The organism is Clostridium psychrophilum (genome assembly GCF_018861705.1).
In the GTDB taxonomy this organism is placed as follows: domain Bacteria; phylum Bacillota; class Clostridia; order Clostridiales; family Clostridiaceae; genus Clostridium_AD; species Clostridium_AD psychrophilum.
Window position 1 is genome coordinate 57,672 of the sequence record NZ_JAHLEC010000002.1, and the last position, 57,671, is coordinate 115,342.

Genomic DNA, 57,671 nt, shown 5'->3' on the forward strand with positions numbered 1-57,671 from the left:
TTCTAGCGCTAAACTAAAGCTATTACAGGAAAATTATAAATTATTAAAAGAAGAGTTATCAAAAGAAGAAGATTTATTTAACAAAAAACTAAGTAGTAATGAGAAATCAATGTCTATAAAAGAAAAAATTTCACAAATTAAAGTCATAGATAATGAAGTTATAAAGCTAAATACAGCATCACGTAAATTTAGAACTCAGCTAGTAGACGTTGAAAAGCAAAGAGTTGACAATGACAAGTTTTTAAGAGACCTTGGTAGCTCAAAAACAGAAATAATAACAAGTGGCAAGGAGAAAAAGGCAGAAATAGATCGTTTGACGCTTCAAATAGTTGAACTTTGTGGATTCACGCCTACACAGAAGCAAACACCTATAATTGAAGTAGAAAAGGTAAGAAATGAAATAAAAGATATAACTTATAAAGAGGCTAATTTAAAAGAAATTTATGAGAAAGAAACTGTAGAAAAGCAAACTGTACAAACACAAAAAACCAGTGAAGAAGATAAAAAAGATATGCTTTTAAGGATGTTTGATGAGGGAAAAGACAAATTAGAAAAGTCTCTTAAAGAAAACTATTTTGAAACTAGTGAGGGGGTATCTCTTTATTTAATTTCAAGAGGAGATTTGGCATTACTAGAAAAGGAAATTAAAAAGTACGAAGAAGTTAAACGTGGAATCTTAGATAATTTGCTAAGAGTAGAAAAATTACTTAATGGAAAAGAAATAGACGTTACTATCTATGAAGAAATAAAGGAAAAAAGGCAAGCTATTGGTGTAGTCTTAGAAGAAAAGACTGGGGCAATAGGTGCGCAGCTTAGAGCACTTGAGGAAATGGAAAGAAAGATAAAAGAAATTAAAACCCTTTTAACAAAGAAAAAAGAAGTAGAGCACAAACTTAGCCTAATAGGAGAACTTGACACTTTAATTCAAGGTAAAAAATTTGTAGAGTATGTAGCCACGAAGCAACTTAAATATATATCCATGGAGGCCTCAAAACGGTTGAAAGATATAACAAGAGGACGTTATGCATTGGAGCTTGATGCTGAGGGCGCATTTATTATGAGAGATGATTTCAATGGAGGTACAAGACGTGAAACTAACACGTTATCCGGAGGAGAAACCTTCTTAACCTCGCTATGCCTTGCGCTTGCACTTTCTTCTCAGATTCAATTAAAGGGGAGTGCCCCACTAGAATTCTTCTTCCTAGATGAAGGATTTGGAACACTAGATACGGATTTATTAGATGTAGTAATGAATTCTCTTGAAAAACTTCATTCAAGTACATTATCCGTAGGGATAATAAGTCACGTGGAGGAGCTTCGTAATAGAGTACCAATAAAACTAATAGTAACTCCAGCAGAACAAGGTAAGGGAGGAAGTACGGTAAAACTAGAGTACACGTAAGAAGAACCCTGTAGTTCTCCGGAGTACCTTGACTTATCTAATTTATTATGGTTATATTGATATATAAGTTAAAACTTAATATTTATTTGGTTTTCTAGGGTTCCGCAGTTTTTAACTGGCTGGTCCGAGAGAAAACACACAGTTATCTGTGTTCACGGAAGGATAAAAGCCTGGGAGATATTGTAATAATATTTCTTTAGGCTTTTTTATTTTGTCCAATTTAAAATGATGTCACGAAATATTAGTTTAGGAGGGAGTAATTATGGAATGGTTTTATTTAGTGGTAGCTGGATTTTTTGAAATAGAATGGGCAATTGAGTTAAAATATTCGATAGGATTCACGAAAATATTACCCAGTTTATTAACCATTATCGGAATGCTTGCAAGTTTTTATTTTTTATCATTAGCACTAAAAAGTCTGCCACTTGGAACTGCATATGCAGTTTGGACTGGTATAGGAACTGTTGGTACAGTAGTTTTAGGCGTTATTTTGTTTAAAGAGCCAATTAACATTATGCGTGTTATTTGTGTTGTATTAATTGTAAGTGGAATCATTGGCTTAAAACTAATAACAATAAAGTAGTAATTAATGTAAGCTTTATGTGATTTAATCTGTTATTTATTATATAATTAAAGCACTTGAATTTAAATGGAGGAGAAAACATGAAATATTTTTTATATTATTTTTTAGCAATTAATTTATATGGAATTTTTATAATGTATTCGGATAAGAAAAAATCACAAAAGGGGCAGTGGAGAACTCCAGAAAATACACTATTTACTATAGCTATTCTTTACGGTGCTTTGGGTATATTTCTTGGGATGCATTTGTTTAGGCATAAAACCAAACATAATAAATTTGTAATCGGCATACCTGCAATACTTATAATACAAATATATATATTTTTTAAATACATATATACCAGGTGATAGCTTTTATAGATTGGCATTGATGCTAGTAATTAACTAGTGTTATTTTGTATTCACTACTGTATTTTCTAAACATTGATAAACTTTTAGTATTTTTTATTACATAGAGTCATCCTTTTAAAGGATGACTCTATGTTTTCCTATATTTTTATTCATGATAATTTGGTATAGTTATTTTCACATTATTTTCTTTAAAGTATTTTAAATATTCAGGACTTGGTTCTTCGTTAGTTATTAAATAATCTATATCATTTAGATTACAATAGGTCATGAGAGATGAGACATTAAACTTCGAAGAATCAACTGGCAGAAATACTTCATCACTTTGCTGCACGACTAATTTTTTGATTTCGTGTTCTAGAGGAGAAGAATCCGAAACACCCTTAACTATTGAAATGCCAGTAGTCGCCATAAAAGCTTTGTTTATATTATATTTTTTCAAAAGTTCTAAGGTATTAACCCCTGTAAAACAGTTAGTCTTCTTTATTAAGCTTCCTCCTATAGAAATTATATTTAAATTGTCATATGGAAATGCCTTGATTATAGCTTTTAGATTGTCAGTTAATATAGTTACATTTTTCTTGTCTTTTAAAAAGTCGATTATGTTAATCGTTGTTGTTCCTGAATCTATAAAAATTATATCCCCATCTTCTATAAATGTGGCTGATAACTTAGCTATTAGTATTTTTTCAGATATATATTTTACATTCCTTTCCTCAAATGCAATTATCTTTTTTTCGTTTGCAATTACGCCCCCATAAATTTTTTTAATAGATCCTTTATCTACAAGCTTTTGTATATCTCGTCTAATTGTATTTTTGGAAACACTAAAAGCCTCACATAATTTATCCAAAGAAACCGTATCACTATACAATATATATTCTTCTATATCCTTCAATCTGTTATATTTCATATTTTAACTCCTCACATATATGTAATTGACTTTAAATGTTTAATATTGATTACTATCTTAATTATATCTTAACTATATATAATTAAGATATACATTACCATTAATAAAATCAAAAATCTATCATTACAACTTGATCATAAACATGCTCAAATATTATACAATTGGAAAACGGTTGACAACTATATATAAATGTTGGTACAATATACTCATAGCATATCACAAACATTAATATTTATATCAATCTTTAAAAATTATAATAATTAAATAGATTAAAAGGAGATGTTTTTTATGCAATATATTTTAGATACAGCGGATATAAGTTTTATTAAAAAAGCTATAGATTTGTATCCTATAGAAGGGGTTACTACAAATCCAACAATTATCGCTAAGGAAAAAGGGGATTTTAAATCAATAATTAAAGGGATTAGAGAAGTGATAGGTGAAGATCTTATGCTTCATGTACAATGTTTAAGCCTTGATGCTGAAACTATAGTTAAGGAAGCATTATATATTAAGCAATTTGCAGGTAAAAATGTGTCTGTAAAGATTCCTGTAATTCCTGAAGGAATAAAAGCCATTAAAATTTTAAAAAGTAAAAACATAAGAACAACTGCTACGGCAATATTTACAGCCCAACAAGCATTGATGGCAGCAAATGCAGGAGCTGATTATGTAGCACCATATATAAATAGAATAGATAATATATTAGGAGATGGGGCAAAAGTTGTTTCTGATATCGTCCAACTTTTTAATATAAATAATATTTCTACAAAAGTTCTTGCAGCAAGTTTTAAAAATGTAGAACAGGTACACAAAGTATGTTTAGCAGGTGCACATTCAGTTACTGTTAATAAGGATCTTTTTGAGAAACTAATTTACCATCCTTACACAGATTTAAGCATAAAAACTTTTATTAGCGATTGGGAAGGTCAATATGGAAAAGGGAAGACTACATTAGATGCATAAGATTAATTTATTACTCTAAAATAAAAAGAGTAATCTTTAGATAAGCTGGTACTATAGACTAGGTAATTTAAATATACAAAAGGCACAAGATGTATTAAAAATATCTTGTGCCTTAATTTAAGCTTAAAATTGTGACTATAGTGATTAATAGCTTGTACTATTAACTAGCTTAATATTTTGTTATCTCAAAAGTTTATTTATAGTTAGTGGCCCCACGATTCCATCAGATTTTAATTTTTTTGATGTTTGATACTTTTTCACAGCAGCGAGTGTGATTAAACCAAAATACGAATCAGCTCCAGTTGGACCACAGCCGAATCCTGATGCAATAAGTCTTTGTTGTATCCATCGTACTAATTCATTATGGGCTCCTTTAGTTACATACACCTTAGCAATAACTTCGTTAGTATGAGTTCCTATGATTCCATTTTCAACGAGCTTAGACCCATTTTTATCTTTAAGTCCTACTAAATTGGCAGCATGTTGAAAAGATCGTACAACGGCATTTATAACTACTACAGGTGGGACTGGTCCAAGAAATATACCAGAACTAAATTCATCTAAATCAACAAATTCAGTTACTCCATCTACAATTCCTGTATCTGAATATTGAAATCCTATATATTTAATTACATCTGGTTTTGTCACTCTATAATGAGCTATCCACAATGGCAGATTTTTGACTGAATTGTCTAAATGCGTTGCGTAAAAATTATCTCCTGTATAAAGACAAACATCTTTACCGATTGATATTAAATAATTTGCGAATTGTCTTACTTTAGAACTTAAAACTGTTATGCTATTTCCATATGATGATTCTGCATCTATAACGTATTTACAATCGGGAGAAAGCCCGTCGATAATTTTTATAAAATGTTTTGCTTCTAGTATTGGATCATTTGCTTCAAAACGATGATAAAATCCAATTTTAAGTCCCGCTGCCTTTGCTCCGGCGTATTGTGATTTAAAAAGAGGATTAACATAAGCGAGTCCTTTTGTAGCTTCAATATAAACTATTTGTATTCCACTATTTTTTACTTTTTTAAAATCTACAGTTCCTTGGTAAACAGATATATCTATTCCTTTCATAAAAATTCATCTCCAATTTTAATTATTTTACAGTAATAATATATGCTCAGACCTTTATTTTAGGCACTATTGGCTAAAATGTATTTTGATTTTTACCAAATTATTTATCTTTATAATCAGTTAACATCCTCATTTAATTTAACAATAAACAGTAGTAACTATAGACATATAGTAGTAACTATAGACATATAGTAAAACTAAAATCATTAATATGAATTTCAGATCTGTGGATAACTAAACTGTAAAAACAGATAAATTGTTGTAAAAATTGTACATGTTATCATAATATGGTTTTATTAACAGGTTATTAGACAAAGTTATCCTCATTCCGTGGATAACTTTTTTAAAATTGTGGATGAATTTTTAATTGCGTGAAAATTTAAAGTAATATAAATAATCTTTTCAATATTGCCTCAAAGACTTGATTTTTTAAAAAACATGATAATTTAATTCACTTTTTACCATTGAAATTTGGGTATATAAGCAAAAATCATATTAATAGTAATTACAAGTTTATTGGTAAAATAAAGTGTTGTAAATTTAACAATTTTGTATTGAAATTTTAATATTCGCAGGTTATAATAAAGGTCGAGATTATCCTACAAAATAATATAAATTTTGCATATTAAACAAATAAGAGATAGTTTTATAAATATTGAAATAATAACGAATAAAAATAAGAAATGGTATTTCAGAATTAATTTGGTAATAAGTTAAGCCTGTGGATAACTTTTCTACAAAATAGAGTAAATTTTCATAAATATTGTATTATTATCATAATATGGTTTTTTTTAGTGAACAATTTGAAAAAGTTATCCTCTTTTAGTGGATAACTTTTTCGATTCTGTGGATAAATATTTAATTATCTGAAAATATATTATAATTGTGACTATTTTATACCTTCTGTATATTTCGAAATTTAACTTAAAACAACAAATTTCATTAAGAAACACAACTGTTTTACCTGCCTAAAAATCAGTTAATCTCAAAATATCTGTTATCACCCAGTTTTCCTACTCAAATCCCCGTGCAATATATGACAATTTAGCTTTTATAAAAGAAAAATATTAAAACGAAATTTCAACAACTTTGTCGTTTTTTATTAGAAGAATTTCATCAAAATATCGTATTAATTGTGAGTAATAACTCTCTAAATTAATGGCACGTAATACTCATATTTTATAGATGAAATTAGTAGATGAATGGCTAAAGAATCGTTCTTATTTCTTATTACATTGAAGGTTATTTTGGATAAAGGTTATAGGCTTAGCGAAATTTAAAAAAGCATCCTAGATTAACTATACTAGAACATTTCAAAGTGTTATGTATATTTATATTCAATATAATGATAGCCTTTTTATAAAAAACTCAAAGTGACCATTTATACATACAGTCATTGAAGTTGAAATCACGTAAGACAGTGACTTATGGTATAAAATGAGTCCTACAAAGTCTTAGCTTATGTAATGAAAAATTGTACGCAATAACTTAACATATAGTCATTGAAGGTGAAAGCATGCAGGATAGTGACAGATAGTATAAAACGAGTGTTACAAAATCTTAGTTTATGTAATGAAAAATTTACGTAAGCAACTCAGGAAGAGTTGCTAGCACTTCTGAGACAGGAGGTCGAATGAGTGCGTTAGTAATTTTTCATGAAGTAAACTTAGAGATTGTTAACAAATGTCTTACTATCTTAACGCCTACATGATGAACCTTCAATTAGGTGCTATCTTAGTACATGCTTCGATACAAATTTTCTTTTCTATCATCTTTAAGTCTAAATTTCTCCCTAATCTTAATTGCTTCATTATAATGTATATCAGCAATAACTAAACCTTCTTCATTATATAAGGTGCTTATTATATTACCAAGTGGATCTATAATCATTGAGTCACCACTGTAGTTTAATCCATTACCTAGACCAACTCGATTTACTCCAGCAATATAACATTGGTTTTCTATGGCTCTTGCTTTTAGTAGAGTAATCCAATGCTCACGGCGCTTACAAGGCCAATTAGCTGAAACAGTAATTAAAGTCGCAGTTTTTGAAGCTATTTGAAATATTTCTGGAAAGCGTAAATCGTAGCATATAAAAGGGGTTATAGTAAAACCAAAGGCATTGAAGGATTTGATTTCATTCCCACTTTTATAAAATTTAGTTTCATCACCAAAGGAGAAAGGATGAATTTTACTATAGTTTACAAGCTCTAAACCAGAGGGGGCACCCCCAACCACTAGAGGCACGACTAGAGGAACGATAGGCACACCCCCAGTGGTTGGGGGTGCCGTGACAGAGTACTTATTTTCAGAACACAAAGTTCCTTCTACATAACCAAAACCTATACAAATATTAAATTTATAACTCAACTCTTTGAAAAATTTTAAAGTTTCATTATTATTCTCTCCTATTAAAGAAGTATTCATAGAAAAGCCTGTTAAAGTCATTTCAGGGAAAAAGATCATATCTACTTTTTCATCTGCAGCTTGGTTAACAAATTTTATCACAGTTTCTTTATTTTTAGACTTATTTTCAAAAGCAATATCTAATTGAGCAAGTGCTAACTTCATATTATCAACTCCTTTTAACTAATAATATCTTACTATATTGCATATTATAACAGAGTGAATATAATGAGAGAGTATTATATTTATAATATATTCATCAAAATAGTACTTAAATATAAGGAGATATGAATTAAGCCTTCTATTATAGTGTTAGTATAAATTCGATATTAAAAAAAACTCTATAAATGAAAGTAGGTAGAAAAGTAAAAAAAAGTATATAATGAGTCTACAGAATATTTTCTCATGTAATAACTATAGAGTTTGTTTTTAAATAGTCTATTATTAAATAATTTATTATTAAATAATTTATTATTAAATAATTTATTATTAAATAATTTATTATTAGAACACCATATACACAAAGTCTTCGCGAGTTACTTAAGCTGGCATCTCAATGCAACTAGAGAAAGGGGAAAATTCATATGCTAAATTATGTGAAACAATATGTTTCAAGAGTTATGGATGATGATATTACTGCTTTGGCAGCTCAGCTTGCTTACTATTTGTTATTATCATTTTTCCCTTTTTTATTATTACTTCTTACCCTGCTTGGGTATAGTGACTTAAAAAATACAGATGTGCTAGTATATCTACACCAAGTAATGCCCAAAAGTGCCTTTGATTTGATTTATGCAATAATTTCTAGTGTGTCCAAAGCAAAAGCTGGACATTTATTATCAATAAGCATAATAGGTACAATACTCTCTGGGTCTAGTGGTTTCACATCTATAATAAAGGGATTAAACAAAGCATATGATGAGGAAGAAACAAGGCCTTATTGGAAAATAATTTTAATATCTATATTATTTATGGCAGGACTTGCGACTGCAATCATTGTTTCAGTAGCATTAGTAGTATTTGGACAAATGTTAGGTAGAACTATTGCATCACAATTTGATTTACCAAGCAATTTTATATTGAACTGGGATATTATAAGATACTTGGTAACGTTAATTGGAATGGGACTTACATTTGCAGCAATATATCATTTGACTCCTTGTAGAAAATTAACTTGGAGAGAGGTATTACCTGGAGCTATATTAAGTACCTTAGGATGGTTGGTATCCTCGTTAGGATTTGCATATTACGTAAATAATTATAATAACTACTCTGGTATATATGGAAGCATAGGAGGAGTAATAGTGATTATGGTGTGGCTATATATAACCTCCATAATAATATTACTAGGGGGAGAACTAAATGCCCTACTTACATTCCAAAGGGAAGGCAAAGTAAAACCAAAAGGTAAAAGGTATTAATGATATTTTAGAAGGAAAGTCTCCTACTTTTATAAGTGGGAGGATAACTATCCTAGCAAAAAGAAAACTTCGGTGGTAGTTTAAATCTCCTTCTGAAGTCGTTGCAGCTCCATAAAGGAGATGATCCATCTCTTTTAGAGAATTTTTTCTATTACTAAATTCACAATACTTTATGAAAACATAAACTATCTGTGTTTGTATGTATTATATAGAAAGTAATTTACAATAGAAACGAAAAAAAATTGAAAATAGAGGTTATTTTAATAAATAATAAGAAAGATAGGTGAATTATTATGAAGTTAACTAGAACGTTATTACTTGGTTTAAAAGAAGTACCAAACTCTTTTTATTACGCTTTAAGAATTGAATTTTTGTTTCATTCTAATAAATTAGAGGGCAGTACTTTTAATAGAGACGCATTAAATCAGTTAGCAGACAAAAATATAGTTTCTGGTATCCATACCTTAGATGATGTTATTGAAACTAGAAATTCTTTAGATGTTTTTGATTTTATAATTGAAACATTAGACGAGCCATTATCTTTACAGTTAATTAGAGAATATCATAAATTACTAAAAAATGGTACTTCTGATGATAAAAAGGGGTTTTCAGGTAGATTTAAAAGAATTCCTAATATGCTTAGTGGTTTAGACGAAATAAAATTAGCCCAGCCACATGAAGTTGAACCTTTATTGTTAGGACTTATTGATCTTTATAATACTAAAAAAGCTTCAACTATTAATTTGTATGAATTATCTTATTTCCATAGTAATTTTGAAAAAATCCATCCATTCCAAGATGGCAATGGTAGAATAGGGAGGTTTCTTTTACTCAAACAATGTCTAGAAAACAATATTGATTTAATAGCTATTGATGAGAAATACAATAAAGAATATAGGGATGCTCTATATGAATCTCAGTTAAATGGGAATTACGATAAACTTATTGAAATTTTCAAACGATGTCAAGATTATATAAAATCTAAAAAAGATATTATATTTTCAAGCAATGAGGCATTAAAAAACTTAAAACACTAAAAGCAGCACAAGTGTAATTGAGCTAAGATAAAACATGTAGGGGTACAATACTCTACGAATCTATAAACGACATATTTGTATGTAATTCATAGGAAGTGACTTGTAATAGGAAATGAAATTTCTCTTCTCAAACTCGTATTACAAGTCACGCACCAGAACTTATCAAATAGCAAAAAAAGTAATATTATAATATGAAGATATAAGTTTCATAAAAGATTAACACATATTTGAAGGTATTATGGTATACTAACTTGTACGGTGAAAACTATTTTTTACATATTAATTTATATTTATCATGGTTTCACAATTTTAATAAGAGGTGGATAATATGAAAGCTTTTGGACAATGGAAAAAACCATTATTAATTCTTTGCGATGCGGCACTGATTAACTTGGCATATATATTAGGTTTCTTTTTTAGATATAATTACAGAGATTTTATGTTCTATTCGACTAGTTATAAGGAGACCGCATTAATTGTAACAGTAATATACATAGCTTGTTTTTATCTGTTCAAACTATATGATAGTCTTTGGGGATATGCGAGTATAGATGAGTTTATGCTGGCTATTGGTGCGTGCCTTACTGCGAACGTAGCAACTATTATATTTGTTAGAATTATTGGGCGTGGGTTTGCCTTTGGCGTAAGCATAATAGCGTGTGCATTTAGTATTCTATTTATACTTGGTTTTAGAATGTCGTTTAGAATTTACGGTAGATTCGAAAGTATAATAAATAATTCTGATAAAAGTGATAAAAAACGAGTAATGATAGTTGGTGCTGGTGCAGCTGCAGCTATGGTAATAAAAGAAATGAAACTTAGCAATCAAAGTAAATATATGCCAGTTGCTGTAATTGATGATGAAGAATACAAAAAAGGCAACAATATAATGGGAGTAAAAATTCTTGGGGGTAGACAAGATATACCAGCGATTGTAAGAGAAAAAGGAATAGAAACAATACTTATAGCTATACCAACTATAGAAGATGAAGATAAAAAACAAATATTAGAAATATGTAAAATGACGCCCTGCAAGATAGAAATTATCCCAGGTATGTATGAAATACTTAATGGAAAAGTTTCATTAAGCCAAATTAGGAAAGTTGAAATTGAAGATTTATTAGGACGTAAACCAGTGGTACTTGATACGGAAGGTATAGCAAACTATATTAACGGTAAAGTAGTATTAGTAACAGGTGGTGGTGGTTCTATCGGTTCAGAATTGTGTCGTCAAATTATAAAATTTGAACCAAAGCAATTAATAATTTTTGACATATATGAAAATAACGCTTATAATCTACAAATTGAACTTAAGTACAAATATCCAAAATTAGATTTACAAGTGTTAATAGGATCAGTTAGAGATAAACAAAGACTTGATAATGTATTTGAAAAGTTTTCACCAGATATAGTTTTCCATGCAGCAGCACATAAACATGTTCCACTAATGGAAGAAAGTCCTATGGAAGCTATAAAAAACAATGTATTTGGTACTTTTAATGTAGCAAGTTGTGCAAATAAGTATAAGGCTGAGAGATTTGTTATGATATCTACAGATAAAGCAGTAAATCCAACAAATGTTATGGGAGCTACTAAGAGAATGTGTGAAATGATCATACAATCTATTGATAAAGTAAGTAAAACACGTTTTGTAGCAGTAAGATTTGGTAATGTACTTGGAAGTAATGGATCTGTAATACCATTATTCAAGGATCAAATAGCTCATGGTGGTCCAGTTACACTTACTAATAAATATATAACTAGGTTCTTTATGACTATACCTGAAGCAGCACAATTAGTATTGCAAGCAGGAGCATATGCCCAAGGTGGAGAAATATTCGTACTTGATATGGGTAAACCAGTTAAGATTTATGATTTAGCTTGGGATTTAATAAAACTTTCAGGGTTTGAACCAAACGTAGACATTAAAATAGAAGTTATTGGGTTAAGACCAGGTGAAAAGCTTTATGAAGAACTACTAATGAGTGAAGAAGGACTTATTAACACTAAACATGCGAAGATTTTTATAGGAAAACCAACATTTAGTGATTTAAGTGTAATGAAAGAGAAGATGGAAGATCTTAAGGTAATTATTAAGAAAAATGATCTGAAATTATTATATGAAAAAATAGAAGATATAGTGCCAACATACAATAAGAATCCAATACAAAAGGATGTTAGTTCTGAGGAGAAGTAATAAAAGATTAGGAGGGATGATATGGTGAGATTTTTAGATTTTATAATAAGTTTATGTATATTAGTCTTATTATCACCATTATTCTTAATTATAGGGATAATAATAAAGTTGAATTCAAAAGGACCAGTATTTTTTACCCAGATGAGAATAGGAAAAGATAATGAGTTATTTAAACTCTATAAATTTAGGACAATGAAGGTTGGAACTCCTAATGTAGCAACTGATAAACTTGATAATTCAGAAAGTTACGTAACGCTCAGTGGAAAGATTTTAAGAAAGTCTAGTCTTGATGAGCTCGCACAATTAATCAATACTCTAAAAGGAGATATGACTTTTGTGGGACCAAGACCTGCTTTATACAATCAATATGCACTTAAAGATATGAGAACAAAAGCTGGAGTTCATAAATTAACTCCAGGAGTTACTGGATGGGCTCAAATTAATGGTAGAGATGCTAATGATGATTCTGAAAAAACAGAATATGACGTTTATTATTTAAAGAATAAATCGTTTGTGCTTAATATAAAAATATTATTTTTAACGGTATTTAAAGTAATTAAAGCAGAAGGAATTCTAGATGATGGACATAAAAAAAAGGAAATCTAAGATGACAGAGGCTATTTTTTAGATGTGTGGTTTTCCAGAATACTAGTAGGCTAGAGCTACAAAGATGTTTCTGCTAAGAAGGAGACGATATCAAATTGAAAAAAATACTTATTACAGGAGCTAATAGTTATATAGGCACATCACTTGAAAAATGGTTAGAAAAATTCCCTGATGAATACTCGGTAGATACAGTAAATATGAGGGATAATCTATGGAAAGAAAAAGATTTTACAAAGTATGATGTTGTATTTCATGTTGCAGGCATAGCACACGTTTCATCAGATCCTAAGATGGAAGACATGTATTATAAAGTGAATCGCGATCTTACTATAGAGGCTGCTACTAAAGCCAAAAAAGCAGGAGTAGCACAGTTTATTTTTATGAGTAGTATAATTGTTTATGGTGATAGTAGTAACATAAACGAAAAAAAGGTTATAGACATAAACACAAAACCTAATCCAAGTAATTTTTATGGAAACAGTAAGCTTCAGGCAGAAGAAGGAATTAAACTTTTAGAGAGTGATAATTTTAAAATTGTTATTCTTAGACCACCTATGATTTATGGAAAGGGATCTAAAGGAAATTATCCAAGACTTGCAAAGCTCGCTCAGAAATTGCCTATGTTTCCTGACATTGATAATAGGAGAAGCATGCTTCATATAGATAATTTGTGTAATTTTATAAAACTTTTGATATCCAATGAAGAGAGTGGAATGTTTTTCCCACAAAATAGTGAATATGTTAAAACCTCAGAAATGGTGAAGTTGATTGCAGAGGCTCATGGAAAGAGAGTTAAATTAACTAAAGCATTCAATCCAATATTAAAACTTGTTGGACCAAAGGTAGCTACATATGGTAAGGTATTTGGAGATTTAGTTTATGATCAGAGCATGTCCACATATAAAGAAAATTATAGAGTTAGAGATCTTAAACAATCAATAGAAGTAACAGAATCAGTTTAAATTTATAGGAAAACTTATATAGAAATAAAAGGAGTGGATATTGAGTTGAAAAAGCATATTTTAGTTATAGCACAATATTTCTACCCTGAACAATTTCGTATAAATGATATTTGCAGCGAATGGGTTAAGCGAGGATATAAAGTAACAGTAATAACTGGAATACCTAATTACCCAAAGGGTAAATATTATAATGGGTATGGACTGTTTAAGAAGAGAAAAGAAATGTATAATGGTATTGAAGTAATCAGAATACCACTTGTGCCCAGAGGAAAAAATTCTATAATGCTTGCCTTAAACTATTTTTCTTTTGTTGTATCTGGATTTTTTTGGAAAATGATTACTAAAATAAAAGCAGACTATGTATTTATATTTGAAGTATCACCAATGACACAAGCCTTGCCTGGAGTATGGTATGCAAAAAAAGAAAATATACCATGCTATTTGTATGTTCAGGACCTTTGGCCTGAGAATGTTGAAATAATTACGGGTATAACCAATAAACGCATTATAGGTGCTATAGGCAAAATGGTTGATTACATATATAAAGGATGCACAAAGATTTTTACTACATCAAATAGTTTTGTAAAATCAATTAATACTCGTGGCGTGCCAATAGAAAAAATAGAATACTGGCCACAATATGCAGAAGATTTTTATAAGCATTTAGAAAAAACAAATATTGAAGAAATTCCAAATGATGATTTCTTTAACATAACTTTCGCAGGCAATATCGGTAATGCGCAGGGCTTAGATATATTGCCGAAAGCGGCAACAATCATTAAAGAAAATGAACATAGTAAAAAGATTAGATTTAATATTATTGGTGATGGTAGATATAAAGAATCGTTTATTAAGCTTGTAAATGAAAGTAACCTAAGTGATATGTTTAATTTCATTGATAAACAAAGTCCAATTCGAATACCAAATTTTATGGCAGCAAGCGATGCGGCATTTGTATGCTTAACAGGTGGTCCACTGTTTTCAATGACAATCCCTGCAAAACTTCAATCATACATGGCTTGTGGTTTGCCTATTATTGCTTCAGCTAATGGTGAGACAGATAAAATAATTAAAGAATCAGATTCAGGCCTTTGTAGCCCAGCAGGTGATGAAAAGATACTTGCTGATATGATAATTGAATTATCTAATGAGTCACCAGAGAGATTAACTGAGCTTGGAATAAACGCAAGAAGTTATTATGATGATAATTTTAATAAGCAAGAATTGTTAAACAAAATTGATAAATACTTTGAAAGATGACATTGATGAGCATTTTGATATATAATAACTTGATGACAAATACATAATAACATGTTAACAACTATATAATATCATGTTAAAAAACCAGAAAAGCAAGTTGGTAAATACAAATAGATAATAATTTAATATCGGAGGAGATACATATGTTTAAAGGTAAAACATTAATGATTACAGGAGGAACAGGTTCTTTTGGAAACGCTGTACTTAGAAGATTTTTAGATACAGATATAGCAGAGATCCGTATATTCTCAAGAGATGAAAAAAAACAAGATGATATGAGAAAGTTATATAAAAATGATAAAATTAAATTCTATATTGGTGATGTACGTGATATATCTTCAGTAAAAAATGCTATGCATGGCGTAGATTACATATTCCACGCAGCTGCATTAAAACAGGTTCCATCTTGTGAATTTTTCCCTCTAGAGGCTGTAAAAACTAATGTATTAGGAGCAGATAATGTACTTACAGCAGCAATTGAATATGGAGTTAAAAAAGTAATATGCCTATCAACAGACAAGGCAGCATATCCAATAAATGCTATGGGAATTTCAAAAGCTATGATGGAAAAAGTATTTGTAGCTAAATCTAAAACAGTATCACCAGATAAAACACTTATTTGTGGTACTAGATACGGAAATGTTATGGCATCACGTGGATCAGTAATTCCACTATTTATAGATCAGATAAAAAATGGCGAAAGTTTAACTGTAACAGACCCTAATATGACTAGATTCCTTATGAGTCTTACAGAAGCTGTAGAACTTGTAATATTTGCGTTTAAAAATGGTAAAGCGGGAGACATAATGGTGCAAAAATCCGCATCATCAACAATACGAGATTTAGCGCAAGCAGTAAGTGAATTGTTTGGTTCTAAGAAAGAAGTTAAAATAATAGGTACACGTCACGGAGAAAAGGTTTATGAAACACTTCTTACTAAAGAGGAATATGTAGTTGCAGAGGACATGGGAGGATTTTTCAGGGTTCCAGCAGATAAAAGAGATTTAAACTACGATAAATATTTCAGTGAAGGCAATCCTAAACTTTCTAAAGAAGAAGAATATAATTCTAAAAATACTAACATTTTAAATGTAGAACAAATTAAAGCTAAATTACTTGAACTTGATTATGTTCAAGAAGAATTAAAAAATATGAAATAAATAAATTTAAAGAATAAAGATAAAAATGGAAAGTAATAAGTTAATATATGAATGGAGTTAGTATTACAATGTTATACTAACTTCATTAAATATTATAAAGGTGTTAATAAATATAAAAGTGAAACAAAAATATTATAAAGAATAACTTTAATAAAATAATTGAAATGTGAGGAAAAAAATGAAGATACTTGTTACGGGAGCAAAAGGATTCGTAGGAAAAAATCTTATAGCACAACTTCAAAATAAAGGTTATACAGATATATTTCAATATGATATAAATTCTGATAAGTCACTTTTAGAAAAGTATACTAAAGAATGTGAGTTTGTTTTTCATCTTGCCGGTGTTAATCGCCCAAAGGATGATAGTGAATTTATGAAAGGTAATTTTGGATTTACATCAGAGCTACTTGGACTTCTTAAAAAAAATAATAATAAAGCACCTGTACTAATAACATCATCCATACAGGCAAAAAAAGATAATCCTTATGGCATTAGTAAAAAGGCAGGAGAAGATTTATTATTTGATTATAATAAAGAAACAGGAGCTAAGGTATTAGTCTATAGATTCGCGAATCTTTTTGGTAAGTGGAGTAGACCTAATTATAATACTGTAGTAGCAACATTTTGCTATAATATTGCAAATGACTTAGATATACAGATATCAAATCCAGATGTCGAGTTAGAGCTTTGTTACATAGATGATGTATTAGATGAGTTTTCTCGTGCAATAAAAGGTAGTGAAACTAAAAACGGCAAGTATTGCTGTGTGCCTGTTGTACATAATATTAAATTGGGAGATCTTGCAGAGACTATAAGAAGTTTTAAAAAGAGCAGATCCGATTTAAGTATACCAAATATGGGAAATGAACTTACTAAAAAGCTTTATAGTACTTACTTAAGTTTTTTACCACAAGATAAGTTTTCATATGATTTAAAAATGAACAAAGACAATAGAGGATCGTTTACTGAATTTATTAGAACTGTTGCAAGTGGACAAGTTTCCGTAAATGTTTCCAAACCTGGTATTACAAAAGGAAATCATTGGCATCATACTAAAAATGAAAAATTTGTAGTAGTTAGCGGTGAGGGCCTTATTAGATTTAGAAATATAGGGACAGATAAAATAATTGAATATAAAGTTAGTGGAGAAAAAATGGAAGTAGTAGATATTCCTACAGGTTACACTCATTCTATCGTAAATATTGGTGAGAACGATTTAGTAACTATAATGTGGGTTAATGAATGCTTTGATCCAGAAAAACCAGACACATTTTATTTGGAGGTATAAATATATGAAAAAACTTAAGGTAATGACAATACTAGGAACAAGACCTGAGATAATAAGACTATCTGAAGTTATAAAAGCTTGCGACAAGTATTTTGATAATATTCTTGTACATACAGGACAAAATTGGGATTACACACTTAATGATGTGTTTTTTAAAGAACTAGAACTTAGAGCACCAAATTATTTCTTAGGAGTTGTAGGAGAAAATCTTGGTGAAACTATGGGAAACATAATATCTGAAAGTTATAAGATGTTAGTTAAGGAAAAACCAGATGCACTTCTTATACTTGGAGATACAAATAGTTGTTTAAGCGTTATTGCTGCTAAAAGATTAAAAATACCAGTATTCCATATGGAAGCAGGAAATAGATGTTTTGATCAAAATGTACCTGAGGAAATAAACAGGAAGATAGTAGATGTAACTAGTGATGTCAATATGGCATATACAGAACATGCAAGAAGATATTTGTTATCAGAAGGAATGAGAAAGGAATATACTTTTGTTACTGGATCACCACTACCAGAAGTTTTCCACAAATATATAGGTAAAATTGATGAAAGTGACGTACTAACGAAATTAGGGCTTGTTAAGAACAAGTATATTTTAGTTAGTGCTCATAGAGAAGAAAATATAGATAATGATGAAAACTTTAAAAGCATAACTGATGCTCTAAACACTATAGCTGAGACTTATGATATGCCAGTTATCTATTCAACTCATCCAAGAAGCTGGAAAAAGATAGAAGAAAAAGGGATAAAATTTCATAAAAATATAAGACAATTAAAACCATTTGGTTTTTATGATTATAATAAACTTCAAAAAGATTCTTTCTGTGTATTATCAGATAGTGGATCTCTTGCTGAAGAATCAAATATTATGGAATTTGCAGGAGTTTCAATAAGAACAAGTACAGAAAGGCCAGAAGCAATAGATAAAGGTTCAATAATACTTGGTGGAATTACAGCAGATAGTATAACTCAAGCTATTGAAATAATTACTACTCAAAAATCATTAGGAGAAAAAACTGTTAAAGCTCATGATTATACAGATATTAACGTTGCGATAAAGGTTGTTAATATTATTCAAGGATATACAAGTATAATTAACAAGTTTATATGGAGAAAGTAATGAATACTCAGGGAAAGAAAATGAAAATTTTAATGATTGGACCATTTCCAGACCCTATAACAGGTATGTCTGTATCTAATCAAATGCTTTTAGCTGGTTTAAAAGAAAATGGGCATGAAGTTGAATTTATAGATAGCAATGCAGAAAAAACTTTTACAAGCCTTGCAGCGCAAGGTAAGTTTAGTTTAAAAAAAGTTATGAATAGTATTAGACCTATAATTATTGGTTGTTATAAAATATTATTTGAAAAATTTGATATAGTATATGTTACAGCTGCGCAAAGTTATTTGGGGTTTCTAAAGTATACTCCATTTATAAATGTTGCTAAATTCAAAAAAATTAAATGTTTTCTTCATTTTCATGGTGGATTTGTTCGGATTATGTATGACTCAGTAGATGCAAGAAAACAAGAAAGATTAAGGTCATATTTTAATAAGAGCACGGGGATTATAGTTCTAGGGAATTCATTGACTAAAATGTTTGATGGGATATTAGGCAAAAGCAAAGTTTTTGTTTGCGAGAATGGTGTTCAGGACGAATATATGTTAAATGAAGAAGATTTTAATAAGAAATTAACTAGTAATGAAAATATAGAAGAATTACAGATATTATATCTAAGCAACTTAATGCTTAGTAAAGGTATTTTGGATTTATTAAAAGCTTGCATAGAACTTAAAAAAGAAAATTATAAATTCCACCTAAACTTAGCTGGTGGGATAGAGCAGGAAATAGTTGATACAGTTAATTTAATGATTAAAGAACTTGGAGATAGCGTTACTTATCATGGACTTGTTAAGGGTGACAAGAAGGCAACTCTACTTAAAAATAATCATGTGTTCTGCTTGCCAACATATTATCCAAATGAAGGTCAACCTATTTCTATATTAGAAGCAATGGGAAATGGACTAGCTATTATTACTACCAATCAAGGTGGAATAATAGATATATTTAAGGATGATGAAAATGGAGCTTTATGCATTAAAAAAGATCCGAATTCAATATGTGAAGCTATAAAGAAATGTAATCAAAATTATACTAAATATGCTAAGAAAAATTATTATGAATGTTTAGCTAAGTATAATAGAAAAGAGTTTGTATGTAGAATAGAGAACATAATTTTAAAGCAACAAAGGAGAACATAGGATGAATTTTAATTTAGCTTTTCACAAAAAGTTTTGGGTTGTCGAGGTTATCTGTTTATTAATAATTGGTACTGTAGTACTGTTTCCAGTGTCATCTGTAAACATTGCATTATCAGAAATAATTGCTATAGTTTTGTTTGTACATATGTTTATTTATCGTGGATTACTTAAACATGAGTATGCTTTTCCCGAATTTTCAAAAAAGGTATTTTGGGCATTGTTTGCATTTGGTATATATTTCATTATACTTTTTGGAGCACGTTTTATGTTACATCTATCCTTTGCAGCTATAACATGGCCAATAAGATCATTAATACTTGGTTCAATAGTATTTTTCTTGATGGACGAATATAAACCTAAAATAAATTCTTTATTATGTGGGATACTATTTATTTATACTGCATTAAATTTAATGGAATTAGTGGATTGTCTTAGATTTTCAGATATTAGAAAACTTAAATTTTTAGACAATATAAATATATATATGTATGTTTGTATCATGTTTATGACCTTTACAGTATGGGCAATAAAAGAAAGTAAGGCTAAAAGATTACCTTCATGGATAACGCCTGTAGCATATGTAAATATGGGAATAAGTATGGTTTTTGCATTCCTTTCAGGAGGACGAATGGGATGGGTAGTTATGGGAGGCGTTCTTGTAGCTTCGTTTCTATTAGTATTCGGACTTAGTTGGTATTCATGGAAGAAAATCATATTATTTATGTTAGCATGTGTTTTGGTTACTATACTTTCTGCGTCAGTAAACTTTATGAGATCACGTAGTAATGTATACAGATCATTTTCTCCTATTGTAAGTAGGATTCCTGGACTCAAGCAACCACCAGCTGATATTGATGATGGAGATGAAGTCCAAGCAAATGGTGAGGCCAGTGATAAAATTCGTGGGTTATTCTGGGCAAAGGCATGGACTGCAATAAAAAAAGATCCAATACTTGGAGCTGGTACATTTGCTGTAGCCTATAAGGAAGTAGTTCCAGTAACGCAAAAATCAACTGGAAAACAAATACTTGTTGAAAAACCATCACCACGTCCTGCACATAACTTTATTCTTGAAACTTGGATGGGATGGGGACTTGGAGGATTAATATTATACCTAGCAGCTTTATTTTCAGCTTGCTTTTATATATTAAAGAAATTTGATGATATTCCAATAGCATTGCGTATATGTTGCATTCTTCCTATTGTGGTAGCAGTAGTTGTAAGCTTGTTACAGTCATTTATACTTTTAAATTTCCAAGCTGCATATATTGTTTGGTTTTGCCTTGGTTTTGCATCAGTGGCAGAGCATTACTATAAGTATGGAGAAGTTAGAGATTTTTAATTAACGTAAGATTTATAACGTTATAAAAGTATAAAGTGTAGCTACGAAAGTCATAAAAGCATAGTAGCTGGTAATTAATAAGGGGAGGATAACTTTGAAAAAGAGAATTTTATTGACATCTCAGACTGAAGACAACATAAAAGCATTATATAATTATTATGAAAAAAATTTAAAAGATGATAGAACTGATATTGTAGTAGAATACAGCAGTTTTTATAAATATAACAAACTTCTACATACTATTATAAGAGGAAGTCAGATGTTAAAGAATTATTCTGTTGTTGTTTCAGATTATACAACAAGCGTATTTTGGAAAGCCAAAGATGGTGTTTTCATGAGCCATGGATATGGAACTAAAAGCACTCCAGGGAATAATGAACTTAACACTAAAGTAACTATGGATATCTATAAGGGTATTAGAACTAAAATAAAAAATGTTGTAACACTCTCAGAAAGAGATAGCACTTATTTCTTAAGGTCAGAGGAACTTGATAAATGTGCTCTTCCAAATTATATGCCATTAGGATTACCAAGGAATGACATGTTGTTTGATAAAGAATATATTAGTGCATGTAGAAACAAATTTGATTCAAAATATAACACATTAGGTAAAAAGATTTTATTATTTTGTCCAACTTGGAGAGGGTATAAAATAGATAAAGAATTCCCAATTACTGAAAAGGACTGGATGAAGTTCGATAAGTTTATGGGAGAAAATAACTGGAAAATGATTTATCGCCCTCACTACTTAGAGAGGTTACTTGATGATAAAATATTCGCTAATATGAAGAACATTGTAACAATAGATTTTAATGAAGAAATGTCTACTCAAAGCGTACTCGCGGTGTCTGATATGGTACTTACAGATTATAGCTCGATTTACGTGGATTATTTAGTATTAAATAGACCAATTTGTTTTTTACCATACGATGTAGTTCAGTATGATAAAGAGCGAGGTCTTGCTATAGATTTTAAAAAAGAAATAGATACTCCTGGGCCTAAACTAAAGGGCATCGATGATTTAATAAATTATGTAAAAGATGTCTCTTTGGAAGATGACAAATTTATGGAAATTAGAAAAGCTGCACAAAAGAACTTTTATCATTACTTGGATGGAGATAGTTGCAAAAGAGTGTGGAATTTAATATTAAATCTTGCAGATAAAAAATAGGAGGTAGATATTAATGAATATAGCTATAATACTTGCTGGTGGAAAAGGTACTAGAATGGGAATGGTTGATCAACCCAAGCAGTTTATTGATATATATGGTAAACCAATAGTTGTGCATACAATTGAGGCATTTGATATACATGAGCAAATAGATGCAATAGCAGTGGTTTGCCTTAAAGAATGGCATGAGGACATAAAAATATGGACTAGAAAGTTCGAACTAAATAAAATAAAATGGATAGTAGACGGTGGAGCAACAAGACAGGAATCAGTTCTAAGTGGCCTAAAAGCAATTGAGAAAGATGTATCTCCAGATGACATTGTAGTTATTCATGAGGCTGCAAGACCACTAATTTCTCATAGAATAATATCTGACAATATTGAAGGAGCAAAGGAATACGGCGCTGTAGATACTGTTATAAAAGCATCTGATACTATAATTAAAAGTTTGGATGACAAAACTATATCATCTATCCCTGTTAGAAAAGAGTTATATATAGGTCAAACTCCTCAAAGTTTTGTATACTCAACCATATATAATGCGCATAAAAATGTAGCCAATTCAGAACTTCAAGATTCTACTGATGACTGTAGGTTAATATTGAATTGTGGTCAAAAAGTTCACTTAGTAAATGGAGATAAACTAAACATTAAAATCACTACACTCGAAGATTTACTTCTGCTAAAATCTATAATAAAAATGAGTAAATTGGAGACTATATAATGTTTACGAGAGGATTTAAAATAGTCCAGTCCAGGAGATTTGAAATTTATATAGGTGATTTTGAAGTAAATACTGGGGAAGCTGTGGTGAGAATAGAAACAGCCGCTGTTTGTAAAGCTGATTTAAGGTATTACCTTGGAAGTCGTGACGCACGGACATTAAACTTAAAATATCCTATAAATCTTATACATGAGGCTATAGGTATTGTTGTTAATGACCCTACTAATTCTTTTAAAAAGGGAGATAAAGTTGCATTAGTTCCTAATATTATGATAGATAAAGATAAACAAGATGAGTTTGATATTGCTTTATCGAAAAATCCAAGGCTTGGTGAAAATTACTCCCCTAAAGCGTTATTTGCATCGAGTAGTTATAATGGATTTTCAAAGGATTATATATCATATCCAGCTCGTAATCTTGTAAAAATAGTAAATGACATTGATTCTAATATTGCGGTTTTTTCTGAGCTTATATCGGTAGCAAGTTCACAAATTCGTAGAACAATATTAAAGGACAATGATGTTATAGGTATTTGGGGTGATGGCATTCTTGGATATATATTATACTGTGTACTTAAACAGGTACATAAGGGCCCTATTATAGTTATAGGACATAGCAAAGAGAAATTAGATAAATATGAAGGTGTACAAACTTATCTTTCAAATGATCCAATTATTAAGGAAAGTAAAATTAATGTTGCATTTGAATGTATAGGTGGAGTGGCAGCTGAAGGTGGAATTGACGAGATTATTAGCAGTATACTTCCAGGGTCTAAATTAGTTCTTGCAGGTGTATCTGAAAATCCTGTAAAGATAAATACACGTAAGATACTTGAAAAAGGTTTAGAGCTTTATGGAGTTACAAGAAGCAACGTAAAAGATTTTGAGTTTGCAGCAAAGCTTCTTAAAAAACCAGATTTTAGAGCAGATATATCAAAACTTGTTTTAGATGCAACACCTATTTATGATATTAAAGATTATTATAGAGTGTTTGAGGCAGAAGCTGAAAGCCATGCACTTGGCAAACATATTATGAATTTCAAATTTTAACGACATTTCAGAAGGAAAGTCTCCTACTTCTATAAGTGGGAGAATAACTACCCTAGCAAAATAAAACTTTAGTGGAGTTTAAATATCCTTCTGAAGTCGTTGCAGCTCCATAAAGGAGATGATGCATCTCTATAAGAGATGTTACAGCGACCCAGGAGATGAATTAATGTTAAGTTGAGATTGGATTAAACAAGATTAGATTAGTGGATATTAAATTAAATGAAATTAGAGGAAATTATATGAATATAAAAAAATCATTAAGAGTAATACTTGTAGAATGTTTTGGCATATTGATTGGTATACTTAGCGGACTTGTAATACCAAAGGTCTTTGATATACAATCTTATGCTTATCTAAAAACATTTACTTTATATATCTCATATGCAGGGATGATGCATTTTGGATTCTCAGATGGAATGTATTTAATACTTGGTGGTAAAGATATAGATGATATAAAAAAAGAGAAAATAAAGGGCTATTTTTATGTTATGTTAAAAATAGTAACAGTTGTAGTAGTAGTACTATTTATTGTCTCATTTTTTATTAAAGATATAGCGTTTACTTACTTTGTATATTATATAATGCCATGGCAGATTGTGTTATTTATTTCGTTATTATATAGAGCTACAGGTGAATTTAACAAATATGTAGTAGTAAGAATAGCACAGAATATAGTAAATCTAGCATCTATTCTTGTAGTTATATTACTTATAAGATCACCAGTTTTATATATGAAGATTCAAGTTATTGGGAATTTACTTATAGCGCTAGTTAGTGGAGCTTTGATTATTTTTTCAACAAAAAAATCAGAAAAAATAGAACGCTCAGAAATAAAATCTATAACAAGTATGGGTTTTACTATAATGATAGCGAACGCTGTAAGTCTTCTATTTGTTACATTGGATAGATGGTTTGTTAAAATAAAGTTTACAGTTAATGATTTCGCATATTATTCTTTTGCGGTATCAATGTTAAGTTTGTTTTTAGTATTAATAAACTCAGTCACGGTTCTATTTTACCCTTATCTTGCAAGAAATAAGGGAGACGATACGGTTGTCTCAAAGGTTAAAAAATATATCATATTAATATGCAGTTTTGCACCTGGTGGTTATTTTGTGTTGGAATTCATCGTGAAAAACTTCCTACCAGGATATGTACCATCATTGGAAGTACTAGGAATATTAATAATAGGTATACCATTTATTACTTTAACAAGTGTTTTATATGCAAATCTTTACAAAGTGGGTATGCGAGGCAGAGAGTATCTAATTGTTGCTTGTAAGATGGTAGCATTAGCATTTGTGTTAAACGTATTTGTATCATATGTATTAAAACAAGCTGTGTTAATTGCATATTGTACTGACATTACCTTATTTGTATGGTATGTATATTCCTCAAAAGATTTTACCGGACTTAAAATACACAAAAATGAGATATTTCATTTTATAGTATATGTTATCTGCTATGAGCTTATTAGAATAATTCCTGTACCATCACTAATTAAAGCGTTTATTTTTATAATTAGTATGGCGATTTTGGAATATATTTTCTTTAATGAAGATGTAAAAGAGAGCTTTTTAATGATTAAGAATAGAAAGAATGTAAAGAATACAAAAGAGTAGTTCAATAGAATTAAATAGTAATTAAATAAGATTGAATAGTAATTAAGTTTATCGGATTACTATTCAATTTTTAAAATAAACATAAAATCATTAGAACGATTTTGTATTGAAAAAGAGGTGGGGGGAAATGAATTTTTATGGAAAAATTTCATTTTTATTAATATGTGCTTATATCATGTTATTACCTTTAATTCCACAAGAAGTTGTATTTAAGGGGGTAGCAGTTACTGATTTTATTTTGGCATTAATAGTTTTTCTATATGTTATAAATTTATTAGTTTCAAAAATCAGTATAGAAAATTTTAAAGATGGTATCATAGACTTTTTTACGGATAAATTAAGTATATTTATTACGCTATTACTTGGCATAATGCTTTTATCTACTATTTATGCGAAAAATAAAGGATTAGCATTAAGTGAAAGTGCAAGATTTATAACTTATGTGTTTTTGTATTTTGTTATAAAATATGAGTTTAATAGCAAAAAACAAATAAAAACTTTATTAAAATGTTATATATCTGTTTCCTTTATTTTGTGTTGTATTGGAATTTTGCAGTATTTCACAGGCTTTGCATTGAATGAAACATTTAGAAGAGCATATACTAGTGGAGTAATTACAAGGATAACATCAACATTTGCAAACCCAAATGCTTTTGGTGCATATTTAATCTTAATAATTTTCCCATTGATTATGTTAAGCATTTATGAAAAGAATAAGACTAAAAAAATAATGTATATATTATTATCAATGTTAGTAATTATTAATATGGTAATGACTTTTTCTAGGAATGCAATACTAGGTCTTGGAATAGGATTATTAGTGCTTACTCTAATTTATAGTATTAAGTGGATTTTCGCTTTAGGAGGTCTTGCTATATTACTTTCCTTCATACCGTCTGTTTCTCAAAGAATTTTAGGTACATTTGATTTACATCAAAATGAATTAAGAATTAAACTTTGGAAAACAGCATTATATATGATAAAGGATCATCCAATTTTAGGTGTTGGTAATGGAAATTTTGTCACTAGATATAATGAATATATAACCAAGTATAGTGAATTAAAATATTATGGATACAGGAACTATCCAAATCATAATTCATATTTAAAATTAGAAAGTGAGTTAGGCATATTAGGAATAGCCTCTTTCATCGGAATTATAATAACGGTTTTATTTAGAATTAAGAAACTGTATAGTACAACTAAAGATAAGTTTTATATACCATTTTATACTGGTATAATGGCAAGTATGATTGTTTTCTTACTTATGAATTTATCTGACAATTTATTGTTTCTGCCTAAAGTAACAACCTATTTTTGGTTTATAATCGCTACTACAGAAGCAGCATTAGGTAAGTCTTATAAGTCGGCTAAACAATAAATATTTTATGAATTAAAAGCGCGAGTTAGCAAACTGGTATCAGTTTGTTAACCCGCGTTTTTTTATGTGTTTAATATTTTTAATTTAAAAACCATCATATAAAATGTTTATAGTATCATCTTTAATACAACCATTAGTTTTATGGTTGTTAATATACTTTTGCTTTTTTTGTATATTGATATAATTCTGAGTTTCTTTTTCTGTATAATTTGTAACAAGTAGCATTAAGCCACCCTCAAGTTTTATATTTTTTGCATTAGCAGTAACAACACCATTTACTATTCCTAGCATTCTGTGGTATCCATCAATATTATCTGCGTAAGCATCTTTTATAAAAGAAAGTTTTATTTCTAGATTTTTAGTTATCTGGTTGTAAATAATATTATCAGAATTAAATTTTGATTTTCTTATATTTAAAGTAATCATACTGGGGGGGAGTTCATCTATCTCAACCAATTTAGATATATCATCTATGGATTCATAATTCACATTTTCCTGCTTTATATTTTTATTCTTAAACTTTGTACGGTTGACGTTCATCTGTATTTCAGAATTGTAAGTAATTAAGGAATTTGTACTAAATTTATAAATGTCATAAAAGCTTATAAATGGACAAAAATAATATGTTTTACCTTTTATTATTTTTCCCTCAATATTGTGCAGTATTATTTCATTAGTTTCAATTGCAAAATCATTTTTATTAATATAATTAATTAGTCCTAGTATTTCATCGTTTGTATAGTACTTTTCTAAATCTATTAGAGCATCTTTTGTTGCTTTATATAATCCCATACACCATATACCTAGTTCTATTTCTAATAAACTATCAAAAAACTTTTCCTTGTTAAAGATCAACAAGACAGTTCTAACTGGCATTTTCTTTTGTACATATAATTCTTGTATACAATTTTTTACTTTTTCATTTGTACTATATTTGTCTATTATTTGGGTCAGATTATTGATTAATTTTTGCTTGTTTTTCATAACTTTCACCTCATGATTTATTTAATCTTTTTATTTAAACTAACAACAGACTTGTAAGTACATCTAATAACTATATTACATATTAAAACTATTTATATAAACACGGATTAAAATTTTGATATGTCATATTTTGAAAATCATAAGATAGTAAAAATATCTTATGATTATATATTCTAACAATGAAAGATATAGAAGTAAAGAAGTTTCGCTATATAGAAACGATTACTTGTACTCTATTAATATACCATAGAATAACTGAAATAAAAATAATTCTATTTAATAATTCTAAATATTGCAAATATATTATTTAAATGCATTGACAAAGTCAATCTAAATGGTTACTATTAAATTGAACAAAAGTATTGTAATTGAACAAACGTAAAAGTAATCAACAACAAGTTACAAATCAAATTATACTAATAGTATTTTTGTTCAATATAAGAAAACGTACACACTTGATTCATAGGTATAATCTTAGAAGTCAATAAAAATAATAAAATAGGAGATGTTGAGTTATGTTGGGATTAAATTATAAATTAAGAGAATTAGAGGAAAAGGGTAAGAGAATTAATATCAGTGTTGTTGGAGCAGGACAAATGGGTAAAGGTATGGTTAGCCAAATTATGTTGATGAAAGGTGTAACTCCATCTGCTGTTGTAGATATTAATCTTGAAAGTGCAAAAGATGCATATTTAAGCGCTGGAGTTAGTGAAGACAACATAGCAGTAGCAAATTCAGTTGCTGAGGCTAATAAGTACATGGAACAAGGTAAATTTATTGTTACTCAAGATTCTGAGATTGCTTCAAAATGTAATTTGGTTGATGTTGCTATAGATGCTACAGGAGTTCCAGAAGTAGGAGCAAAAGTAGCTATAGATGCTATTAATAATAAAAAACATATTGTTATGCTTAATGTTGAAACTGACGTTTGCATAGGACCCATATTAAAAAAACTTGCAGATAATGCTGGAGTAGTTTACACAGGATCAGCAGGAGATGAACCTGGCGCAGTAAAAGAATTATATGATTTCGCTGATTCCATGGGATTTGACGTTAATGTAGTTGGAAAAGGAAAAAATAATAAACTAGATTTTGATTGTAATCCTGATACTGTTAAGGAAGAAGCAATTAGAAGAGGAGTTAGTCCTCATATGTTAACATCATTTAAAGATGGTACTAAGACAATGGTAGAATTAACTTGTATGTCAAATGCCACTGGTTATCTTCCAGATATTAGAGGATCACATGGTGCTTCAGCAGTAGTAAAAGACTTGCCAGAACTTTTCAGATTAAAATCAGAAGGTGGAATTTTAACTAGGAATAAAACAGTAGAATTTGTAAATGGAGTAGCACCAGGAGTATTCGTAATAGTATCAAGTAAATTACCTGCAGTAAGAGCAGAAATGGAATATTTAAGTATGGGTAAAGGACCTAATTATGTACTCTACAGACCATATCATTTATGTAGTCTTGAAACTCCATTATCAGCTGTAAGATGTGTTCTTGATCAACAATCAACAATAGTACCTATAGGTGGACCAGTTTCAGAAGTAATTACATTAGCTAAAATAGATCTAAAAGCTGGACAAACTCTAGATGGTATTGGTGGATATACAGTATACGGAACTATTGAAAGTGCAAAAATAGCGAAAGAAATAAATGCAGTTCCATTAGGACTTATTAACAGAAAAACTCTTTTAAAAGTTAATGTTAAAAAGGGCGAAGTTATTACTTACGATATGATTGATCTTGATGGTTCATCATTAGTTGTACAACTTAGAGCATTACAAGATAGATTTTTTTAACATAAAACAAAAAAGTAATTATTTAAAAAAATAAGAAATTAGTTGATATGGTAAATTCATCATTTCTATATAATAGAAATGATGAATATTTAATCCTTGATAAGAATGATTTTCAAAAACTTTAGATCGTCATAGTTTATAAGAATATTGATAATTTTAAGATCATAATGAAAAAGCTATTATACATTAATTTTTTAAGGAGATGATTTTTTGTTAGTTTCATCAAAAGAATTATTTAAGGTGGCAAGAAAAAATAAATTTGCTATACCAGCAGCAAATTTTGTGGATCAAAATTCTATTAAAGCTTATATATCAGTTGCAGAAAAATTGAATTTACCAATTATTTTGTCATATGCAGAAGCACATAAGGATGTCTTATCCTTTGATGAGGCATTAGTTTTAGGAAAATACTATGGTGAAAAGGCTAAGGTCCCAGTAGTATTACATCTTGATCATGGTACTACTAAAGAATTAATAATGAGAGCTATAGATGAAGGGTTTAAATCAGTAATGTTAGATGATTCTATGGATTCCTTTGAGGATAATGTTAAAAACACAAAAGAAATTGTGGAGTATGCTCACCTAAGAGGAGTGGTTGTAGAAGCTGAAATAGGTCACGTTGGTAATGGAGAGGGCTATAAAAGCAATGATGATAGCGATAGCATTTATACTACTGTTGAAGAGGCAAAGAAATTTGCGAAGCTTACAAATGTAGATTCTCTTGCAATATCTATAGGAACTGCTCATGGAGCCTATAAAGGAAAACCAGTTATAGATTTTGATAGATTAAAAGAAATTAGAGATGCTATAGATACGCCTTTGGTACTTCACGGAGGGTCATCAACAGGAGATATAAATCTTGGAAGATGTGCTACAGAAGGAATAAGCAAAATAAACATCTATACGGATTTAGTAACTGCTGCATTTAACAAAGCACAAACTACTAAATCCAATGATTATTATGAATTACGAAATGCACAAACAGAAGGCATGAAAGAATGCTTAGAACACTATTACGGTGTATTCCAGACAAAAAGATTTAATGATGAGGTGAAAAAATGAAAATTAAAACACCGTTTTTTGTAGTCAATCCAAAATCATATTTGTATGGAGATGAAAGTTTACAGCTAGCGCTTATTGCGGACAATCTTGCTAAAAAATACGGGGTAGAAATATTTTTTACTGCTCCTTTTGCGGATTTAGCTAATATCAAGGCTCATACAAAAAACCTTATAGTAACAGCTCAACATATGGATTCATTAGTTCCAGGACGTGGAATGGGACTTGTGTTGCCTGAATCATTAAAGGAAGCTGGTACAGGAGCAGTATTTTTAAATCATGCAGAGCACTCTCTCAAATTAAGTGATTTAGTAAAGACTATTAAAAGAGCAAAAGAATTAGAAATTATCACAATAGTTTGTGCAGACTTTTTAGCGGAAGCTATTGCTATTGCTAAGTTAGGCCCTGATATACTATTATGTGAACCAACTGATTTAATAGGAACTGGAAAAACTAGCGATTTGAATTATATAACTGAGACTACAGCTAAGATAAGAGCGATTGATGAAAATATTTTAGTTATGCAAGCTTCAGGAATAAGTACGGGTGAGGATGTTTATAGGGCAATAATTTATGGTGCTGATGGAACTGGTGCAACAAGTGGAATACTTAATGCTCCAGACAGAGGATTAAGAATAGAAGAAATGCTACAGGCAATTGTGAAAGCTAAAAGCGAAAAAAAGTAAATATTAAAGGAAAAATTGGAGGTCATAGTATGAGTATTTATAAAGAACAAATTATTTTAACATCTAAAGGAGGGACCCCAAGTTTCTTTGATATCACTCCTTCTGTAAAAGAAGCAATCAAAAAAAGCAAAATCCAAAATGGTATCTGTACTGTAATTTCTCCACACACTACCTGTTCTGTATTCTTTGAGGAATTTGTTCATGATTATACTGAAAATGGTGATGAATTTCTTCAAGTTGATTTAAATAATATCCTTAAAAAAATCATTCCAGACAATACTGCAGAAGGGCAATACAACTATCCTGGCAAAAAGCATTATGAAGATGTTGAATCATGGCCAGATGCAGAGGCATATCTTCCAAATGGTGATCGTTCTGCCCTCTTAAACTGTGATGCACATTTAAAAGCAACATTGCTTGGTTCCAGCGAAACATTAGAGGTTGATAATGGAAAATTAGGAGTTGGACCAACAGGTTATGTTTATTTTGTAGATTTCGATCGTACAAGATCTCGTACTCGTAAATGTAAAATCATCATAATAGGTGAATAGTAAAAAAATCTGTTACTAGATAGGCATTCCAATTTTTGGAGTGTCTATCTAGAGGTCTATACATTGGTTTCATTCGATGTTACGTTTCATATAAAATGGTCATTTATTTAAAAAGGGACACCGTCTGGTATCCCTTAAAACTGTATTATTTTGCAATAATTACATTTATGTTGTTTTGCTCATATTTTTTTAATATATCAATAGGTGTTTTATCGTCTGTAATTATTGTGTGTATCTTGCTTGCTTCTGCAAAACTAGATGTGGAATGTCTTTCAAATTTAGAATAATCTAACAATGCAATTGTTGAGGATGCACTTTCTACAAGTAACCTTTTTATTTCACATTCATATATATTAAAATCTGAAAGTCCTTCATCAAGTGTAAATCCATGTGCAGAAACAAAGGCTGTATCAATATTTATTTTTGAGATTATTTCTTTTCCAAGGATGCCTTCTATTGAACCTGAATTGCAACTCACAAGACCACCTATAAGTATTACTTTTAAATTAGGGTAATCCTTTAATGCCATTGCTGTATAAAGGCCATTAGTAACAACGGTCAAACGCTTAAACTTAATTAAGTATTTTGTAAAAAGAAGTGCAGTGGAAGATGCATCCAAGGCTATACATTGTCCCTCTTCAAGAAAATCTGCTGCTCTCTTGCATATGATACTTTTTTCTAATTGGTTTTTACCTCGACGATATTTAAAACTTATATTTTGATCGTTATCTTCATATAAAACAGCACCACCATGAGTTCGCCTTAATTGCTTTTTATTTTGTAGAGCACTTAAATCATTTCTTATGGTGCTTGGGGATACGGTAAAAATATTTTGAAGTTCTTCGTTGTTTAATGTTTTTTTCTCGGATAGCAGAGCTAAAATTTGTTGGCGCCGCTCGTAGGAAGTCATAAGTTAACCTTCTTTCTATACGGATATTAATTTATCCTAATTTTAATATGATATCATATGAAATCTTAGCATAAAATTGGAAAAAGTACAATAAGCAATAATATAATTATATGAATTCAATATAAAACAATCACTTATTTTACTGTTTTAAATATAATTTTTTATGAAACAGTAAAATAGTATAATAAAAAGGTACAAAACAATAAAAAGCAATGATATTGCAAGTAAACAAGAGGATAATGAAATTAGATTACTGTAGACGAATAATTCAGAGTTTTCTAATAATATAAAGTTATGATAATATTTAATAAACAGAAATGATATTAGAAAACATAAACATGTTTTATTTAAAATAGAAAAGAAGTAGGGGGATAAAATGAAAATTGCTATTGGATCTGATATTGCTGCTTTTGAGCTTAAAAAGGTTTTAATGAATCACTTGGATGAAAATGGAATTGAATATGTTGATATTGGTACAAGTACTGCAGAAGATACAACTAATTATCCTATAATTGCAGAAAAGGTTGGTAGAGCAGTTTTACATGATGGTTTTGATAGGGGAATACTTCTTTGTGGCACAGGTATTGGAATGTGCATAGCTGCAAATAAAATTCCAGGTATATATGCAGCTTTATGCAGTGATTGTTATTCGGCGCAGAGGGCAAGGAAAAGTAACAATGCTCAAATAATTACTATGGGTGCAAGAGTTGTTGGACCTGAGCTTGCTAAAACGATTTTGGATACATGGCTTGAATGTGAGTTTTCAGAAGGAAGGTCATCTAAAAACGTTTCATTAGTAAATGAAATGGATGAGAAATACAGAAAGGTAAATTTATAAAACACTTAATATATAAATGATTTTTATGTAAACGAAAAGCATATGCAAAATATTAGAATAGGAAGTGTTGTTATGAAGTTAACAGTACAAAATGTAGGGAATCTTAAAATAAATGATTTTTTAAAAGGCACGTTAGATTGTGAGTGTGGTAAACCCCATAGCATTAGCTTAAAAAAAGTTTTGATAAAGAAAGATGCTATTGAAAAATTACCTGAAATACTTACTGAATTAGGATATAAAAAAATATTGTTAATTGCTGACACTAACACTTATAAAGTAGCAGGCAATAAAGTAGAAGATATTCTAGTAAAAGAAAATGTGAATTTTAAAAAGTATGTATATCATGTTGAAGACGCGGATCTAATTCCAAATGAAGAATCTATAGGAAAACTTATGATAGAAGTAGAAAAGGATACTGACATAATTGTTACAGTTGGCTCAGGAACTTTAAATGATTTAGCAAAATTCGTAAGTTATAGATTAGGAATCTCTTGTATGATTGTAGCAACTGCACCTTCAATGGATGGATTCGCATCAGATAGCTCAGCACTAATACTCGATAATCTTAAAACCACTTGTGCTGCTAATTGCGATGTAGCTATTGTTGGAGATATTAACATATTAAAAGAGGCACCTATGGATATGATTTTAGCAGGATTTGGAGATATACTTGGAAAGTATTCAGCTCTTAATGATTGGAGAATAAGCCAAGTAATAAACGATGAATATTTGTGTGAGGTAGCATATAAAATGGCAAGCGATTCTCTTAATAAATGCATAAAAAATTCAGAGGGAATAAAAAACAGAGAGGATATAGCAATGGAAGCATTAATGGAAGCATTAATAGGAGCAGGGATTGCAATGAGTTATGTTGGAAAAACTAGACCTGCATCAGGATCAGAGCACCATTTAGCACATTATTGGGAAATGATGTTTTCATTTGATGGCAAAAAAGCATTGCTTCATGGAACAAAAGTAGGAATTGCTACAGTAATAACAGCTAAATTACGTGAGATTCTAGTAAATTCAAATATAGATTTCGAAATTGCTATTTCTAAAGCTAAGAAGTTTGACCAAGATGAATGGAAAGCAAATGTGGAAAAGCTTTTTAAGAGGGCAGCAACTGGAATTATTACTTTAAATGAAAAAGATAATTTAAATTCTATAGAAGATAAATTAAAAAGAATTGACATTATAAAAGAAAAATCAGATAAAATAATTAGCATTATTAATGGAATGCCTACAGCTAAAGAAATTGAATCAATATTAAAAACGGTAGGAGCTCCTTATAATCCAAAACAAGTTGGAATTGATGAAAAGGATTTAGTAAATGCTGTACTTAATGCAAAAGAGATTAGGACAAGATATACAATATTAAATCTTCTATGGGATCTTGGAGTTCTAGAAGACGCTGCAAATCAGGTTAAAGATTTTGTTGGGAAAGAGAAAGTAGAGGTATAAGGCAGAGAACTTGATTCAAAAAAAAATCAAAGGATGTTTAAAAAAGTGGAATGCCTTATTTATAAGGGATACTGACTATAAAATGTGTTGACAATTCACACAAAAATGTGTATCATCATAATTACATAACATTCATATCGAACATATGCAAGAAATAGAACATATGTAAAAGTGGTATGACATTGGAGATATAATTATGAAAAAAATAGTTGGTGGGAATAGGCTTTTAATAAAATGTTGTAAATTGTATTATATGCAATCCATGACACAAAATGAAATATCTAAAACGCTAGGAATATCAAGACCTACAGTTTCTAGATTACTAAAAGAAGCAATGGAAAAAGGTATTGTTAAGATAGAAATTCAGGAATCTGAACAATCAAACTATGAAGATTTAGAAAGCAGTATAGAAAAAAAATATGGACTTAAAGAAGTGTTAATTACTAATGATAACGAAGAAGGTCTTACTTCAGACTTAGGATGTATGGCTGCAAAATATCTTGAACGAATAATTAGAAACACTGATATTATTGGAGTTTCCATGGGAACAACAGTTAAAGAAATTGGTAGATTTGTAAGTAAAGGTAGTAATGTAGACGCAATGTTTGTACCATTAATTGGTGGTGTAGGTCAGATTGGTATTGATATACATCCAAATGAGGTTGCAATGAGTCTTTCGAGAGCATTCAACGGAAAATTCAAATTACTTCATGTACCTGCTATAATATCAGATACTGATCTTATTGAGAAGCTTAAAGAAGAGAAAAGTGTTAGCGATGTATTAGAGTATATTAATAAAGTCAATATATCCATAGTTGGTATAGGAGCACCCACAGAAAAATCAACCATGATGGCTTCAGGATATTTTGACAAAGAAAAGTTGGAAAATCTTAAAAGGTTGAATGCAGTAGGAGATATATGTCTTCAGTTTTTCGATATAAACGGAAACTCGAAGCAATTTAAGGACAATAGTAAAGTTTTTGGATCTCATTTGGAAGATATTAAAAACATTGATAGGGTTATAGGAGTTGCTGGAGGAGACGAAAAAGTAGAAGCAATTATCGGAGCTATTAATGGTAGATTTATAAATGTATTAATTACTAATTACAGTTGTGCAAAGCTTATATTCAATTATAAAGTGGGAGAGTGATCTACAGTGATAAAATTAGTGTTATTTGCATTTTGTCTTTTGATTATGCAAACTGTGTTAACTTATTTGCAAAGTGTAAATTACTACAAAAGATTAAATTTATTAAAAACAAAAGGGATTATAGGCATTGGTAATAGAAAAGGTAGGATAGCAGCTGGAAGCATCCTCATTATGGTTTCTAATAAGGATGGAATTATTGTAGACTGCGAAGAAATGAAAGGTAGAACTGTTTTTTCAAGATTTAAGAAAGCTAACCAATATGTAGGTATGAGTGTATGTGCTCTGAAAACGTTTCACCAAAAGAATAAAAAATATAAAAAATCTTCTATGGCAATAGCAATTCAATCTATTGAGGAGCAGCTTATTAATTAGAAAATTTCCCTAAATAATAGGGGGGTTAATATAAATAGAGAGAGGGGATATATAATGCATCAATTAGCATTAGGCGCACAAGCATTTATTGGACTATTTCAGGCAGGAGGCAAAACATTCATGGGAATGGTAACAGGCATCATTCCTACTCTTATTGTTTTGATTACTGCAGTTAATGCACTAATTGCACTAATAGGAGAAGAGAAAGTAAATAAATTTGCTCAAAAATCAACAAAATACTTTATTACTAGATATACAGTGTTTCCGATTCTAGCAATGTTTTTCTTAACAAATCCTATGGCTTATTCATTTGGTAGATTTCTAGATGAAAAGTATAAACCAGCATTTTTCGATTCATGTATTTCATTTTGTCACCCTATTACAGGATTATTTCCACATGCAAATGCAGCTGAATTATTTGTATATATGGGAATAGCTGCAGGTATTACAAAGCTTGGATTACCTGTAGGAGACTTAGCAGTAAGATATTTTCTTGTTGGTGTTATTGTAATTTTAATCAGAGGAATTGTAACAGAAAAAATAACATTTATGATGATAAAACAGAAACGTGCAAAAGAATCAAAGGTAGCTGAAGCATAATTTAAAATAGAGGGGGGAATTAATACTATGTATAAAGCTGTGAAAGTTGTAAAAGGATCATCTGGTTGGGGAGGCCCATTAATAATAAAGCCTACGGAAGAGAAACATATTATTTTAAATGTATGCGGTGGAGTAATAAGCCCAATATCAGAGAAAATTGCAGAATTAACAGGTGCTGAGATTGTAGATGGATTTAAAACGGGCGTACCAGATGATCAGGTAATGGTTGCAGTAGTTGATTGTGGAGGAACTTGTAGATGTGGCGTATATCCTAAGAAAAGAATACCTACAATAAATTTACTCCCGTCAGGTCAGACGGGACCTCTAGCTAAATTTATACAAGAAGATATTTATGTATCAGGTGTTAAAGAAGCTAACATTAAATTATATGATGGAGAAGTAGCTGAAGGGGAAGAGGAAACTGTCGTTGTAGAAGAAACACCTAAAGCTAAAACAAATTCAGCTCCCGTTCAGAAAGTAGGATTACTTACAAGACTAGGTAAAGGAGTAGGGGGAGTTGTAGGAATATTCTATCAGGCAGGTAGAGATACAATAGATACTGTAATAAAAAACATTCTACCATTCATGGCATTCGTAAGTTTAATAATGGGAATCATTACAGCAACAGGAATAGGAAATGTAATTGCGAAAACGATTTCTCCATTTGCAGCCACATTACCTGGATTGCTATTAATATCAATAATATGCACAATACCAGTTCTATCACCTATACTTGGACCGGGGGCAGTAATAGCACAAATTGTTGGAGTTGTCGTTGGAACACAAATAGGACTCGGCCATATACCACCACAATTTGCACTCCCAGCATTGTTTGCAATTGATCCACAAGTTGGTTGTGATTTTATACCTGTAGGATTAAGTTTAGGAGAAGCAACACCTGAAACAATTGAAATAGGGGTACCGGCGGTACTGTTTTCTAGGGTAATAACGGGACCTATATCAGTATTAATAGCATATGCTTTTTCAGCTGGATTATTTCAATAAAATTAATAAAAAAATCCTTACGAATTGAACATTCTCCAGAATGCTCAGTTCGTAAGAAAATAATTAATAATCATGTATAAATAAATTAGTAATTATTTATACATTAAAATAACCGAAGTCATTATACCATAAGATAATGAGAAATTGCAACATTACTATAGGTATAAAGTATCTACATAAAAATCGCATGGAGGTGAATACATTGAAATATAAATCAAAAGTTACAGCTTTGGGAGAAATGGTTGCTGAATTTTTAGACGATAATTTTGTTATTATTTTTAATAATAATGCTCCTAGCCAAATGGCTGAGTGTTCTGTGCTTCACACAATAGAAGAGATGAATGGGATAATTGAGATAGGCGATCAAATCACAATAGGAGAAAATGTATACTCTGTAACAGCAGTAGGAGAGGAAGCAAATAAAACATTTTTAGAGCTTGGACATTGTACACTAAGATTCACAGGAAATGATTGCGTACAATTAGGTGGAGAGGTTGAATTAAAAGGAAATGGAACTCCTAAAATAGGAATTGGCGATATAATAATGATAGCTTAAATTAGTATATACTGAGTTTAATAAAGCGAGAGTATTTTAAACAAATATTGATTAATACGCAACTATTGTAGAGAATTTGTTAGATTGTAAAAGGAGGTAAGATTATGTTCAGTCAAGACGTTCTTGTAACAAATAAAACTGGATTACATGCAAGACCTGCATCAAATTTTGTAAAAAGATCAAGCACATTTTTATGTGATATTAGCATTAGCTTTAAAGGAAAAACAATTAATGGGAAAAGCATGGTGGGGATTCTAGCTGCTGGTATTGTTGGAGGAAGCACTATAACAATAAATGCAAATGGTAAGGATGAAAAAGAAGCAGTGCTTAATTTAGTAGAACTAGTTGAAAATACCGTTGGATAATAATATTATTTAAATACAATATTTTGGAGGTGCTTTTAAGGTAGTTAAAAGCACCTCCAAAATATTTTTAAATTGTTTTACAATCATATGAAATCTACTTACTAATGATTAACATACTTATATTTTGGGAGGAATTAAAATGATAAAAGGAATATCAGCTTCAAAAGGATACGCTATAGGACAAGCAGCAATTAAATCAAACGAAGATATAATAATTACAGAAACGAAAATAAATGATGTAGCCGCTGAAAAAAACAAATTAAGTGTTGCAATAGAGCTCACTAGAAAACAGTTAAATATAATTTCCCAAAAGGCGGAAAAAGAAGTTGGGAAAGATAATTCATCTATTTTTGAAAGCCATATGATGTTTTTAGATGATCCAGAATTTACTGGCATGGCAGAGGCGAGTATTGAAAATAATATGATTAACGCTGAAAAGGCTCTTCAAGATGTAGTAAATGAGTATATGGGTATATTCGCTGCAATGGATGATGAATATATGAGGGAAAGAGGAGCAGACGTTCGAGATGTTGGAGACAGAATACAATCAAACTTAGCAGGAAAAAGCTATGGGAAAATGGATGAAATAGGAGAAAATACTATAGTTGTTGCAAGAGATTTAACCCCATCAGATACTGCACAGTTAGACAAGAGTAAAGTAATTGCATTTTTAACTGATATTGGTGGTAGAACTTCTCACACTGCAATAATGGCTAGAACACTTGAAATCCCAGCTGTTGTTGGAATGAAGGACATTACAGCTAGAGTGAAAAACGGAGATAATGTAATAGCTGATGGTTGCGAGGGTATTGTGATATTAAACCCAGACAAAAAAACTCTTGATGAATACAAACAGAAGAAATATGAATTTGAGAAAGAAAGAGAGCTATTAAAAAAGCTTGTTAACATAAAAACAAGAACTAAAGATGGTAAACGAATTGAAGTTGTAGGCAATATAGGAAAACCTGAGGATGTAAACAAAGTGCTTGAAAATGGAGGAGACGGGGTAGGACTTTTTAGAACCGAATTTTTATATATGGATAGAGACTCTATTCCAACTGAAGAAGAACAATTTCAAGCATATAAATATGTTACGCAGAAGATGGGCGATAGACCAGTTGTAATAAGAACACTTGATATTGGGGGCGACAAGAAGCTGTCATACCTTCCTATGGCAGAAGAAATGAATCCTTTTCTAGGATTAAGAGCAATCAGACTTTGTCTTGGACGAATAGATATATTTAAACCTCAATTGAGGGCATTATTAAGAGCATCAGCTTATGGTAATTTGAAAATAATGTTTCCAATGATAAGTTCTCTTGATGAATTTTTAGAATCAAAGCGAATTCTTAAGGAGTGCATGCAAGAGCTTAAATCAGAGGGCAAAGCTTTCAATGAAAAGCTTGAAACTGGAATAATGGTAGAAATACCTGCAGCCGCAGTATGTGCGGATGAACTTGCAAAACATGTAGACTTTTTTAGCATTGGAACTAATGATCTTATTCAATACACAATTGCAGCAGATAGGATGAATGAAAAAGTTGCTTATCTTTATAATCCAATGCATCCTGCAGTGCTCAAATTGATTAAGATGACAATTCAGGCTGCCCATGCAGAAGGTAAATGGTGTGGAATGTGTGGAGAAATGGCAGGAGATGAAAATGCAGTACCTACACTTTTAGAATACGGACTTGATGAATTTTCTATGAGTGCATCTTCAATATTAAATACAAAAAAATTAATTATAAATAATTAGATTTAAGAAAACCTATTACTATATGCATATTGTAATAGAAACAGTAAAAACCAGTAGAAAACAGTATAAACATAATGAAAACTAATGTATTATACGTATACAAATATAAAATAATACAAAACATTAACTACAATAAGCGTAATATACAGTAAAACAGTAAAATAAAACTATAAAATGGTAACAAACGATAAGAGAGATAGATATGATAAGGAAACAAGAGTATAACGGTACTAAATTGTTATAGTTAAACAATTTAGAGTTTTCAAAATAAATAAAAATATGATAATATTAAATTAATAAAACAAAACTAAGTTTTATTGAAAATAAATTACTTGTGGATATTTATATTTTTATAAATCAAAATAAAAAGAGAAGTAGGAGGATAAAATGAAAATTGCTATTGGATCGGATATTGCTGCTTTTGAGCTTAAAAAGGTTTTAATTGATCACTTGAAGGAAAATGGATTTGAATATGTTGATATTGGTACAAGCACTGCAGAAGATACAACTAATTATCCTATAATTGCAGAGAAGGTTGGTAGAGCAGTAATAGACGATGGTTTCGATAGGGGAATGCTTCTTTGTGGTACAGGCATTGGAATGTGCATTGCTGCCAATAAAATCCCAGGTATATATGCAGCTTTATGCAGTGATTGTTATTCGGCGCAGAGGGCAAGGAAAAGTAACAATGCTCAAATAATTACTATGGGTGCAAGAGTTGTTGGACCTGAGCTTGCTAAAACGATTTTGGATACATGGCTTGAATGTGAGTTTTCAGAAGGAAGGTCATCTAAAAACGTTTCATTAGTAAATGAAATGGATGAGAAATACAGAAAGGTAAATTTATAAAACACTTAATATATAAATGATTTTTATGTAAACGAAAAGCATATGCAAAATATTAGAATAGGAAGTGTTGTTATGAAGTTAACAGTACAAAATGTAGGGAATCTTAAAATAAATGATTTTTTAAAAGGCACGTTAGATTGTGAGTGTGGTAAACCCCATAGCATTAGCTTAAAAAAAGTTTTGATAAAGAAAGATGCTATTGAAAAATTACCTGAAATACTTGCTGAATTAGGATATAAAAAAGTATTGGTGATTGCTGATACTAACACTAATAAAGTAGCAGGAAATAAAGTAGAAGAGATTTTAACAAAACAAAATGTGAATTTTAAAAAGTATGTATATCATGTAGAAGACACGGATCTTATTCCCAATGAGGAATCTATAGGAAAACTTATGATACAAGTAGAAAAGGATACTGACATAATTGTTACAGTTGGTTCAGGAACATTAAATGATTTAGCAAAATTCGTAAGTTATAGATTGGAAATTGCTTGCATGATTGTGGCAACTGCACCTTCTATGGATGGATTCGCATCAGACAGTTCAGCACTAATATTAAATAATCTTAAAACCACTTGCGTCTCTAATTGTGATGTAGCTATTATCGGAGACATTAACATATTAAAAGAGGCTCCTATGAAAATGATATTAGCAGGACTTGGAGATATACTTGGAAAGTATTCGGCTCTTAATGATTGGAAAATAAGCCAAATAATAAATGATGAATATTTGTGTGAAGTAGCATATAAAATGGCTAGTGATTCTCTAAATAAATGTATAGAAAATGTAGAAGGGATCAAAAACAGAGAAGATATAGCAATGGAAGCATTAATGGAAGCATTAATAGGAGCAGGAATTGCAATGAGTTATGTTGGAAAGACTAGACCTGCATCAGGATCAGAGCACCATTTGGCACATTATTGGGAGATGATGTTTGCGTTCGATGGTAAAACGGCATTGCTTCATGGAACAAAAGTAGGAATTGCTACAGTAGTAACAGCTAAATTGCGTGAGCTATTCTTGAATTCTAACGTTAATTTCGAAGTTGCTATTTTTAAAGCTAACAAGTTTGACCAAAAGGAATGGAAAGCAAATGTGGAAAAGCTTTTTAAAAAGGCAGCAACTGGAATTATTACTTTAAATGAAAAAGATAACTTGAATTCTATAGAAGATAAAATAAAAAGAATTAATATTATAAATGAGAAATTTGATGAAATTATTAGTGTTATTAAACAAATGCCTACAGCTAAAGAAATTGAATCAATATTAATAGCAGCAGGAGCTCCTTATAATCCCAAACAAGTTGGAATTGATGAAAAGGATTTAGTAAATGCTGTACTTAATGCAAAAGAGATTAGGACAAGATATACAATATTAAATCTTTTATGGGATCTTGGACTATTAGAAGACTCTGCATATAAGGTTAGAGATTTTGTTAGAAAGGAGAAAATCGAGGTATGACAAACAGGATACTTGATTCAAAAGACAGCTCAATAGATGTTTTAAAAAAGGTAAAATGTTTTATTCTTGATCTTGATGGTACTGTTTATTTAGGCGACAAAATACTCGAGGGTTCTATAAAATTTTTAGAGAAGCTAGAAAAAGAGAATATTAAATTTAAATTTTTTACAAATAACTCTTCTAAAAATGCAAAGGTTTATATAAATAGGATTAGAAAAATGGGATACAATTTGACTGATGATATGATGCTTATTTCAAATTATGTAATTATCAATTATATAAAAGAGAATATGCCAGATAAGAAAGTTTTTGTTTTAGGCACTCAGTATTTAAAAGATGATTTCAAAGATGCAAATATTAATGTTGTTACAGAGGAGGCGGATGTTGTTGTAGTTGGGTTTGATACTACATTAGAATATGAAAATGTATCTAAGGCTTGTGAATATATAAGAAATGGAGCTACCTTCTTAGGTGTAAATCCTGATTTTAATTGTCCAACTGAAGATGGATTCATCCCAGATTGTGGAGCCATATGTGCTATGATTACGGCGTCTACAGGAGTGGTTCCAGAATTCTTTGGTAAACCGTCTCATCACACACTAAAATTTGTGCTTAAAGATACTGGATTTCGCGAGGAAGAAATTGCTTTTGTCGGAGATAGACTTTATACCGATATCGCCATTGGTAAAGATAATGATTCAGTAACTATTCTTGTTTTATCAGGTGAAGCAAAGCTTGAGGATTTAGTTGAATCTGAAATACAACCAACACTTATTTTTAAATCATTAGGTGGAGTTAAGGATGTATTAGAAGAAATATACAACTAATTACGAGAAAATTATAAGAAGGGTGAGGTACGTGTTATATTTATTAGATACAGCTAATTTAGATGAAATTAAAAAAGCTTTTGACTTATATCCAATGAGCGGTGTAACTACAAATCCTACGATTATATCTAGAGAAAATAAAAGTTTTATAAAAATTTTAAAAAATATAAGAGAAACAATAGGACAAGATAAAATGTTACATGTACAAGTTATTAGTACACATGCGCAGGAGATTGTTAAAGAAGCAGAATACTTAAATAAGACTATTGGGGGTAACCTATATATTAAAATTCCTGTTATCCCAGAAGGAATAAAGGCTATTAAAATATTAAAGCTTAAGGGAATTAAAGTAACTGCTACTGCAGTGTTTACAGCTCAGCAAGCATTAATCGCTGCGGTTTCAGGAGCTGAATTTGTAGCACCATATGTAAATAGAATAGATAGTATAAGTGGAAATGGTGCAGGCGTTGTATCACAAATAGTTACATTGTTTAAAAATTATAATTTAAATTGTAAGGTGCTTGCGGCTTCATTTAAGAATGTACAGCAAGTTCAGGATGTATCTCTTTGTGGTGCACATTCAGTAACAGTTAATCCGGCTATTATGGGTGATCTTCTTTCCCACCCATTAACAGACAAAAGTGTTACACAGTTTATTAGTGATTGGGAAAGTGTCTATGGCACAGGGAAAGTTACATACGATGTAAAATAGAAAATACAAAAAATAAAATAAAAAATAAAATAAAAAATATGAAGGAGTGTTAATTATGAAATTATTTATAGATACAGCAAACGTTGACGATATTCGCGAGGCTAATGATATGGGTGTTATTTGTGGGGTAACTACTAACCCATCTTTAATCGCAAAAGAAGGAAGAGATTTTAATGAAGTTATAAAAGAAATAGCATCTATTGTTGACGGACCTATAAGTGGAGAAGTTATTGCATTAGATTCAAAAGGAATGATAAAAGAAGGAAGAGAAATAGCAAAAATCCATAAAAATATGATTGTTAAAATTCCAATGACTGGCGAAGGTTTAAAGGCTGTAAAAGTACTTTCAAAAGAAGGAATAAAAACAAATGTAACATTAATATTCTCTGCAGGACAAGCTTTACTTGCTGCAAGAGCAGGAGCATCTTTTGTTAGTCCTTTCCTTGGAAGACTTGATGATATAAACGCTAATGCTATGGATTTAATAGAAACTATTGTTACAATATTTAAAGTACACGGAATTGATACTGAGATAATCGCTGCAAGTATAAGAACTCCAATGCATGTTACAGATGCAGCAGTTGCAGGGGCTCATATTGCTACAGTTCCACTTAAAATAATAAAACAAATGATAAAACACCCATTAACAGATGCTGGAATAGAAAAATTTGCTAAAGATTGGAAAGAAACTTTTGGTAAATAATAAGGAGGATTCAATAATGAATGTAGACAATTTATCTATAAATACAATAAGAATACTCTCAGCAGAAGCTATTCAAAAAGCAAATTCAGGTCATCCAGGGTTACCCCTTGGATGTGCCTCAATGGCTTATACTCTATGGGCAAAGCAAATGAAACATAATCCTAAAAACCCAAAATGGGAAGATAGAGATAGATTTGTACTATCCGCAGGACACGGATCCATGCTTCTATACTCACTTTTCAATATATTTGGATATGATGTAAGTGTTGAAGATATAAAAAATTTCAGGCAGTTTGGCAGTAAAACGCCAGGTCATCCAGAATATAAACATACAGATGGAGTTGAAACAACTACTGGACCACTCGGTCAAGGTATTTGTAATGCAGTAGGCATGGCTATATCTGAAAGTTATCTCGCAGAGAAATTTAACAAACCAAATTTTAAGGTTGTAGATCATTATACTTATGTTATTGCTGGAGATGGATGTTTAATGGAAGGGATTTCATCAGAAGCTTCTTCTCTTGCAGGAACACTAGGACTTGGAAAACTTATAATGATGTATGATTCTAATAACATATCGATAGAAGGAAGTACCGATATTGCTTTTAGAGAAGACGTTGCTAAAAGGTATGAAGCTTATGGCTGGCAGGTTATAAAGGTAGCTGATGGAAACAACACAAGCGATATAAATACTGCTATAAATTCTGCTAAAAAACAAGATAAGAAACCAACAATTATAATAGTAAAAAACATAATAGGATATGGCTGTCTTGCTAAGCAAGGAAAAGCTTGCGCACATGGGGAACCACTTGGAGTAGATAATATAATCGCATTAAAAGAAAATCTAGGATGGAATTATGAACCTTTCACAGTTCCAGAAGAAGTTAAAGCAAATATGAAAGACTTTAATAAGAAAGCAAAAGCTAAAGAAGCAACTTGGAACAAGTTATTCGAAGGCTATAAATCGACTTATCCAGAACTTGCAAAAGAGTGGAAACTTTGGTTTAGTGGTAAAATAGCCAGTGATTTATTAGAGGATGAAAGTTTCTGGAGTTTTGATAAACCAATGGCAACAAGACAAGCATCAGGAATACTTATTAATAGATTGACAAAGCTTGTGCCAAACATAATTGGTGGTTCAGCAGATCTTGCTCCATCAAACAAAACATATATGAAGGATAGAGGAGATTTCTCAGCTGAGGATAGGTCTGGAGCAAATATGCATTTTGGAGTAAGAGAACATGCAATGGCTGCTATTGCTAATGGAATATATCTTCATGGTGGTTTAAAAGTATTTGTATCTACATTCTTTGTATTTAGTGATTACATGAAGGGTGCTATGAGACTTTCAGCACTAATGAAATTACCAATAACTTATGTGCTTACTCACGATAGTATAGGGGTTGGGGAAGATGGACCAACACATGAACCTATCGAGCAATTAGCTGCTTTAAGATCTATGCCAAATATGACAGTATTTAGACCAGCTGATTCTAAGGAAACAGCTGCAGGTTGGTATCTATCAATAGCAAAATCAGAGGGACCAGTATCTCTTGTATTAACAAGGCAATCATTGCCATTATATAATGGCTCAAGTAAGGAGGCTCTTAAGGGCGGATATATTCTTAAGAATTCTGAAAAAGAAACACCTGATGTAATATTACTTGCTTCTGGTTCAGAGGTTGAACTAATAGTTAAGGCATCAGATGAATTAAAGAAAAAGGGAATAGATGCAAGAGTAGTAAGCATGCCTTCCTTCGAGTTGTTTGATAAACAAAGTAAAGAATATAAGGAAAAAATATTGCCAAGCAGTGTAAGGGCAAGAGTTGCAGTAGAAGCAGCATCTTCCTTTGGTTGGCACAAATATATAGGACTCGATGGAGATATAATATCCATAGATGAATTTGGCGCTTCAGGTAAAGCTGAAACACTCTTTGAAAAGTATGGATTTACTGTTGAGAATGTCGTAGCTAAAGTAGTAAATTTATTAAAACAATAAACATGGGTTACATTAATTGAAAAATAATCATGACTCCTTAACGACATTTTTGAAGTCGTTAAGGCATCTCTGAAAGAGATGCTACAGCTCCACAGGAGATGCTACAGCTCCTTTGGAGCTGATTAATTAGAGCATTAAAGTACCGTATATATAGTATAATAATATGCTAAATATACGGTATTTTTTATAATATAGTTACGATTTGTAGTATTTAAAGATTACTAATCTGAAATTAAATGAAAGAAGGAGTTATTTTATGGCTAAAATTGTTATTATTGGTGCAGGGGCAATGGGAAGTGCGTTAACAGTGCCACTTATCCAGAATGGGAATGTAGTTAACTTATGGGGAACAGAACTTGATAATAAAATAATTGACGATTTGAAACAGGGGAAGCCACATCCTAAACATAAGTATAAGCTTCCAAGTGAAGTAAATACATTTTATGAATGTGAATTAGAAAAAGCGATGGATGGCACTGACCTTATAATTATGGCGATAACATCTGATGCGTTAGGAAAAATTTTTAAACGTGTTGTACCATTTCTCCATAAAGGAGCAATAGTTGGTAGTGTATCAAAAGGATTTGAGCATAATAATAAAGGCAAAATTGTAATATTACCTGAATTACTAAAAGAAATTCTGCCAGAAAAATTAAAAGAAGAGATATCATTTGTTGTTATTGGTGGTCCGTGCAAGGCTATTGAAGTGTTATGGAAGTCACCTACATCAGTAACTTATTCTAGCAAAAATATTGTATATGCGAACTATATGAAGAAACTTTTAAATACAGATGTATATAATGTTGAAACAAATAATGATGTAATTGGGACTGAAGTATGTGCAGCAATGAAGAACGCATATGCTGTATCACTAGGAATGGCAGAAGGACTGAAAAAAAGAAATGGGTTTCTTCATAACAACACTAAATCAGCCTTATTTACATTTGCTGTATCAGAAATGTGTTTATTAGTAACTGCTCTTGGTGGAAACTATAAATCTGCAATCGGATTACCAGGCATGGGAGATCTTGAAGTTACAGGGGAAGCAGGCAGAAATAGAATTTTAGGTGAGGTAATAGGAGAAGGAATGAAAGCAAGCACAGCAATGGAAAAAATGAGAACAGAAGGTATAACTGTTGAAGGTTATGCTGCAATTAAGTTTGGATATAATCTTGCAAAGCAACTAGAGGTAACTGGCAAATTAACTTTAGAGGAATTACATTTACTTAATGGCTTATATAAAATTTTATACGAGGATATACCTTGTTATGAAATAATAAAAGATTTACTTTCAAAGTGTACTGGCTTTTATAAGTAATATTACAATCTGCTAAACAATAGATAAGAGCATTAAAGTACCATATATATAGTATAATAATATGCTAAATATACGGTATTTTATATAAGATAGGAGGAAATATGGTAAAAGCATTGATTTTTGATATGGATGGAGTTATAGCTGACACTGAACCAGCATATTTCAAGGCTAGTAATAAATTGCTTGAAAAATATGGTCTATGTATGAGTAAGGAGTTTTTTAAAACAATTATGGGAAAAAATCATATAGAGGCCATAAGAATGATTAAGTCGACTTATAATATTGAAGATGATGAAAATATATTACTTAAAATTAGAAACGCATATTTTATAGAAATTATCAAGCGAAAACTAACAAATATAGAAGGGTTGCATGAAATTTTAGATTATATAAAAGAAAGTGGGCTTATGTGCGCAGTAGCTACTGGAACATCTAAAGAAATCGCTGAAGTTATTTTAGATAAATTAGGAATCCTTAATAGTTTTGATTACATTATATATGGTGATGATATGAAATTTAGTAAACCTAATTCTTGGGTGTATGAACATGTAGTTAAAAGATTAAATCTTAAAAGCAGTGAATGTATAATACTGGAGGATTCTCCGAACGGTATAAAAGCAGGTATTGGATCGCATTGCATGGTTATTTCCGTAAATAGCCCGACGAATATAGAAAATGTTATAGGGTTATTAGGCAAAGCTAGAAATCTTTATGAGGCTCTTAAAATTGTAAAAAAAATAACTTAGTTATTAACAAAAATAAAACTACTGGAATGCATACGATGCATTTCGGTAGTTTTTGTTTGTTTAGTGATTTATTGGGCATAATCTAAAGAGGATTGTTTGATAGGAGGATGTCTAATGAATGACACTAAACTTAATATATTAAATAGAATTTCAATTTTAATACCTGCATTTAACCCAGATAGCAAGTTACTAATTTTAGTAGATAATCTTATAGGAGCAGGTTTTACAAATATAACTATAGTAGATGATGGTTGCGGCGAGGAGTATAAACCAATTTTTGTTGAAATTTCGCTTAATAAGGAATGCCATGTATTAGTTCATGCTGTAAATATGGGTAAAGGTAGGGCTCTTAAAACAGGATTCAATTATTTTCTTAATAACTGTAATGAATGTGTTGGGATTGTGACGGCTGATGCTGATGGGCAGCATAGCATTGAGGATATTATTAAAGTGTCTAGAAAGCTAATTGAAAATCCTGATAAACTAATATTAGGAGCTAGAAATTTCTCAAGATCAAATATACCCTTTAGAAGTAGGTTTGGAAACATTATGACTAGAAAACTATTTGGTTTTTTAGTAGGGATAAAAGTTACTGATACTCAAACAGGACTAAGAGCTATATCTCATGAATTTGCATCGGATTTAATGAGTGTTAATGGAGAAAGATTTGAGTATGAAACTAATATGCTACTTGAATGTAAACATCAAGATATTGATATAGATGAAGTTGGAATTAATACTATATATATAGAAGACAATAAATCATCTCATTTCAATCCAATAGTAGATTCAATAAAGATTTATGGGGTATTCTTTAAGTTTATGTCATCTTCATTTTTATCTTTTATATTAGATATTCTTTTATTTACCATGTTTGCAAAACTATTTTATAACTTAACACCGGAGTATTTTATTCTAATATCAACTATCATTGCTAGGATTATGTCTTCTTTATTTAATTATAATCTAAATAAAAACACGGTATTCAAACATAAAGCTTATGATAAATTGGTGTTAGTAAGATATTATATATTGTGCTCAATACTTATGTTGATATCAGGATTAAGTGTGTCAGTTACTTATCACATTTTCGGGCACTCTGTGGTTGCTATGAAGGTTATAGTAGATGGATTGCTTTCTATAATGAGTTATAAAGTTCAAAAAGAATGGGTTTTTAGGAAAACATATATTTCAGAGGAGATATAATATGCATTTGATACTCATATTATTGATGTTATGTTCGGGAGCAATTATGATTTCATTAAAATATAATAAAAGGTTTGAGATAACTATCTCATTTTGGACTTTTATGATTATAAGCATTTTATACTTTTTTGGACTAGTGGGGTTGCTAAACATGGGAGTATATATAGTAGCTGCAATTGGTTTATTTAGCGTAATCTTTTGCGGCTATTATATTTTAAAAAACAATGAGAGGGTAATAGATATTGCAAAAAGCCCTGGATTTGTAATGTTTATTTTGTTTTTTGTATTAGCATGGTGGACGCAAAGAGGAAGAATGCTTACATCTTGGGATGAATTTTCTCATTGGGGAACAGTAGTTAGAAATATGTACATATTTAATGCTTTTGGTAATCATCCAGAGGCAACAACTATATTTAAGGGGTATCCACCTGCAACAGCGTTACTTGAATACTTCTGGGTAAAATTATCTGGAAGTTTTACAGATGGGAACCTATATAGGGCAATGAATATGTTATATTTTGCTTTAATGTTACCTGTTTTTAGTAATTTGAAATGGAAACAATTTAGTAAAATAGTTATTAGGTTTATTTTTGTATTAATACTTCCTTTGGCGTTCTTTCAAGATTTTTACACCAATATAATGGTGGATGCAATTCTTGGAGTAATGTTTGCAAGTATTCTAATTAATTATTATGTTAATGAAATGGACACTTTTAAAATAGTTAATATAAGTTTAGCCTTATTTGTATTAACAATTACAAAGGCTGCGGGATTTGGACTCGCAATTATATCAATTATTATAATGGCTGTAGATCTTTTATTTATAAAAAGAAAGGATTTAATGCTCTATATTAATGGAAGGACAAAACTAGATATTTTTAAAAAAATGTTATTAGTAATTTGTCCTATTTTAGCTTGCTTAATATCAAAATATTCATGGTCGGCATATCTTAAACTTACCAGTACTGATGTTGCCTGGGATACAAGTGCAATTAGCCTTGTCAATATTAAAAGATTATTTAATGGAAGTGCACCACATTACCAAATGATAACAATAAAAAACTTTTTTAATGCTTTCACTGAGTTTTTTTTAACTAACTATACATTAAAGATATCATTTATGGGTTGGATAGTAATACTTATAGCATTATCAATTATATTAACTGATATTGTAAGTCCCCAAAAGGAAAGAGCACGATTAAAACTTGCAACTATTAGCATATTTATTGGAGCAGCATTATATACTTTGTCTTTACTTATCTTATATTTGTTTACATATTCGGAGTATGAGGCAATTAAGTTAGCATCCTATTCAAGGTATGCAAGCACTTATCTTTTAGGAATTTTAATTTTTATAGTTGTAACTATATGTTTAAAAGAGCAAACAGGTCTTATTAATATTAAGACATCAGTAACGTGTTTAATATTATTGTTTTTACTATTAATTATAAGAGTAACACCAATTGTAAGCAGTATATTATTAGCACCATGTTCAACAAAGTCTACGGTGGCGAGCCGCGAACGCTATGCACCAATAAATAGGGTAAAGGGTGAAGTAAATCCCAAAACAGATAGTTTTTACTTTATTTCTGTAGCAAGTAATGGTTATGATTATTGGGTGAGTAGGTATAATATAACGCCTCTACAAACTAACTTGTATCCATGTAGTTGGAGTCTTGGGAAACCTTATTATAAAGGCGATGTTTGGAGCCAAGATATCTCTGCAAATGATTGGGCAAAAGAATTAAGAAAAGAATACACCTATGTTTATATATTTAAAACTAATGATATTTTCAATAAAAATTATGGGAAACTATTTGAAGGGGGAGGTAAATCAATTAAAAATAATACACTTTATCATGTAAAAAAAGGCAACGATAGTGTTGTACTTCAAAAGTAAAATAAAACAATTTATATTAAGAGAGTACGATATAATATTCTCTTAAATAGTGCAAAGTGTAAAAAAAAAGGATATAATCTAAAGGAGGAAATAATACTATAGTCAATGTTCAGCATTTATAAAAACATGATACTAATAAGAGTATTATGTTTTGAAAAGAGGTGGGGGAAAATGAACTTTTATCGAAAAATTTCATTTTTATTAATATGTGCTTATATCATGTTATTACCTTTGATTCCACAAGAAGTTGTATTTAAGGGTGTAGCAGTTACTGATTTTATTTTGGCATTAATAGTTTTGCTATATGTTATAAATTTATTAGTTTCCAAAAGTAGTAGAGAAAATTTTAAAGATGGTATCATAGACTTTTTTACGGACAAATTAAGTATATTTATTACGCTATTACTTGGTATAATGCTTTTATCTACTATTTATGCAAAAAACAAAGGGTTAGCATTAAGTGAAAGTGCAAGATTTATAACTTATGTATTTTTATATTTTGTTATAAAATATGAATTTAATAGCAAAAAACAAATAAAAACTTTATTAAAATGTTATATATCTGTTTCCTTTATTTTGTGTTGTATTGGGATTTTGCAGTATTTCACAGGCTTTGCATTGAATGCAACATTTAGAAGAGCATATACTAGTGGAGTAATTACAAGGATAACATCAACATTTGCAAACCCAAATGCTTTTGGTGCATATTTAATATTGATAATTTTTCCAGCGATTATGTTAAGTATTTATGAAAAGAATAAGACTAAAAAAATAATGTATATATTACTATCAATGTTAGTAATTATTAATATGGTAATGACTTTTTCTAGAAATGCGATATTAGGTCTTGGAATAGGATTATTAGTGCTTACTCTAATTTATAGTATTAAGTGGATTTTCGCTTTAGGAGGTCTTGCTATATTACTTTCTTTCATACCGTCTGTTTCTCAAAGAATTGTAGGTACATTTGATTTACATCAAAACGAATTAAGAATTAAACTTTGGAAAACAGCATTATATATGATAAAGGATCATCCAATTTTAGGTGTTGGTAATGGAAACTTTGTCACTAGATATAATGAATATATAGGCAAGTATAGTGAATTAAAATATTATGGATACAGAAACTATCCAAATCATAATTCATATTTAAAATTAGAAAGTGAGTTAGGCATATTAGGAATAGCTTCTTTCATCGGAATTATAATAACGGTTTTATTTAGAATTAAGAAACTGTATAGTACAACTAAAGATAAGTTTTATATACCATTTTATACAGGTATAATGGCAAGTATGATTGTTTTCTTACTTATGAATTTATCAGACAATTTATTGTTTTTGCCTAAAGTAACAACCTATTTTTGGTTTATAATAGCTACTACAGAAGCAGCATTAGGTAAGTCTTATAAGTCTCCTAAACAATAAATATTTTATGAATTAAAAGCGCGAGTTAACAAACTGGTATCAGTTTGTTAGCTCGCTTTTTTATAATTTGATTGACAGTATATTTTAGTCGAATTTAGTTGACATTTAGTTAACAATAATCTGGTTTAGTTGACATTTAGTCAGTTTAGTTATATAATGTTTTATATTAAGTAATAACATTACATAACTAAACACTGGAGGGGGCACATTGATAGAGTTTAATGATTTATGGCTAGTAAGAACTAATCCTGAAAATACTAATAGGATGAAAGAGTTTTTAGAAAACAACATAATAGCAATAGGATGGAGTAATTTACTTGATTTAACAGACATGTCTAAAAGCGAAATTCTTGCAGAGCTTTCAAAAAACAATTATTCTTGTTCAAATGTAAAACTTGGTGTTATAAACCATTTTGTTAATAATATGAAGGTTGACGATCTTTGTATAATACCAAATGGAGAGAAAATATACATAGCCAAAGTTACAAGCTCATATTATTATGATGCGGGCAAAGCAAATGATGGTTACCCTCACCAAAGAAAAGTTGAATTTATTAATAAGGATAATCCTATTAGTAGGGCTAGTTTACCTGAAGCAACTAGGAAATCCTTGGGTGCACAAAATTATGTTGCACATTTAAAACATCGTATAGGAGAATTTAAAGCTTTTTTATCTGAAATTGCTTCTAAAAGTGGAAATATTAATTTAAAGCAATCGTTAGAAAAGTTACTTCCAAAGGCTATAGAAAATATAAAAAATGCTATTGAAAGCGACGATGCTCAAATAAAGTTTAATGCATCAGTTGAAGTACTTAAGTTGTTACAGAAATATGAGTAGATACAGCTTCTAAGGATCTACAACAGCTTCGAAGAAGATGAATAAAAAAATAAAAACAACATAAACGAGGAGACAAAAATTTGAAGAACATATGGAAAAGAATGTGGAAGAAAAAAACACTAAAAATGGAACTTCATGCGGCCAAAAAAACTGATTTAAAGAAGAATCTTACAGCGACTGACCTAGCGGCACTTGGAATAGGCGCAGTTCTTGGTACAGGAATATTTGTTTCCACAGGTGTTGGTGCCCATATGGCGGGTCCTGCAGTTGTCTTATCATTTATTGTAGCTGCAGTAACAAGTGGACTTTGCGCTCTTACTTATGCAGAACTTGCTACAATGTTCCCAGTTGCAGGTAGTACATATACATATTCTTATATTGCTTTTGGTGAAATTATAGCCTGGATTATAGGATGGGATCTAATGCTCGAATATTTAGTATCCTCAGCTGCAGTTGCATCTGGGTGGTCAGGAACCTTTGTGGGATTATTAAAATCCGCGGGACTTAATTTACCGCAAATGTTAACCACAGGACCTTCAGCAGGTGGAATTATCGATTTGCCAGCTGTTCTTATAGTAGCATTTGTAACATGGATTTTGTTTGTTGGTATAAAAGAAAGTGTAAAATTGAATAATGTCATAGTTTTAATTAAAATAGGCGTTATTGTTTTATTTATAGTACTTGGAGTATTCCACATTAGTGTAGCTCACTATAAACCATTTGCACCTTATGGATGGTCAGGTGTTATGGCAGGAGCTTCAATCATGTTCTTTGCATACATTGGCTTTGATGCAGTTTCAACAGCTGCAGAAGAAACCATAAATCCAAAGAGAGATGTGCCTCGTGGCCTAGGTATTTGCCTAGCAGTTGTAGTTGTATTATACGTTGCAGTTGCAGTTGTAATAACGGGAATGCTTCCATTCAAATCAATTAGTCAAAACAATGCTATTCCAGATGCATTATCACAATTCGGTATGAACTGGGGAGCAGCACTAGTTGGAACTGGTGCAGTAATAGGAATGATTTCAACATTACTTGTATTCCTTTATGGTCAGATAAGAGTATTTATGGTTATGTCAAGAGATGGATTACTTCCAAAGGTATTCTCAAAAGTACATCCAGTTCATAAAACTCCAACACTTTGCACAATAATAACAGGGTGCATAGCTGCAGTTATGGCAGGGCTTTTACCATTACAGGAGATAATAAAACTATGTAATATAGGTACATTATTTGCATTTATTCTTGTATCCATTGGTGTTATAGTTCTAAGAAAAACAATGCCAGATGTTGAGAGAAAGTTTAAATGTCCATGGGTACCAGCTGTTCCAATTTTTACTATAATTGCTTGTCTCTATTTAATGTCAGCATTACCACTGGAAACATGGATTAGATTTATAGCTTGGCTCGCAATTGGACTTGCAATTTACTTTTTATATAGTAGACATCATAGTACTCTTCAAAAGACTAAACCAAGAAAATATACTGGTACAGATATATATAAATAAAATATAATGATACAGAGAGATATATAAATACACATTCCTATATTAAAAGGAATGTGTATTTTTTATGTATAATATAATAATACATTATAAAAATCTGAATACAATAATTTAAGAAATAATATTGCAGCAACCCAGGAGATGATTTAGCTGTATTGAATATTGTTTAATTAAATTAAATAATATAATTTTAGATATGCAGAAACTATATAACAAATATGCATTTAGCATAAAAAAGTAGTAAAACCATATACTAATATGTCAAGATAACATAAACTTAATAAAACATTAACACACATTTTGTAGAATTATGGTATAATAATTAATATAATAAAAGTAAAAAAGCTTATTTAGGTTCTTAATTACATAAAAAAATATACAGAATAGATATGTTATATGCATATTTATATTGCATATAACTGATAAAAAATGTATAGAGACTATAACATTAAGTTTAAAGTATATTGATACAGAATGATGGGACTACATAAAAAACAATTAGAAGGTGTACTATTATCAAAACGTGGTTGAGATAAAATTACATTTTACTGAAATTATAATAAATATGTAAATTAACTATAATTTTGTAACTTATTCCTTAAAATTACTTACCTTGAAAATGAAATTAAAATAAGACAACAAAGGAGATTTATCATATGAAAGTTAGAAAAGCAATTATACCAGCAGCAGGTCTTGGAACAAGGTTTTTACCAGCAACTAAGGCATTACCTAAAGAAATGCTACCTATAGTTGATAAGCCTACAATGCAATATATTATTGAGGAAGCTGTTGCTTCTGGTATAGAAGAAATACTAGTTATAACAGGCAGAAATAAAAAATCTATTGAAGATCATTTTGATAAATCAGTAGAATTAGAATTAAACCTT

Annotated in this window: 52 protein-coding genes and 1 riboswitch (2 of these 53 cut by a window edge); of the genes, 47 read left to right on the forward strand and 5 right to left on the reverse strand. The window is 30.3% G+C overall.

What is annotated here, in order from left to right; genetic code table 11:
• The 3 genes from KPL38_RS01160 to KPL38_RS01170 form a co-directional block, all read left to right on the forward strand.
• Positions 1-1,402 carry the final stretch of an AAA family ATPase gene (locus KPL38_RS01160; RefSeq protein ID WP_216285765.1) on the forward strand. It extends 2,198 nt beyond the left edge of the window, so 1,402 of the gene's 3,600 nt are visible here — the last part of the coding sequence; its start codon lies off the left edge, out of view; the stop codon is at positions 1,400-1,402.
• An 83-nt stretch (positions 1,403-1,485) separates the two neighbouring features.
• Positions 1,486-1,581, forward strand: a riboswitch (guanidine-I (ykkC/yxkD leader).
• A gap of 83 nt (positions 1,582-1,664) precedes the next feature.
• A complete protein-coding gene (locus tag KPL38_RS01165) occupies positions 1,665-1,985 on the forward strand; it encodes a DMT family transporter (protein WP_216285767.1) in 321 nt (106 codons plus the stop codon).
• 80 nt (positions 1,986-2,065) lie between these two features.
• Positions 2,066-2,332 (forward strand): DUF1294 domain-containing protein, encoded by a 267-nt coding sequence (locus tag KPL38_RS01170; protein ID WP_216285769.1) that lies wholly within the window; start codon positions 2,066-2,068, stop codon positions 2,330-2,332.
• Between the two features lie 148 nt (positions 2,333-2,480).
• Here the strand turns inward: KPL38_RS01170 and KPL38_RS01175 are convergent, their stop codons facing one another.
• Positions 2,481-3,245, reverse strand: a complete 765-nt coding sequence (locus KPL38_RS01175; RefSeq protein WP_216285771.1) for a DeoR/GlpR family DNA-binding transcription regulator — start codon at positions 3,243-3,245, stop codon at positions 2,481-2,483.
• A gap of 288 nt (positions 3,246-3,533) precedes the next feature.
• Here KPL38_RS01175 and KPL38_RS01180 point away from each other — a divergent pair, with 288 nt between their 5' ends.
• Positions 3,534-4,211 (forward strand): transaldolase family protein, encoded by a 678-nt coding sequence (locus KPL38_RS01180; RefSeq protein ID WP_216285773.1) that lies wholly within the window; start codon positions 3,534-3,536, stop codon positions 4,209-4,211.
• Between the two features lie 180 nt (positions 4,212-4,391).
• On the opposite strand, the gene KPL38_RS01185 is transcribed toward KPL38_RS01180, so the two are convergent.
• Together KPL38_RS01185 and KPL38_RS01190 are read right to left on the reverse strand one after the other, a co-directional pair.
• Positions 4,392-5,300 carry a GH25 family lysozyme gene (locus KPL38_RS01185; RefSeq protein WP_216285775.1) on the reverse strand — a complete coding sequence of 303 codons (909 nt, stop codon included), beginning with the start codon at positions 5,298-5,300 and terminating at the stop codon, positions 4,392-4,394.
• A gap of 1,734 nt (positions 5,301-7,034) precedes the next feature.
• Entirely contained in the window at positions 7,035-7,871 is an 837-nt protein-coding gene (locus tag KPL38_RS01190; RefSeq protein WP_216285777.1) for a nitrilase-related carbon-nitrogen hydrolase, read from the reverse strand.
• 419 nt (positions 7,872-8,290) lie between these two features.
• Here KPL38_RS01190 and KPL38_RS01195 point away from each other — a divergent pair, with 419 nt between their 5' ends.
• The 16 genes from KPL38_RS01195 to KPL38_RS01270 all read left to right on the forward strand — a co-directional run bounded on the left by KPL38_RS01195 (position 8,291) and on the right by KPL38_RS01270 (position 27,197).
• The gene (locus tag KPL38_RS01195; RefSeq protein WP_216285779.1) at positions 8,291-9,127 is read left to right on the forward strand and encodes a YihY/virulence factor BrkB family protein; all 837 of its coding nucleotides are present in this window, start codon (positions 8,291-8,293) and stop codon (positions 9,125-9,127) included.
• A gap of 293 nt (positions 9,128-9,420) precedes the next feature.
• A complete protein-coding gene (locus tag KPL38_RS01200) occupies positions 9,421-10,164 on the forward strand; it encodes a Fic family protein (protein WP_246577754.1) in 744 nt (247 codons plus the stop codon).
• A 328-nt stretch (positions 10,165-10,492) separates the two neighbouring features.
• A complete protein-coding gene (locus tag KPL38_RS01205) occupies positions 10,493-12,361 on the forward strand; it encodes a polysaccharide biosynthesis protein (protein ID WP_216285781.1) in 1,869 nt (622 codons plus the stop codon).
• 21 nt (positions 12,362-12,382) lie between these two features.
• A complete protein-coding gene (locus KPL38_RS01210) occupies positions 12,383-12,967 on the forward strand; it encodes a sugar transferase (protein WP_216285797.1) in 585 nt (194 codons plus the stop codon).
• A gap of 95 nt (positions 12,968-13,062) precedes the next feature.
• The gene (locus KPL38_RS01215; RefSeq protein ID WP_216285799.1) at positions 13,063-13,929 is read left to right on the forward strand and encodes an NAD-dependent epimerase/dehydratase family protein; all 867 of its coding nucleotides are present in this window, start codon (positions 13,063-13,065) and stop codon (positions 13,927-13,929) included.
• 45 nt (positions 13,930-13,974) lie between these two features.
• Entirely contained in the window at positions 13,975-15,189 is a 1,215-nt protein-coding gene (locus tag KPL38_RS01220; RefSeq protein WP_216285801.1) for a glycosyltransferase family 4 protein, read from the forward strand.
• Between the two features lie 143 nt (positions 15,190-15,332).
• Positions 15,333-16,349, forward strand: coding sequence for a polysaccharide biosynthesis protein (locus KPL38_RS01225; RefSeq protein ID WP_216285804.1), 1,017 nt, complete (start codon positions 15,333-15,335; stop codon positions 16,347-16,349).
• A 178-nt stretch (positions 16,350-16,527) separates the two neighbouring features.
• A complete protein-coding gene (locus KPL38_RS01230) occupies positions 16,528-17,637 on the forward strand; it encodes a capsular polysaccharide biosynthesis protein CapF (RefSeq protein ID WP_216285806.1) in 1,110 nt (369 codons plus the stop codon).
• A 4-nt stretch (positions 17,638-17,641) separates the two neighbouring features.
• Positions 17,642-18,766 (forward strand): non-hydrolyzing UDP-N-acetylglucosamine 2-epimerase, encoded by a 1,125-nt coding sequence (gene wecB, locus KPL38_RS01235; RefSeq protein WP_216285808.1) that lies wholly within the window; start codon positions 17,642-17,644, stop codon positions 18,764-18,766.
• Positions 18,766-19,908, forward strand: coding sequence for a glycosyltransferase family 4 protein (locus tag KPL38_RS01240; protein ID WP_246577755.1), 1,143 nt, complete (start codon positions 18,766-18,768; stop codon positions 19,906-19,908). The genes wecB and KPL38_RS01240 overlap by 1 nt, the downstream gene beginning before the upstream one ends.
• A 1-nt stretch (position 19,909) precedes the next feature.
• Entirely contained in the window at positions 19,910-21,250 is a 1,341-nt protein-coding gene (locus tag KPL38_RS01245; protein ID WP_216285810.1) for an O-antigen ligase family protein, read from the forward strand.
• Positions 21,251-21,344: 94 nt separating this feature from the next.
• Positions 21,345-22,421 carry a CDP-glycerol glycerophosphotransferase family protein gene (locus KPL38_RS01250; RefSeq protein ID WP_216285812.1) on the forward strand — a complete coding sequence of 359 codons (1,077 nt, stop codon included), beginning with the start codon at positions 21,345-21,347 and terminating at the stop codon, positions 22,419-22,421.
• A 13-nt stretch (positions 22,422-22,434) separates the two neighbouring features.
• Positions 22,435-23,145 (forward strand): 2-C-methyl-D-erythritol 4-phosphate cytidylyltransferase, encoded by a 711-nt coding sequence (gene ispD, locus KPL38_RS01255; RefSeq protein WP_216285814.1) that lies wholly within the window; start codon positions 22,435-22,437, stop codon positions 23,143-23,145.
• The gene (locus KPL38_RS01260) at positions 23,145-24,194 is read left to right on the forward strand and encodes an alcohol dehydrogenase catalytic domain-containing protein (RefSeq protein WP_216285816.1); all 1,050 of its coding nucleotides are present in this window, start codon (positions 23,145-23,147) and stop codon (positions 24,192-24,194) included. Before ispD ends, KPL38_RS01260 begins: the two co-directional genes overlap by 1 nt.
• Positions 24,195-24,433: 239 nt before the next feature.
• Positions 24,434-25,816, forward strand: a complete 1,383-nt coding sequence (locus tag KPL38_RS01265; RefSeq protein WP_216285837.1) for an oligosaccharide flippase family protein — start codon at positions 24,434-24,436, stop codon at positions 25,814-25,816.
• A 127-nt stretch (positions 25,817-25,943) separates the two neighbouring features.
• Complete coding sequence (locus KPL38_RS01270) at positions 25,944-27,197, forward strand: O-antigen ligase family protein (protein WP_216285838.1); 1,254 nt, start codon at positions 25,944-25,946, stop codon at positions 27,195-27,197.
• An 84-nt stretch (positions 27,198-27,281) separates the two neighbouring features.
• Here the strand turns inward: KPL38_RS01270 and KPL38_RS01275 are convergent, their stop codons facing one another.
• Positions 27,282-28,181, reverse strand: a complete 900-nt coding sequence (locus KPL38_RS01275) for a hypothetical protein (RefSeq protein WP_216285841.1) — start codon at positions 28,179-28,181, stop codon at positions 27,282-27,284.
• Positions 28,182-28,696: 515 nt separating this feature from the next.
• On the opposite strand from KPL38_RS01275, the gene KPL38_RS01280 reads away from it, so the two are divergent.
• The 4 genes from KPL38_RS01280 (at position 28,697) to KPL38_RS01295 (ending at position 32,282) form a co-directional block, all read left to right on the forward strand.
• Positions 28,697-29,986, forward strand: a complete 1,290-nt coding sequence (locus KPL38_RS01280) for an NAD(P)H-dependent oxidoreductase (RefSeq protein ID WP_216285843.1) — start codon at positions 28,697-28,699, stop codon at positions 29,984-29,986.
• 210 nt (positions 29,987-30,196) lie between these two features.
• The gene (locus KPL38_RS01285) at positions 30,197-31,048 is read left to right on the forward strand and encodes a class II fructose-bisphosphate aldolase (RefSeq protein WP_216285844.1); all 852 of its coding nucleotides are present in this window, start codon (positions 30,197-30,199) and stop codon (positions 31,046-31,048) included.
• Positions 31,045-31,731, forward strand: coding sequence for a triose-phosphate isomerase (locus KPL38_RS01290; RefSeq protein ID WP_216285852.1), 687 nt, complete (start codon positions 31,045-31,047; stop codon positions 31,729-31,731). Before KPL38_RS01285 ends, KPL38_RS01290 begins: the two co-directional genes overlap by 4 nt.
• 29 nt (positions 31,732-31,760) lie before the next feature.
• The gene (locus KPL38_RS01295; RefSeq protein WP_216285854.1) at positions 31,761-32,282 is read left to right on the forward strand and encodes a YjbQ family protein; all 522 of its coding nucleotides are present in this window, start codon (positions 31,761-31,763) and stop codon (positions 32,280-32,282) included.
• A 145-nt stretch (positions 32,283-32,427) separates the two neighbouring features.
• Here the strand turns inward: KPL38_RS01295 and KPL38_RS01300 are convergent, their stop codons facing one another.
• Positions 32,428-33,192 (reverse strand): DeoR/GlpR family DNA-binding transcription regulator, encoded by a 765-nt coding sequence (locus KPL38_RS01300; protein ID WP_216285856.1) that lies wholly within the window; start codon positions 33,190-33,192, stop codon positions 32,428-32,430.
• Positions 33,193-33,568: 376 nt separating this feature from the next.
• Between KPL38_RS01300 and rpiB (KPL38_RS01305) the strand changes: the two genes are divergently transcribed.
• The 23 genes from rpiB (KPL38_RS01305) to galU all read left to right on the forward strand — a co-directional run.
• Entirely contained in the window at positions 33,569-34,030 is a 462-nt protein-coding gene (gene rpiB / locus KPL38_RS01305; protein ID WP_216285858.1) for a ribose 5-phosphate isomerase B, read from the forward strand.
• A gap of 72 nt (positions 34,031-34,102) precedes the next feature.
• Complete coding sequence (locus KPL38_RS01310) at positions 34,103-35,491, forward strand: sn-glycerol-1-phosphate dehydrogenase (protein WP_216285859.1); 1,389 nt, start codon at positions 34,103-34,105, stop codon at positions 35,489-35,491.
• Positions 35,492-35,687: 196 nt separating this feature from the next.
• Positions 35,688-36,641 carry a sugar-binding transcriptional regulator gene (locus tag KPL38_RS01315; RefSeq protein WP_216285861.1) on the forward strand — a complete coding sequence of 318 codons (954 nt, stop codon included), beginning with the start codon at positions 35,688-35,690 and terminating at the stop codon, positions 36,639-36,641.
• A gap of 6 nt (positions 36,642-36,647) precedes the next feature.
• Positions 36,648-37,013, forward strand: a complete 366-nt coding sequence (locus KPL38_RS01320; protein WP_216285863.1) for a transcriptional regulator GutM — start codon at positions 36,648-36,650, stop codon at positions 37,011-37,013.
• 54 nt (positions 37,014-37,067) lie between these two features.
• Positions 37,068-37,613 (forward strand): PTS glucitol/sorbitol transporter subunit IIC, encoded by a 546-nt coding sequence (gene srlA / locus KPL38_RS01325; protein WP_216285865.1) that lies wholly within the window; start codon positions 37,068-37,070, stop codon positions 37,611-37,613.
• A gap of 27 nt (positions 37,614-37,640) precedes the next feature.
• Positions 37,641-38,618: a PTS glucitol/sorbitol transporter subunit IIB gene (gene srlE / locus KPL38_RS01330; protein WP_216285867.1), complete on the forward strand. Its 978-nt coding sequence runs from the start codon at positions 37,641-37,643 to the stop codon at positions 38,616-38,618.
• Positions 38,619-38,820: 202 nt separating this feature from the next.
• On the forward strand, positions 38,821-39,174 hold the full coding sequence (locus tag KPL38_RS01335) for a PTS glucitol/sorbitol transporter subunit IIA (RefSeq protein ID WP_216285870.1): 354 nt from the start codon (positions 38,821-38,823) through the stop codon (positions 39,172-39,174).
• A gap of 104 nt (positions 39,175-39,278) precedes the next feature.
• Positions 39,279-39,539 (forward strand): HPr family phosphocarrier protein, encoded by a 261-nt coding sequence (locus KPL38_RS01340; protein ID WP_216285872.1) that lies wholly within the window; start codon positions 39,279-39,281, stop codon positions 39,537-39,539.
• A gap of 139 nt (positions 39,540-39,678) precedes the next feature.
• Positions 39,679-41,295, forward strand: coding sequence for a phosphoenolpyruvate--protein phosphotransferase (gene ptsP, locus KPL38_RS01345; protein ID WP_216285874.1), 1,617 nt, complete (start codon positions 39,679-39,681; stop codon positions 41,293-41,295).
• Between the two features lie 387 nt (positions 41,296-41,682).
• A complete protein-coding gene (gene rpiB, locus KPL38_RS01350) occupies positions 41,683-42,144 on the forward strand; it encodes a ribose 5-phosphate isomerase B (RefSeq protein WP_216285876.1) in 462 nt (153 codons plus the stop codon).
• Between the two features lie 72 nt (positions 42,145-42,216).
• A complete protein-coding gene (locus KPL38_RS01355; RefSeq protein ID WP_216285878.1) occupies positions 42,217-43,605 on the forward strand; it encodes a sn-glycerol-1-phosphate dehydrogenase in 1,389 nt (462 codons plus the stop codon).
• Complete coding sequence (locus KPL38_RS01360) at positions 43,602-44,432, forward strand: HAD-IIA family hydrolase (protein ID WP_216285880.1); 831 nt, start codon at positions 43,602-43,604, stop codon at positions 44,430-44,432. The genes KPL38_RS01355 and KPL38_RS01360 overlap by 4 nt, the downstream gene beginning before the upstream one ends.
• Before the next feature lie 31 nt (positions 44,433-44,463).
• Positions 44,464-45,144, forward strand: a complete 681-nt coding sequence (locus tag KPL38_RS01365) for a fructose-6-phosphate aldolase (RefSeq protein WP_216285882.1) — start codon at positions 44,464-44,466, stop codon at positions 45,142-45,144.
• 55 nt (positions 45,145-45,199) lie between these two features.
• A complete protein-coding gene (gene fsa / locus KPL38_RS01370; protein WP_216285884.1) occupies positions 45,200-45,847 on the forward strand; it encodes a fructose-6-phosphate aldolase in 648 nt (215 codons plus the stop codon).
• A gap of 16 nt (positions 45,848-45,863) precedes the next feature.
• A complete protein-coding gene (gene tkt / locus KPL38_RS01375; RefSeq protein ID WP_216285886.1) occupies positions 45,864-47,846 on the forward strand; it encodes a transketolase in 1,983 nt (660 codons plus the stop codon).
• 256 nt (positions 47,847-48,102) lie between these two features.
• Complete coding sequence (locus KPL38_RS01380; RefSeq protein ID WP_216285894.1) at positions 48,103-49,164, forward strand: NAD(P)H-dependent glycerol-3-phosphate dehydrogenase; 1,062 nt, start codon at positions 48,103-48,105, stop codon at positions 49,162-49,164.
• Positions 49,165-49,265: 101 nt separating this feature from the next.
• A complete protein-coding gene (locus tag KPL38_RS01385; RefSeq protein WP_216285896.1) occupies positions 49,266-49,910 on the forward strand; it encodes an HAD family hydrolase in 645 nt (214 codons plus the stop codon).
• 114 nt (positions 49,911-50,024) lie between these two features.
• The gene (locus tag KPL38_RS01390; RefSeq protein ID WP_216285899.1) at positions 50,025-51,116 is read left to right on the forward strand and encodes a bifunctional glycosyltransferase family 2/GtrA family protein; all 1,092 of its coding nucleotides are present in this window, start codon (positions 50,025-50,027) and stop codon (positions 51,114-51,116) included.
• Positions 51,117-51,267: 151 nt separating this feature from the next.
• A complete protein-coding gene (locus KPL38_RS01395; protein ID WP_216285901.1) occupies positions 51,268-53,016 on the forward strand; it encodes a hypothetical protein in 1,749 nt (582 codons plus the stop codon).
• A 171-nt stretch (positions 53,017-53,187) separates the two neighbouring features.
• Positions 53,188-54,441 carry an O-antigen ligase family protein gene (locus KPL38_RS01400; protein ID WP_216285903.1) on the forward strand — a complete coding sequence of 418 codons (1,254 nt, stop codon included), beginning with the start codon at positions 53,188-53,190 and terminating at the stop codon, positions 54,439-54,441.
• Between the two features lie 208 nt (positions 54,442-54,649).
• Positions 54,650-55,279, forward strand: coding sequence for a DUF8426 domain-containing protein (locus tag KPL38_RS01405; protein ID WP_216285905.1), 630 nt, complete (start codon positions 54,650-54,652; stop codon positions 55,277-55,279).
• A 101-nt stretch (positions 55,280-55,380) separates the two neighbouring features.
• On the forward strand, positions 55,381-56,787 hold the full coding sequence (locus KPL38_RS01410; protein WP_216285978.1) for an amino acid permease: 1,407 nt from the start codon (positions 55,381-55,383) through the stop codon (positions 56,785-56,787).
• Positions 56,788-57,440: 653 nt separating this feature from the next.
• On the forward strand, positions 57,441-57,671 hold the 5' portion of the coding sequence (gene galU / locus KPL38_RS01415) for a UTP--glucose-1-phosphate uridylyltransferase GalU (protein WP_216285914.1). The gene runs 684 nt beyond the window's last position; only the first 231 of its 915 coding nucleotides appear in the window; the start codon lies at positions 57,441-57,443; the stop codon falls past the right edge of the window.

Excerpts from the sequence above, each read along its gene's own strand:
- KPL38_RS01165 (WP_216285767.1), top strand. The coding sequence starts at position 1,665 with ATGGAATGGTTTTATTTAGTGGTAGCTGGATTTTTTGAAATAGAATGG.
- KPL38_RS01170 (WP_216285769.1), top strand. The coding sequence starts at position 2,066 with ATGAAATATTTTTTATATTATTTTTTAGCAATTAATTTATATGGAATT.
- KPL38_RS01175 (WP_216285771.1), bottom strand. The coding sequence starts at position 3,245 with ATGAAATATAACAGATTGAAGGATATAGAAGAATATATATTGTATAGT.
- KPL38_RS01180 (WP_216285773.1), top strand. The coding sequence starts at position 3,534 with ATGCAATATATTTTAGATACAGCGGATATAAGTTTTATTAAAAAAGCT.
- KPL38_RS01185 (WP_216285775.1), bottom strand. The coding sequence starts at position 5,300 with ATGAAAGGAATAGATATATCTGTTTACCAAGGAACTGTAGATTTTAAA.
- KPL38_RS01190 (WP_216285777.1), bottom strand. The coding sequence starts at position 7,871 with ATGAAGTTAGCACTTGCTCAATTAGATATTGCTTTTGAAAATAAGTCT.
- KPL38_RS01195 (WP_216285779.1), top strand. The coding sequence starts at position 8,291 with ATGCTAAATTATGTGAAACAATATGTTTCAAGAGTTATGGATGATGAT.
- KPL38_RS01200 (WP_246577754.1), top strand. The coding sequence starts at position 9,421 with ATGAAGTTAACTAGAACGTTATTACTTGGTTTAAAAGAAGTACCAAAC.
- KPL38_RS01205 (WP_216285781.1), top strand. The coding sequence starts at position 10,493 with ATGAAAGCTTTTGGACAATGGAAAAAACCATTATTAATTCTTTGCGAT.
- KPL38_RS01210 (WP_216285797.1), top strand. The coding sequence starts at position 12,383 with ATGGTGAGATTTTTAGATTTTATAATAAGTTTATGTATATTAGTCTTA.
- KPL38_RS01225 (WP_216285804.1), top strand. The coding sequence starts at position 15,333 with ATGTTTAAAGGTAAAACATTAATGATTACAGGAGGAACAGGTTCTTTT.
- KPL38_RS01230 (WP_216285806.1), top strand. The coding sequence starts at position 16,528 with ATGAAGATACTTGTTACGGGAGCAAAAGGATTCGTAGGAAAAAATCTT.
- wecB (WP_216285808.1), top strand. The coding sequence starts at position 17,642 with ATGAAAAAACTTAAGGTAATGACAATACTAGGAACAAGACCTGAGATA.
- KPL38_RS01240 (WP_246577755.1), top strand. The coding sequence starts at position 18,766 with ATGAATACTCAGGGAAAGAAAATGAAAATTTTAATGATTGGACCATTT.
- KPL38_RS01245 (WP_216285810.1), top strand. The coding sequence starts at position 19,910 with ATGAATTTTAATTTAGCTTTTCACAAAAAGTTTTGGGTTGTCGAGGTT.
- ispD (WP_216285814.1), top strand. The coding sequence starts at position 22,435 with ATGAATATAGCTATAATACTTGCTGGTGGAAAAGGTACTAGAATGGGA.
- KPL38_RS01260 (WP_216285816.1), top strand. The coding sequence starts at position 23,145 with ATGTTTACGAGAGGATTTAAAATAGTCCAGTCCAGGAGATTTGAAATT.
- KPL38_RS01265 (WP_216285837.1), top strand. The coding sequence starts at position 24,434 with ATGAATATAAAAAAATCATTAAGAGTAATACTTGTAGAATGTTTTGGC.
- KPL38_RS01270 (WP_216285838.1), top strand. The coding sequence starts at position 25,944 with ATGAATTTTTATGGAAAAATTTCATTTTTATTAATATGTGCTTATATC.
- KPL38_RS01275 (WP_216285841.1), bottom strand. The coding sequence starts at position 28,181 with ATGAAAAACAAGCAAAAATTAATCAATAATCTGACCCAAATAATAGAC.
- KPL38_RS01280 (WP_216285843.1), top strand. The coding sequence starts at position 28,697 with ATGTTGGGATTAAATTATAAATTAAGAGAATTAGAGGAAAAGGGTAAG.
- KPL38_RS01290 (WP_216285852.1), top strand. The coding sequence starts at position 31,045 with ATGAAAATTAAAACACCGTTTTTTGTAGTCAATCCAAAATCATATTTG.
- KPL38_RS01295 (WP_216285854.1), top strand. The coding sequence starts at position 31,761 with ATGAGTATTTATAAAGAACAAATTATTTTAACATCTAAAGGAGGGACC.
- KPL38_RS01300 (WP_216285856.1), bottom strand. The coding sequence starts at position 33,192 with ATGACTTCCTACGAGCGGCGCCAACAAATTTTAGCTCTGCTATCCGAG.
- rpiB (WP_216285858.1), top strand. The coding sequence starts at position 33,569 with ATGAAAATTGCTATTGGATCTGATATTGCTGCTTTTGAGCTTAAAAAG.
- KPL38_RS01310 (WP_216285859.1), top strand. The coding sequence starts at position 34,103 with ATGAAGTTAACAGTACAAAATGTAGGGAATCTTAAAATAAATGATTTT.
- KPL38_RS01315 (WP_216285861.1), top strand. The coding sequence starts at position 35,688 with ATGAAAAAAATAGTTGGTGGGAATAGGCTTTTAATAAAATGTTGTAAA.
- srlA (WP_216285865.1), top strand. The coding sequence starts at position 37,068 with ATGCATCAATTAGCATTAGGCGCACAAGCATTTATTGGACTATTTCAG.
- srlE (WP_216285867.1), top strand. The coding sequence starts at position 37,641 with ATGTATAAAGCTGTGAAAGTTGTAAAAGGATCATCTGGTTGGGGAGGC.
- KPL38_RS01340 (WP_216285872.1), top strand. The coding sequence starts at position 39,279 with ATGTTCAGTCAAGACGTTCTTGTAACAAATAAAACTGGATTACATGCA.
- ptsP (WP_216285874.1), top strand. The coding sequence starts at position 39,679 with ATGATAAAAGGAATATCAGCTTCAAAAGGATACGCTATAGGACAAGCA.
- rpiB (WP_216285876.1), top strand. The coding sequence starts at position 41,683 with ATGAAAATTGCTATTGGATCGGATATTGCTGCTTTTGAGCTTAAAAAG.
- KPL38_RS01355 (WP_216285878.1), top strand. The coding sequence starts at position 42,217 with ATGAAGTTAACAGTACAAAATGTAGGGAATCTTAAAATAAATGATTTT.
- KPL38_RS01360 (WP_216285880.1), top strand. The coding sequence starts at position 43,602 with ATGACAAACAGGATACTTGATTCAAAAGACAGCTCAATAGATGTTTTA.
- fsa (WP_216285884.1), top strand. The coding sequence starts at position 45,200 with ATGAAATTATTTATAGATACAGCAAACGTTGACGATATTCGCGAGGCT.
- tkt (WP_216285886.1), top strand. The coding sequence starts at position 45,864 with ATGAATGTAGACAATTTATCTATAAATACAATAAGAATACTCTCAGCA.
- KPL38_RS01380 (WP_216285894.1), top strand. The coding sequence starts at position 48,103 with ATGGCTAAAATTGTTATTATTGGTGCAGGGGCAATGGGAAGTGCGTTA.
- KPL38_RS01385 (WP_216285896.1), top strand. The coding sequence starts at position 49,266 with ATGGTAAAAGCATTGATTTTTGATATGGATGGAGTTATAGCTGACACT.
- KPL38_RS01390 (WP_216285899.1), top strand. The coding sequence starts at position 50,025 with ATGAATGACACTAAACTTAATATATTAAATAGAATTTCAATTTTAATA.
- KPL38_RS01395 (WP_216285901.1), top strand. The coding sequence starts at position 51,268 with ATGGGAGTATATATAGTAGCTGCAATTGGTTTATTTAGCGTAATCTTT.
- KPL38_RS01400 (WP_216285903.1), top strand. The coding sequence starts at position 53,188 with ATGAACTTTTATCGAAAAATTTCATTTTTATTAATATGTGCTTATATC.
- KPL38_RS01410 (WP_216285978.1), top strand. The coding sequence starts at position 55,381 with ATGTGGAAGAAAAAAACACTAAAAATGGAACTTCATGCGGCCAAAAAA.